The organism is Paraburkholderia mimosarum LMG 23256 = NBRC 106338 (assembly GCF_000739815.1).
In the GTDB taxonomy this organism is placed as follows: Bacteria; Pseudomonadota; Gammaproteobacteria; order Burkholderiales; family Burkholderiaceae; genus Paraburkholderia; species Paraburkholderia mimosarum.
Map to the genome: position 1 here is coordinate 171950 of NZ_BBJJ01000007.1, position 56827 is coordinate 228776.

The 56827-nt window shown below is 65.6% G+C and carries 51 protein-coding genes (1 of these 51 only partly in view); 16 read left to right on the forward strand and 35 right to left on the reverse strand.

The annotated features are described in order from the left end of the window. The first annotated feature begins 170 nt into the window (after positions 1-170). A complete protein-coding gene (locus tag BMI01S_RS08375; RefSeq protein ID WP_028231273.1) occupies positions 171-590 on the forward strand; it encodes a hypothetical protein in 420 nt (139 codons plus the stop codon). 22 nt (positions 591-612) lie between these two features. Next, on the forward strand, positions 613-867 hold the full coding sequence (locus BMI01S_RS40720; protein ID WP_154671275.1) for a hypothetical protein: 255 nt from the start codon (positions 613-615) through the stop codon (positions 865-867). Positions 868-877: 10 nt separating this feature from the next. Here BMI01S_RS40720 and BMI01S_RS08380 read toward each other — a convergent pair whose 3' ends face one another. Then, the gene (locus BMI01S_RS08380) at positions 878-3397 is read right to left on the reverse strand and encodes a penicillin-binding protein 1A (RefSeq protein WP_028231272.1); all 2520 of its coding nucleotides are present in this window, start codon (positions 3395-3397) and stop codon (positions 878-880) included. Between the two features lie 597 nt (positions 3398-3994). Here BMI01S_RS08380 and BMI01S_RS38855 point away from each other — a divergent pair. The 4 genes from BMI01S_RS38855 to BMI01S_RS08400 all read left to right on the forward strand — a co-directional run bounded on the left by BMI01S_RS38855 (position 3995) and on the right by BMI01S_RS08400 (position 8729). After that, the gene (locus BMI01S_RS38855; RefSeq protein ID WP_081723435.1) at positions 3995-4666 is read left to right on the forward strand and encodes a hypothetical protein; all 672 of its coding nucleotides are present in this window, start codon (positions 3995-3997) and stop codon (positions 4664-4666) included. A gap of 423 nt (positions 4667-5089) precedes the next feature. After that, on the forward strand, positions 5090-5770 hold the full coding sequence (locus BMI01S_RS08390) for a PspA/IM30 family protein (RefSeq protein ID WP_028211487.1): 681 nt from the start codon (positions 5090-5092) through the stop codon (positions 5768-5770). A 140-nt stretch (positions 5771-5910) separates the two neighbouring features. After that, positions 5911-7092, forward strand: coding sequence for a tetratricopeptide repeat protein (locus tag BMI01S_RS08395; RefSeq protein ID WP_028231271.1), 1182 nt, complete (start codon positions 5911-5913; stop codon positions 7090-7092). Positions 7093-7238: 146 nt separating this feature from the next. After that, positions 7239-8729, forward strand: coding sequence for a flavin-containing monooxygenase (locus tag BMI01S_RS08400; RefSeq protein ID WP_028231270.1), 1491 nt, complete (start codon positions 7239-7241; stop codon positions 8727-8729). Between the two features lie 22 nt (positions 8730-8751). Here BMI01S_RS08400 and BMI01S_RS08405 read toward each other — a convergent pair whose 3' ends face one another. Together BMI01S_RS08405 and BMI01S_RS40725 are read right to left on the reverse strand one after the other, a co-directional pair. After that, positions 8752-9522 (reverse strand): class I SAM-dependent methyltransferase, encoded by a 771-nt coding sequence (locus BMI01S_RS08405; RefSeq protein ID WP_028211484.1) that lies wholly within the window; start codon positions 9520-9522, stop codon positions 8752-8754. An 18-nt stretch (positions 9523-9540) separates the two neighbouring features. After that, positions 9541-9696, reverse strand: a complete 156-nt coding sequence (locus BMI01S_RS40725) for a hypothetical protein (protein ID WP_154671274.1) — start codon at positions 9694-9696, stop codon at positions 9541-9543. Between the two features lie 292 nt (positions 9697-9988). On the opposite strand from BMI01S_RS40725, the gene BMI01S_RS08410 reads away from it, so the two are divergent. Continuing rightward, positions 9989-11410, forward strand: coding sequence for a methyl-accepting chemotaxis protein (locus tag BMI01S_RS08410; protein WP_036045175.1), 1422 nt, complete (start codon positions 9989-9991; stop codon positions 11408-11410). A gap of 87 nt (positions 11411-11497) precedes the next feature. Here the strand turns inward: BMI01S_RS08410 and BMI01S_RS08415 are convergent, their stop codons facing one another. The 4 genes from BMI01S_RS08415 to BMI01S_RS08430 all read right to left on the reverse strand — a co-directional run bounded on the left by BMI01S_RS08415 (position 11498) and on the right by BMI01S_RS08430 (position 15617). Then, the gene (locus BMI01S_RS08415) at positions 11498-12316 is read right to left on the reverse strand and encodes an ABC transporter permease subunit (RefSeq protein WP_028211482.1); all 819 of its coding nucleotides are present in this window, start codon (positions 12314-12316) and stop codon (positions 11498-11500) included. Next, entirely contained in the window at positions 12313-13245 is a 933-nt protein-coding gene (locus BMI01S_RS08420; protein ID WP_028211481.1) for an ABC transporter permease subunit, read from the reverse strand. The genes BMI01S_RS08415 and BMI01S_RS08420 overlap by 4 nt, the downstream gene beginning before the upstream one ends. Then, positions 13242-14402, reverse strand: coding sequence for an ABC transporter ATP-binding protein (locus tag BMI01S_RS08425; RefSeq protein ID WP_036018712.1), 1161 nt, complete (start codon positions 14400-14402; stop codon positions 13242-13244). Before BMI01S_RS08425 ends, BMI01S_RS08420 begins: the two co-directional genes overlap by 4 nt. 114 nt (positions 14403-14516) lie before the next feature. Continuing rightward, positions 14517-15617: a polyamine ABC transporter substrate-binding protein gene (locus BMI01S_RS08430; protein WP_028231268.1), complete on the reverse strand. Its 1101-nt coding sequence runs from the start codon at positions 15615-15617 to the stop codon at positions 14517-14519. Positions 15618-16085: 468 nt separating this feature from the next. Between BMI01S_RS08430 and BMI01S_RS08435 the strand changes: the two genes are divergently transcribed. Further along, positions 16086-16289: a DUF1289 domain-containing protein gene (locus BMI01S_RS08435; RefSeq protein WP_028211478.1), complete on the forward strand. Its 204-nt coding sequence runs from the start codon at positions 16086-16088 to the stop codon at positions 16287-16289. A 122-nt stretch (positions 16290-16411) separates the two neighbouring features. On the opposite strand, the gene BMI01S_RS08440 is transcribed toward BMI01S_RS08435, so the two are convergent. The 4 genes from BMI01S_RS08440 to BMI01S_RS08455 form a co-directional block, all read right to left on the reverse strand. Then, entirely contained in the window at positions 16412-17602 is a 1191-nt protein-coding gene (locus tag BMI01S_RS08440) for an NAD(P)H-dependent flavin oxidoreductase (RefSeq protein WP_028231267.1), read from the reverse strand. Positions 17603-17766: 164 nt separating this feature from the next. Further along, positions 17767-19200 carry an aldehyde dehydrogenase family protein gene (locus BMI01S_RS08445; protein WP_028231266.1) on the reverse strand — a complete coding sequence of 478 codons (1434 nt, stop codon included), beginning with the start codon at positions 19198-19200 and terminating at the stop codon, positions 17767-17769. Positions 19201-19394: 194 nt separating this feature from the next. Then, entirely contained in the window at positions 19395-20987 is a 1593-nt protein-coding gene (locus tag BMI01S_RS08450) for an ABC-F family ATPase (RefSeq protein WP_028211475.1), read from the reverse strand. Between the two features lie 281 nt (positions 20988-21268). After that, positions 21269-22168 carry an NAD(P)-dependent oxidoreductase gene (locus tag BMI01S_RS08455; RefSeq protein WP_042288879.1) on the reverse strand — a complete coding sequence of 300 codons (900 nt, stop codon included), beginning with the start codon at positions 22166-22168 and terminating at the stop codon, positions 21269-21271. Between the two features lie 189 nt (positions 22169-22357). Between BMI01S_RS08455 and BMI01S_RS08460 the strand changes: the two genes are divergently transcribed. Further along, the gene (locus BMI01S_RS08460; RefSeq protein ID WP_028211473.1) at positions 22358-22567 is read left to right on the forward strand and encodes a dodecin; all 210 of its coding nucleotides are present in this window, start codon (positions 22358-22360) and stop codon (positions 22565-22567) included. A gap of 132 nt (positions 22568-22699) precedes the next feature. On the opposite strand, the gene BMI01S_RS08465 is transcribed toward BMI01S_RS08460, so the two are convergent. The 4 genes from BMI01S_RS08465 to BMI01S_RS08480 all read right to left on the reverse strand — a co-directional run bounded on the left by BMI01S_RS08465 (position 22700) and on the right by BMI01S_RS08480 (position 27713). Further along, positions 22700-23785 carry a BMP family ABC transporter substrate-binding protein gene (locus BMI01S_RS08465; protein ID WP_028211472.1) on the reverse strand — a complete coding sequence of 362 codons (1086 nt, stop codon included), beginning with the start codon at positions 23783-23785 and terminating at the stop codon, positions 22700-22702. A gap of 135 nt (positions 23786-23920) precedes the next feature. Next, complete coding sequence (locus BMI01S_RS08470) at positions 23921-24850, reverse strand: ABC transporter permease (RefSeq protein ID WP_028211471.1); 930 nt, start codon at positions 24848-24850, stop codon at positions 23921-23923. Positions 24851-24888: 38 nt separating this feature from the next. Further along, the gene (locus BMI01S_RS08475; protein WP_028211470.1) at positions 24889-25995 is read right to left on the reverse strand and encodes an ABC transporter permease; all 1107 of its coding nucleotides are present in this window, start codon (positions 25993-25995) and stop codon (positions 24889-24891) included. Positions 25996-26075: 80 nt separating this feature from the next. Beyond that, entirely contained in the window at positions 26076-27713 is a 1638-nt protein-coding gene (locus BMI01S_RS08480; protein WP_028211469.1) for an ABC transporter ATP-binding protein, read from the reverse strand. Between the two features lie 266 nt (positions 27714-27979). Here BMI01S_RS08480 and BMI01S_RS08490 point away from each other — a divergent pair, with 266 nt between their 5' ends. Then, positions 27980-28912: a LysR substrate-binding domain-containing protein gene (locus BMI01S_RS08490; RefSeq protein WP_028211467.1), complete on the forward strand. Its 933-nt coding sequence runs from the start codon at positions 27980-27982 to the stop codon at positions 28910-28912. Positions 28913-29065: 153 nt separating this feature from the next. On the opposite strand, the gene BMI01S_RS08495 is transcribed toward BMI01S_RS08490, so the two are convergent. Then, the gene (locus BMI01S_RS08495) at positions 29066-30475 is read right to left on the reverse strand and encodes an 8-oxoguanine deaminase (protein WP_028231264.1); all 1410 of its coding nucleotides are present in this window, start codon (positions 30473-30475) and stop codon (positions 29066-29068) included. A gap of 583 nt (positions 30476-31058) precedes the next feature. Between BMI01S_RS08495 and uraH the strand changes: the two genes are divergently transcribed. Both uraH and BMI01S_RS08505 read left to right on the forward strand, forming a co-directional pair. Further along, on the forward strand, positions 31059-31412 hold the full coding sequence (gene uraH, locus BMI01S_RS08500; RefSeq protein WP_028231263.1) for a hydroxyisourate hydrolase: 354 nt from the start codon (positions 31059-31061) through the stop codon (positions 31410-31412). Between the two features lie 202 nt (positions 31413-31614). Then, a complete protein-coding gene (locus BMI01S_RS08505; protein WP_028211464.1) occupies positions 31615-32808 on the forward strand; it encodes a urate hydroxylase PuuD in 1194 nt (397 codons plus the stop codon). 498 nt (positions 32809-33306) lie between these two features. Here BMI01S_RS08505 and BMI01S_RS08510 read toward each other — a convergent pair whose 3' ends face one another. The 12 genes from BMI01S_RS08510 to BMI01S_RS08565 form a co-directional block, all read right to left on the reverse strand. Then, on the reverse strand, positions 33307-33831 hold the full coding sequence (locus tag BMI01S_RS08510; RefSeq protein ID WP_028231262.1) for an ureidoglycolate lyase: 525 nt from the start codon (positions 33829-33831) through the stop codon (positions 33307-33309). A gap of 18 nt (positions 33832-33849) precedes the next feature. Then, entirely contained in the window at positions 33850-34860 is a 1011-nt protein-coding gene (alc, locus tag BMI01S_RS08515) for an allantoicase (RefSeq protein ID WP_028211462.1), read from the reverse strand. 82 nt (positions 34861-34942) lie between these two features. Then, complete coding sequence (gene uraD / locus BMI01S_RS08520) at positions 34943-35464, reverse strand: 2-oxo-4-hydroxy-4-carboxy-5-ureidoimidazoline decarboxylase (protein ID WP_028231261.1); 522 nt, start codon at positions 35462-35464, stop codon at positions 34943-34945. Continuing rightward, positions 35461-36420 carry an allantoinase PuuE gene (gene puuE / locus BMI01S_RS08525; protein WP_028231260.1) on the reverse strand — a complete coding sequence of 320 codons (960 nt, stop codon included), beginning with the start codon at positions 36418-36420 and terminating at the stop codon, positions 35461-35463. The genes uraD and puuE overlap by 4 nt, the downstream gene beginning before the upstream one ends. A 240-nt stretch (positions 36421-36660) precedes the next feature. Next, on the reverse strand, positions 36661-37449 hold the full coding sequence (locus BMI01S_RS08530; protein ID WP_028211459.1) for an aspartate/glutamate racemase family protein: 789 nt from the start codon (positions 37447-37449) through the stop codon (positions 36661-36663). 37 nt (positions 37450-37486) lie between these two features. Continuing rightward, positions 37487-39001: an NCS1 family nucleobase:cation symporter-1 gene (locus BMI01S_RS08535; RefSeq protein ID WP_042288886.1), complete on the reverse strand. Its 1515-nt coding sequence runs from the start codon at positions 38999-39001 to the stop codon at positions 37487-37489. Positions 39002-39286: 285 nt separating this feature from the next. Continuing rightward, entirely contained in the window at positions 39287-40009 is a 723-nt protein-coding gene (locus BMI01S_RS08540; RefSeq protein ID WP_028211458.1) for a GntR family transcriptional regulator, read from the reverse strand. Between the two features lie 307 nt (positions 40010-40316). Continuing rightward, positions 40317-41243: a muramoyltetrapeptide carboxypeptidase gene (gene ldcA / locus BMI01S_RS08545; protein ID WP_028211457.1), complete on the reverse strand. Its 927-nt coding sequence runs from the start codon at positions 41241-41243 to the stop codon at positions 40317-40319. Positions 41244-41254: 11 nt separating this feature from the next. Further along, complete coding sequence (tadA, locus tag BMI01S_RS08550; protein ID WP_036045186.1) at positions 41255-41821, reverse strand: tRNA adenosine(34) deaminase TadA; 567 nt, start codon at positions 41819-41821, stop codon at positions 41255-41257. A gap of 95 nt (positions 41822-41916) precedes the next feature. After that, complete coding sequence (locus BMI01S_RS08555; RefSeq protein WP_028211456.1) at positions 41917-42327, reverse strand: DnaJ family domain-containing protein; 411 nt, start codon at positions 42325-42327, stop codon at positions 41917-41919. 506 nt (positions 42328-42833) lie between these two features. Continuing rightward, positions 42834-44030 (reverse strand): amino acid aminotransferase, encoded by a 1197-nt coding sequence (locus BMI01S_RS08560; RefSeq protein WP_028211455.1) that lies wholly within the window; start codon positions 44028-44030, stop codon positions 42834-42836. A gap of 50 nt (positions 44031-44080) precedes the next feature. Further along, positions 44081-45475 (reverse strand): amino acid permease, encoded by a 1395-nt coding sequence (locus BMI01S_RS08565; protein WP_028231259.1) that lies wholly within the window; start codon positions 45473-45475, stop codon positions 44081-44083. A 254-nt stretch (positions 45476-45729) separates the two neighbouring features. Between BMI01S_RS08565 and BMI01S_RS08570 the strand changes: the two genes are divergently transcribed. From BMI01S_RS08570 to BMI01S_RS08585, 4 genes are all read left to right on the forward strand, one after another. After that, on the forward strand, positions 45730-46203 hold the full coding sequence (locus tag BMI01S_RS08570) for an Lrp/AsnC family transcriptional regulator (protein ID WP_028231258.1): 474 nt from the start codon (positions 45730-45732) through the stop codon (positions 46201-46203). Positions 46204-46421: 218 nt separating this feature from the next. After that, positions 46422-47162 (forward strand): ATP-binding cassette domain-containing protein, encoded by a 741-nt coding sequence (locus BMI01S_RS08575; protein WP_028231257.1) that lies wholly within the window; start codon positions 46422-46424, stop codon positions 47160-47162. A 260-nt stretch (positions 47163-47422) separates the two neighbouring features. After that, on the forward strand, positions 47423-48418 hold the full coding sequence (locus BMI01S_RS08580) for an ABC transporter permease (RefSeq protein ID WP_028211451.1): 996 nt from the start codon (positions 47423-47425) through the stop codon (positions 48416-48418). Positions 48419-48630: 212 nt separating this feature from the next. Then, positions 48631-49623 carry a sugar-binding protein gene (locus BMI01S_RS08585; protein WP_028211450.1) on the forward strand — a complete coding sequence of 331 codons (993 nt, stop codon included), beginning with the start codon at positions 48631-48633 and terminating at the stop codon, positions 49621-49623. 283 nt (positions 49624-49906) lie between these two features. Here the strand turns inward: BMI01S_RS08585 and dhaL are convergent, their stop codons facing one another. The 7 genes from dhaL to BMI01S_RS08620 form a co-directional block, all read right to left on the reverse strand. Next, positions 49907-50584: a dihydroxyacetone kinase subunit DhaL gene (dhaL, locus tag BMI01S_RS08590; protein ID WP_407669025.1), complete on the reverse strand. Its 678-nt coding sequence runs from the start codon at positions 50582-50584 to the stop codon at positions 49907-49909. After that, positions 50581-51585 (reverse strand): dihydroxyacetone kinase subunit DhaK, encoded by a 1005-nt coding sequence (locus BMI01S_RS08595; RefSeq protein ID WP_028231256.1) that lies wholly within the window; start codon positions 51583-51585, stop codon positions 50581-50583. The genes dhaL and BMI01S_RS08595 overlap by 4 nt, the downstream gene beginning before the upstream one ends. 3 nt (positions 51586-51588) lie before the next feature. After that, the gene (locus BMI01S_RS08600; protein ID WP_028231255.1) at positions 51589-52731 is read right to left on the reverse strand and encodes an MDR/zinc-dependent alcohol dehydrogenase-like family protein; all 1143 of its coding nucleotides are present in this window, start codon (positions 52729-52731) and stop codon (positions 51589-51591) included. Positions 52732-52806: 75 nt separating this feature from the next. Beyond that, a complete protein-coding gene (locus BMI01S_RS08605) occupies positions 52807-53577 on the reverse strand; it encodes an SDR family oxidoreductase (RefSeq protein ID WP_028231254.1) in 771 nt (256 codons plus the stop codon). Between the two features lie 13 nt (positions 53578-53590). Beyond that, positions 53591-54631 (reverse strand): substrate-binding domain-containing protein, encoded by a 1041-nt coding sequence (locus BMI01S_RS08610; RefSeq protein WP_036045170.1) that lies wholly within the window; start codon positions 54629-54631, stop codon positions 53591-53593. Positions 54632-54657: 26 nt separating this feature from the next. Continuing rightward, positions 54658-55650 carry an ABC transporter permease gene (locus BMI01S_RS08615; RefSeq protein WP_208460972.1) on the reverse strand — a complete coding sequence of 331 codons (993 nt, stop codon included), beginning with the start codon at positions 55648-55650 and terminating at the stop codon, positions 54658-54660. Continuing rightward, positions 55647-56827, reverse strand: partial view of a sugar ABC transporter ATP-binding protein gene (locus BMI01S_RS08620; protein WP_028231251.1) — the 3' portion only. It continues 301 nt past the right edge of the window; the window shows 1181 of its 1482 coding nt (coding positions 302-1482); its start codon lies beyond the right edge, outside the window; the stop codon is at positions 55647-55649. Before BMI01S_RS08620 ends, BMI01S_RS08615 begins: the two co-directional genes overlap by 4 nt.

Here is a 56827-nt window from a genome sequence, read left to right on the forward strand (position 1 = left end):
ACAGAACTGCTACACTGCGCCACAAGTCAGGCTTTTCTGATCGGTGCGACGCACAGTACTACGTATTCCTACATATTTCATTGAGTCGGCACTTGAGGGTCTGGTCTCGCCATCTGGGCGGCACGAGCCCAAAAGAAGGCGCAATGCACGGCAATCGAATGGAGCAGATCATGACGCATCGCGCGAACCGGATTATTTTCATCGCACTACTGATTATGTTCAGTGCCTCGGCGCGTGCTGGTCTCGAATGCTCCGCCGCACGCAGCGGCTTCCGGTTCGAATCGGATAGCTGGACTGGCACCGACAAACTGGAGCACTTTGCGGTCTCCGTACCATTCGGCGCCGCAGGCGGCTGGCTCACGCGCGACACCGATCATCCCGTGGTCTATGGCACGCTCATCGGTACGGTTCCAGGGCTCGCACTGCAGATCCTGAACGGCACCTGTCCCACGGCCGGCTTCTCGTACAAGGATCTGTTCGCCGATGCGCTCGGCGCGCTCTCGGGGGCGTGGCTCGCGCACTGGGCGGTCTCATGGTCACGCGATTCGCACAGCCGAACCATCGGACTGCGTTACAACAATGTGTTTTGAGGTGCTTGCTGCTTCGGAACGCGTGCAAGCAGGCAAAGCCTTTGGTGTCAGGCAGTTAGCTTCGATATCCCAGGGTTATGAACAGGGGCTTCAACAAAATCTGTGGAAAAGTGAGCGTGAGAGTTACCCACAGATTTTGTTGGCAGCCCTGTGGAAAAGCCCTGGACAGCTCGGCCAACCCGTTGCTGCGCAAGCAGATTTCGTCCACCAAACAAAACACGGCGCGCCGTTGCCGACGCGCCGTGTTCATTTCGTGAAACTGACTGATTGCGAGTGAAGTCGCCGCGTTATGGCTTGTTCGACTCGAAGAGATCCAGGATCTGCTTCTTCTCTGTCGTGGTCACGTCAGGCGGCGTCATACCGCCCGGCCCCATGGTGCCGGTCGCACCGCTCGCGTCGCTCGCGCCGGCCGGATTCGCCGAGTCTAGCCCGATGCTCGACACGAAGCCGTTGCCCGGCGTCATGTCCGAGAAGTACAGCTCGCCATTGAGCGTCGTGAGGCCCTCGGGCATCGCCGGCTGTTCCTGGGGCACGCCGCGCAGCGCGCGCTGCATGTACTCCACCCAGATCGGCAGCGCGAGCTGCGCGCCGAACTCGCGGCTGCCAAGGCTCTTCGGCTGGTCGTAGCCCATCCACGCCACGGCTACCAGCGTGCGCTGATAGCCCGCGAACCAGCCGTCCTTGGCGTCGTTGGTCGTACCGGTCTTGCCCTGCAGGTCGTCGCGATGAAGCACGTTGGTGCCCGCCCCCGTCCCCGCCGTCGCCACCGAATGCAGCAAGCTGTTCATCACGTACGCGTTGCGCGGCGAGAGCGTTTGCGGCGCGTTGCGGGCCGCCACGAGCGGCTGCGCGCGCAGGACCGGCTGGCCGTGCGAGTCGTCGACTTCGGCGATCAGGTACGGGTTGATGCGGTAGCCGCCGTTCGCGAACACGCTATACGCGCCCGCCGACTGCAGCGGCGTGACGAGGCCCGCGCCGAGCGCCATCGGCAGATAAGGCGGAGTCTTGTCCGCATCGAAGCCAAAGCGCTGCGTCACGTAGTCCTGTGCGTATTTCGTGCCGATGTACGAGAGGATGCGGATCGACACGAGGTTCTTCGACTTCTGGAGCGCGAGGCGCATGGGCATCGGGCCTTCGGGCTGGTCGTCGTCCTTCGGCTCCCATGCATCGCCGCCCGGCGTGCTGGGCGGGAAGAAGAGCGGCGCGTCGTTGATGATCGTCGCCGGTCCGAGGCCCTTTTCGAGCGAAGCCGAGTAGATGAACGGCTTGAAGCTCGAACCCGGCTGACGCCAGGCCTGGGTGACGTGGTTGAACTTGTTCTTGTTGAAGTCGAAGCCGCCGATCAGCGCGCGAATCGCGCCGTCCTGCGGCGTGAGCGAGACGAGCGCGCCTTCCACCTGAGGCAGCTGCGTGATCTGCCAGTTGCCCTTCGCGTCGGTCATCAGGCGCACGATCGAGCCCAGGCGAATGCGCAGCGCCTGCGAGGCGCGCGGTGACAGCGCGGCGGCCACGAAGCGCAGGCCGTCGCCCGTTACCGTCACCGAAGTCCCGTCGAGCCGTTGCGCTGTCACCGACTTCGGACCCGCATCGATCACGACCGCCGAGACGAGGTCGCCGTTGTCCGGATGATCGGTGAGCGCGTCTTCGATCGCCTGCTCGCGGTCGTCTCCGTCGGCCGGCAACTGCACGAAGCCCTCCGGCCCGCGATAGCCGTGGCGGCGCTCGTAGTCCATTACGCCCTTGCGGACAGCCGCGTAGGCGGCGTCCTGGTCGGCCGAATCGATCGTCGTCGTCACGGTGAGGCCGCGCGTGTACGTTTCGTCCTTGTATTGCGCGTACATCATCTGGCGCACCATTTCCGCGATGTATTCGGCGTGCACGCTGTATTCGGTGCCGGCCGTCTTCGTCTGCAGCGGTTCCTTGATCGCTTCGTCGTACTGCGCCTGGGTGATATAGCCGAGGGCGAGCATGCGCTTGAGGATGTACTCCTGGCGAATCTTCGCGCGGTGCGGATTGACGATCGGGTTATACGCCGACGGCGCCTTCGGCAGACCCGCGAGCATCGCAGCCTGCGCGAGCGTGATGTCCTTCAGATCCTTGCCGAAGTACACGCGCGCCGCCGCCGAAAAACCATAGGCGCGCTGACCCAGATAGATCTGGTTCATGTATAGCTCGAGAATCTGGTCTTTCGTGAGCGCGCGCTCGATCTTGTAGGCGAGCAGCATCTCGTAGATCTTGCGCGTATAGGTCTTTTCGCTCGAAAGGAAGAAGTTGCGTGCGACCTGCATCGTGATCGTGCTCGCGCCCTGCGACGCACCGCCGTGCATGAGGTCGGCCACGCCCGCGCGCAGGATGCCGACGAAGTCCACGCCGCCGTGCTCGTAGAAGCGATAGTCCTCGATGGCGAGCACCGCCTTCTTCTGGATGTCCGGAATGTCCTGGAAGCGCACGAGCTGGCGCCGTTCTTCGCCGAACTCGCCGATCAGCACGTGATCGGCGGTGTAGATGCGCAGCGGCACCTTGGGCTGGTAGTTCGTGAGCGCGTCGAGCGAAGGCAGTTGCGGTCCCATCACGACGAGCACGTAGCCGATCAGCAGCGCACCGATGACGCACAGCGTCGCGATGAGGCCGGCGAACCAGAGCGCAATCGAAGCACCGATCGAGCGCCGGCGCGGCGGTTCGCCGCGCGAGCCGTCACCGTCCGGCTGGGTGCGGCGCGGCGCCGGTCGTCCGGTGTTGAGGGAGGGTTCCCGATCCTGATCCTGATACGGGTACTGTGATGAAGGCGGTCGTTTGATGATAGGCATGACTGGAATGATGGGCGCGTCTCGCGCGCGCCGGCTGCGCGCAACGCGCGCGCATGGATCTCGACCACGGCGTCATGGCGCCAATGCGGCTACGACGTCGCCGGCTCAAAGCCCGCGACGCGGCGCGACCGGCAACGCCCCCGTCCGGCCGCGCGGCGCGCACTGCGGCACGCCAGAGGCGAATACTCGCCCGTTCGGGCGCCATCCGCGAAATGTAACAGCGCATTCTAATGAAATCGCGGGCGGCGGGTCGCGCTTTTTTTGTAAGAGTTTCCTGGACAATCCTTCCAGCCCTATTTTTTGCGTTCGCCGGCGAGGTCTTGCTCGGATTCTCGCGCCAGGCGCGAAAAGTTTCGTAACGGATCGACTCGGCGAGTTACAGATTAGACGAATGCCGGCTTTTGACAGGAGATTCTTGCGGCAAGCGTCTCCCCACCCGCGCAGCTTCTGATTGCGCATCGGCGCTCTCGTCATATGATGAAAGATCTTCACGCCCCTGTTTTGCGCCCAGGCACCCCACACGCATTGACGCTTTCGAAAAGCCATCGCGCTGGCAGGAACCGACGTCATACGAAGCCGAGCCAACGGTCCGTCGATATGAACAAGCCCAGCGAACGCATTGTCGTCTTCGTCACGGCCGCGCAAAAGCGCGCGATCTCCGCCACCGCCGACGGGCTCGGCATCAGCGTCAGCGAGCTCATGCGCCGTGCCGTGATCGCGTTCAGCGTCACGAGCGACCAGGTGAAGGCCGCAAGCCTGGTCGACCGGCTGAACGCTCCGCGTCAGCCCGACGCGCTCGCGCAGGTACTGCAAAAGGCGGCCAGACCGCTGCGCGCGAGCCGCACAGGGGCGATCCGGCCGCAGGCGGTGCGCGCGGCGGCCCCAGGCGGGGCCCCAGCGAACGCGGCCGCGCAATACGATGGCGCGCTCGCAGATGGCGGCGCCGCCGCAGCCGTTGACGACGTGGCTGGCACCCGCGAGGGAACGCCGCTCGCGAGCGGCGCGCCCCTGCCCGCCGCTCACACCGACGAGCCTGAAGTGAGCCAGGCCGCACGCGAAATCGCGCAGGCCGTCGCGCGCATGAACGCCGAAGCGGAGGCTGCCGCTCAAAGCGCGGCGCTCGCCGACGCTGCCGCCCAACCGCACGAAGACGCCCCGCTGCAACCGCTGAGCTCGGCGCCGTTCGCCCGCTCGTGGCGCAACGCGGGCGCCCCGCTCGAAGACGCCCACCGCGACGACGCCGCACCGGAAGGCGGCAAGTTCGCTTGAGCGCGTGGCGGGCCCGCCGGGGCTGCGCTACGGGCGCGCAGCGATCACGTGCAGCGCGCTTTGAGCCCGCCCACGCGGCACACCGGGGCCCGCCCACGCGCCCGATCCCTTAAGTCCCTTTTAAGACGGGCCGTGGTGTAATATCCGCGGTCGATGCCGGGCCCTGCTCGAATCGACGCATCATGTTTCGCAGCAAATCCGCATCACGACGAGCGCGCGAATGCACAAAAACGCGATCGCGCTATTGCAATCACGGCACTTGCCCCGATTTGCGCGCTGCATGCGCGGCGTATGCAAAGCAGCGTAAGCTGGTGGATGGAGCGCCGATTCATCACATCAGTCGCGCCAGCCGGCCCCGCAAAGCGCAACCGCATGCACGCACCTCGGCCCGAAACGGCCGATCTCATTTCACTGGAGGAATTCATGTCGCTTTTCGACTCCATCACCCGCACCGTGAAGGGCCTGCTCAACGACGCGGCCGATTCGGTGCAGGATCCGTCGCGCGACGCGCGCCAGATCGTGCGTGAGCTCGACGACAGCATCGCCCGTGCGGAGAACTCGCTCGTCGAGATCCAGGCGCAGGTCGCCACGCAGCAAAGCAAGCGCGACGTGGCCGCCGACAAGGCGAAGAAGTACGAAGACGGCGCGAAGCGCGCGCTGCAATCGGGCGACGAAGCGCTGGCACGTGAAGCGCTCGGCGCGCAGCAGACCGCCGAAGCCGAACGCGACGCCCTCGCGGCCGAGCTCGCGAAGCTCGAACCGTCGGTCGATCAGCTGAAGCAGCAGATCGACGACATGCGCCAGCGGCGCAACGACCTGAACGCACGCTCCAATATCCTCCAGGCGAAGCAGCAGATCGCCCAGGCGAAGGACGTCGCGGCGACGGCGCTGGGCGGCATCGGCGGCAAGAATCTCGACGCCGATTTCCAGAAGCTGGAAGACAAAGTCTCGCTCTCGAACGCGCGCTCGGACGCTCGCCTGAACTCGGCCGACCAGTCGAGCGGCAAGGCACTGGACGAAAAGCTCGCGGCGCTCAACAAGGGCCCTTCGGTGGACGAGCGACTCGAAGCGCTCAAGAAGCAGATGAACACGCCGGCGCAGTAAAAAGCGCCGGTGTGCAGGATGCGGCGCGGCATGGGCCATGCTGCTGAAATGCCAGGCAGGCGCCACGCAGCAAAGCCATATGGCGCCGCATCCCCGTATCGAATGCCATGGAGACGGGCTCAATCGGCCCGGCCTGCAACATGAAAAAGTTTCTTGCCGCTGCGACTCTCGCCTTCGCTTCGCTCGCTTCAACGGGCGGCGCTGCGTTCGCCGTGCCGAGCGTGCAGCAGATCGAATCCGCGATGTCCCAGGGTGACTGGCAACGCGCCGACTCGGGCCTCACCGAAGTCCTGCAGGCGCATCCGGACAACGCTCGCGCCCACTACCTTTACGGCCAGGTGCTCGATCGCGAAGGCCGTTACGCCGACGCGCTCGCCCAGGTTGAACAGGCAAAGTCGCTTGATCCGCAAATCCGCTTCACCCAGCCGCAGCGTTTCGCGCAGGTCGAAGCGAAGATCCGTTCCGATGCCACGCGCGCCGGCGCCGTCACGACGAGCAGCACGGGCAACCCATTCGCGCAGCAGCAGGTGGCTGCACCACAGAAGCGAGGTCCTGGTATGGGCATGTGGATTGGTATTGCCATCGTCCTGATCGGCGTTGCGCTCGTGCTGCGCTGGACGCTGCGGCGCGCGAAGTCCACCGAAGACGCCAAAGCCGGCGACGACCGCCGCGATCAGCTCAAGCGCGCCACCGAGTTGCTCAACGGCGTGCGCTCGCTCAAGCTCGATGTGAAACTCTCGACTGCGCCCGGCCACGAAGCGCTCGAGAAGGAAGTCGAAGGGCTCGAAACGCAGCTGCGCGCGCTCGTCGAAACGCTCTCGAATAGCGCGAATCCGCGGCCGCCGTATGAGATCGAGGATCTCGAACGTCAGTTCGCGAGCCTCAAGGCGCGCGCCGAAGGCCGGCCCGATCCGAATGCGCAGCCTGCCCAGCCCGCGCCCAACTACGGCAGCGAATCGAGCTATGCGCGTGAAGCCGACGCCGCGTTCGGGCGTCAGCCGCAGTACCCGCCGCAATATCCGACGCAACAGCAGCCGCAACAGCAGCCGCCGGTCATCGTCCAGCAAGGCGGCGGTGGCATGGGCGGCATGGGCGGCCTGCTGACGGGCGTGCTCCTCGGTGAGGCGCTCAACCACGGCCGCGATCGCGTGATCGAGCGCGACGTGATCGTCGACGACGAAGGCCGCCGTGTGCATCGCGACGGCAACGGCGGCGGCGGCCTCGACTTCGGCCAGGGCTCGAACGACTGGGACGACGGCTCGGGCGGCGGTGGCGTCGATATGGGCAGCAACGACAGCTCGGACGACTGGAACAACTCCTGAGCGCCCAGACCTCCTGGCGCTTGCCGCCGAAGCAACGCTAAAGCGCAATCGGAAAACAACGACGGGCTCCCTCGCGGAGCCCGTTTTGCATCGGTGCACGATACGACGCGTCGCACCGCTCATCACACGAAATGGCGGACGCCAACATGGTCACTGAAGCGCTCGGCAACGGGGCGGCGCCGCGCATCGCCATCATCGGCAGCGGCTTTTCCGGCATCGGCATGGCGATCCGGCTGCGCCGCATGGGAATCGACTCCTTCACGATCTATGAGGCCGCGGAGAGCCTCGGCGGCACCTGGCGCGACAACGCGTATCCGGGCGCCGCGTGCGATATTCCTTCGCACCTCTACTCGTTTTCATTCGAGCTCAATCCGGCGTGGACGCGCACCTTCGCGCCGCAGCGGGAGATTCTCGACTACCTGCGCCATTGCGCGCACAAGTATGACGTCGAGCGCTTCATCGAATATCGCTCGCGCGTGCGTGCCGCGCGCTTTGTCGAGGCGCACGGCATCTGGCAGGTCGAAATCGAACGCGACGGCGCGCTCAGGACGATCGAAGCCGACATCGTGATCGCCGCGAACGGCCCACTCTCTCGCCCGGCACTGCCGCAAGTCCCGGGTATCGGGCGCTTCGCGGGCAAGCTCTTTCACTCGGCGCGCTGGGACCACGACTATGCATTCGAAGGCAAGCATATCGCCGTGATCGGCACGGGCGCGAGCGCGATCCAGTTCGTGCCGCAGATCCAGCCGCGTGTGGCGCAGCTCGCGGTGTTCCAGCGCACGGCGCCGTGGATCATGCCGCGGCGCGACCAGGCGATTGGCGAGCGCTGGCGCTGGATTTATCGCCACGTCCCGCTCGCGCATCGCGTGGCGCGCGCCGCGATTTACTGGCAGCACGAATCGCGCGCGCTCGGCTTCTCGGTCGAGCCGCGCCTGCTCAAGACGCCCACCCGGTTCGCGCTCAGCTATCTCGCGCACAAAGTCAAGGACCCCGAACTGCGCGCGCGCCTCACGCCCGACTATCTGTTCGGCTGCAAGCGCGTGCTGCTATCGAGCGACTACTACCCGGCCCTCGCGCAACCCAACGTCGAACTGGTGACGAGCCCCATTCGCGAAGTCGTCGCCGATGGCATCGTCACCGCCGACGGCACGCATCGCCCCTTTGACGCGATCGTGTGCGGCACCGGCTTCCAGGTCAACGATGTCGACGCGCCGTTCCAGGTGACGGGCATCGGCGGCCAGGACCTCGGCACGATGTGGCGACGCGACGGACCCGAGGCCTATCTCGGCACGAGCGTCGCGGGCTTTCCGAATCTCTTCTTCGTGATCGGGCCGAACACCGCCCTCGGGCACAACTCGATGATCTACATGATCGAGTCGCACATCGCCTATATCGCGGGCTGCATCCGCACGCTGCAACGCTCGGGGGCACGCACGATGGACGTGCGCGCCGAGGCGCAGCGCGCCTGGAATGCGCGGCTGCAGACGCGCTTCGCGCGCACCGTGTGGCAATCGGGGTGCCACAGCTACTACCTCACGCGGGCCGGCAAGAACACCGCGCTGTGGCCCGGCTTCACGTTCATGTTCCGCCGCAGAACGCGCCGCGTGCGCACCGGCGACTACACGTTCGGGCGCTAGCCGCGAGTGCGCCTCGCCGCGCTCACGCGGGTTGCGGCCGCCCCGCGTAGACGCGCGTCTCGTAGGCGAAGTTCACGCTGCCGTCCTTCTGTGTCGCCTCGAACAGCGCGCGCAGCGCCGCGAGCATCGGTTCGTGTCGCTCGTCGCCCGCGCGCGGCGCGTACGACGACGACATCAGCCGGCCGCGCAGGCCGTCGAAATCGAGCAGTTGCGCGTTGGGGAACACCGTCTGGTGCTCGAAGCCCTCACCGAACCAGTCGGCCATGGCGGCCGAGTCGGGATACGTCTCGGCCACGCGCGCATAGTCGGGGCAAAAGCGCTGCAGGAGCGCCTCGTAGCCCTCCAGAAACGGCGAGCCATGGAGCAGACGGCTGTTCCAGAACAGCACGATCTTGCCGCGCGGTTTCAGGATGCGGGCGAATTCACGCTTCGTCTCGGTCTTGCGGAACCAGTGGAACGCCTGTGCGGCGCTCGCGAGGTCTACGCTCGCGGCGTCGAGCGTCGTCGCCTCCGCCGTGCCCGCCACGCTGCGATAGCCCTTGTAGCCGCCCAGCAGTTCGTCCGCCGCGGCGCGCATGGCCGCATTCGGCTCGACGGCGGTCACCGGGTGGCCCGCATCGAGAAAGAGTTTCGTGGAGAGACCCGTGCCGGCGCCGATGTCGGCCACGGGCGCGCCCGGCGCGATACCGCATTCCACGTGCACGAAGGTCGCCACTTCGCGCGGATAAGTCGGCCGGTATTTCACGTAATCTGCGACCCGGTCGGTAAAACGCCGGGTGGAATCGTCGATCATCGTCTGCCCTTTCGTCGTTCAACCGCCGCCGCCGAGGAGCTTCAAAAGCTCCCAGAGGAAGCGCAACACCGTCACGATCAGTTCCCAGAGCTGGACCAGTTGCTGCCAGAGTGCGACCGGCGCACTCCCGCCGCTGATTGCCTGAACTGCTCCCTCGAACATTGCCTCGATCATCTTGCTTGCGTCGTCGCGCCCTTGCGCCCTTCGTTGCCGGCTCGCGCCGGTCCGCGCTGGAGGCGCCCGAGTTCCCGATCATAGCCCCCGCGCCTGCCTCGCGCTCAAGTCCCCGTGTTACACGCCGTTAACGAGTTCAGATAGCCCGGCGATCGGACCTGCTGACGACCGGGCACGCAGCTTCCCCGCAGTCGTCCGCAGTGGCCCGCATTGCCATCGCGCATCGGGGAGCGATGCATGGGATGGCACGAGGCGCCAGGACGCGCGGTGCCGCCGACAATGGAGACACCCGATGACACGTTTGCGTTTGCTGGGCCTGCGCGGTCGCCGCCGCGCCGGAAAATCCGCCGGGATCGTCGGCGACATTGCCGCACAGGCTGGCAGGCTCGGCATCGAGATCTGCGACGTCGCGGGCCATGTCGACGAAGTCGCCGCGCGCGTGCAGCGTCAGACCGAGGTCTGCCACGCCCTGCGCGAATCGGCGGCGCACACCCTCGCCGGCAATCACCAGATCGCCACGGCGGCACGCGCCATGCGCGAGCTGAGCGCCGGCACCGCCGCCACCGTGCAGCAGTCGCAGCAGACCATCGAGGAATCGCTCGCCGACATTCATGGTCTCGTGGAAGGCGTCACCGTCATCGAGACGCAGATCCGGGCGCTCAAGAGCGCGCTCGCGCATGTGTCGAAGGTTTCGGAGGAGATCTCGCTGATCGCGCGCCAAACCCAGCTCCTCGCGCTCAACGCCGCCATCGAAGCGGCGCGTGCGGGCGACTCGGGCAAGAGCTTCGCCGTGGTCGCGGCCGAGGTGAAGAACCTTTCGGCCAAAACCGCTCAGGCGACCGGCCAGATCGAGCAGACGCTCGGGCAGCTCACGCAGCAGACGGAACAGCTCATCGCCGAAGGCACCGCGAACACCGAACGCGCGCATCGCGTGCGCGAAGGCACGCACACGATCGGCGAGGCCGTGCACAGCACCGGGGACGCGATCCTGCAGCTCGACGAGCACGCTGGCCACATCGCCCAGCTCACGGGCGAGATCGAAACGAAGTGCGACGGGCTGGAAAGCCAGGTGAGCGAGATGGTCGCGGGCGTCGAGGATTCGGGCCGCAATTTCGTCCAGGCGAAGGATCAGCTCGGCAAGCTGCTCGAAGTGTCGGAAACGCTCATCGAGCTATCCGCCGCCACCGGCGTCGAGACCGACGACACGCGCTTCATCGAGACCGTGCAGCACGCGGCCGCCCAGGTCGGCAAGCTGTTCGAGGGCGCGCTCGCGCGCGGCGAAATCGGCGAGACGGCGCTGTTCGACGACGCCTATGCGCCGGTGCCGAACACGAACCCCCAGCAGCACCTCACGCGCTTCACGGCCTTCACCGACCGCGTGCTGCCCGCGATCCTCGAGCCGCTGCTGACGTTCGACGAACGCGTCGCGTTCTGCGTGGCGATCGATCCGCGCGGCTACATTCCGACGCACAACCGAAAGTTCTCGCACCCGCAAGGCGCCGATCCGGTGTGGAACGCAGCGAACTGCCGCAATCACCGCATCTTCAGCGACCGCGCCGGCCGCGCCGCGGGCTCGCACACCAAGCCTTTCCTGCTGCAAACCTACCGCCGCGACATGGGCGGCGGCACGTTCGTCATGATGAAGGACGCGTCCGCGCCGATCTTCGTGAACGGGCGGCACTGGGGTGGGCTGCGCATGGGGTATCGGCTGTAAGCCTCCAGCGCTCGACGCTCCAAAGCAAACGGCGCGCGGACATTGCCCGCGCGCCGTTCTGTCATGCGCCGCGAGGCGTCACGACGATCACACCGCCATCGCCATGCGCTTGCGCTCCGCGCGCTGCATGAAGTGGTTGCCGGCGATCACGCCGACGGTCACGACCGCGATGAACAGCGTGGCGAGCGCGTTCATCTCCGGGTTCAGGCCGAGGCGCACGCGCGAGAACACGACGAGCGGCAGCGTGGTCGAGCCCGGGCCCGAAAGGAACGCGGAGAGCACGAGATCGTCGATCGAGAGCGTGAACGAGAGAAGCCAGCCCGCGGCGAGCGCCTGCGAGATGAGCGGCAGCGTGATCTGGAAGAACACCTTGAACGGCGTCGCGCCGAGGTCCAGCGCGGCCTCTTCGAGCGACGGGTTCAATTCGCGCACACGCGACTGCACGATGATGGCGACATACGAAATGCACAGCATCACGTGGCCGATCCAGATCGTGAAGACGCCCCGCCCCGCGGGCCAGCCGATCAGCTTGCCCATTTCCACGAAGAGCAGCAGCAGCGAAATGCCCTGGATCACTTCGGGAATCACGAGCGGCGCACTGATCATGCCCGAGAAGAGCGTGAAGCCGCGAAAGCGCCCCATGCGCGCGAGCACGAAACCCGCCCACGTGCCGATGACCACCGAGGCGAAGGCCGTCAGCAGCGCGATGCGCAGCGAGAGCCACGCGGCGGTGATGAGTTCGTCGTCCGTGAGGAGCGCCTGATACCAGCGCGTGGAAAAACGCGTCCACACCGTCACGAGCTGAGACTCGTTGAACGAGTAGACGATCAGGCTCAGGATCGGGATATACAGGAACGCGAAGCCGAGGCCGAGCGCAATGAACTGCAGTACGCGATTGGGTTTCATTTGCCGCGGCCCTCCAGTTCCTTTGCCTGGTAGTGCTGGAACAGCGCCATCGGCACGAGCAGCAGGACGACCATCGCGCAGGTCACGGCGGAGGCCATCGGCCAGTCGGCATTGTCGAAGAACTCGTTCCACATGACGCGGCCGATCATCAGCGTATTCGCGCCGCCCAGCAGTTCAGGAATCACGTACTCGCCCACCGCCGGAATGAACACCAGGAGGCAGCCCGCGATGATGCCGTTCTTCGAGAGCGGCAGCGTGATTTCCACGAACGCGCGCCACGGTTTCGCGCCGAGATCGTAGGCGGCTTCGAGCAGCGTGAGGTCCATCTTGACGAGGTGCGCGTAGAGCGGCATCACGAGAAATGGCAGGTACGAATACACCATGCCGATATAGACGGCCGTGTTCGTGTGATACAGCTCGAGCGGCGAATGAATGATGCCGGTCGAGATCAGGAAATTGTTCAGCAGTCCGTTGTTCTTCAGGATGCCGATCCACGCGTACACACGAATCAGGAACGACGTCCAGAACGGCAGCATGACGGCCATCATGAGGACGTTGCGCGTAGCGGGATTCGAGCGTGCGATGTAATACGCCATCGGATAGCCGATCAGCAGACACAGCAGCGTCGAGATCGCCGCCACGACCACCGAATTCACGTAAGTCGCGAAGTACAGCGTGTCCTGGAGCAGGAACGCGTAGTGCGAGAAGTCGAGCGCGATGTGCCACACGCCCTCCGCGTACGACGTCAGCTCCGTATACGGCGGAATGCCGAGCTGCTGATCGGAGAAGCTGATCTTCACCACCAGGATGAACGGCACGAGGAAGAACAGCAGCAGCCAGAAGAAAGGGCCCGCCACCACGGCCGTGCGGCCCGTCAGATTGAAACGCTTGACGGGCCAGTAGACGATGTTCCTGAGCACGCCAGTCATGATGTCAGCACCACACCGGCCGAAGCGCTCCAGCGCACATAGACTTCGTCTTCCCACGTCGGCGAGTCGATCTCGGAGAGCGCGAGGCTCGACATGTTCGCGATCACGGTCTTGCCCGAATCGAGCTTCACGTGATAGAGCGAGTAGCCGCCCATGTACGCGATGTTCTTCACGACGCCCTTGCCCCAGTTGAACACGCCTTCGGGCGGCTTGCGGGTGAGCGCGATGCGCTCGGGCCGCACCGAGATCGTCACGGGCATGCCGAGCGGGCCCGTGATGCCGTGGTTCACGTAAAGGCGCACCGGCAGGTCCGCGCACTCGACGAACACGTGATCGGGCTCGTCTTCGACCACGTTGCCGTCGAAGAGATTGGTCGAGCCGATGAACTCCGCGGAGAAGCGGCTGTTCGGGAACTCGTAGACCTGGTTCGGCGTACCGAGCTGGACGATCTCGCCTTCGCTCATCACGGCGAGGCGTCCGGCCATCGTCATCGCCTCTTCCTGATCGTGCGTGACCATGATGCAGGTGACGCCGACCTTGTCGAGAATATTGACGAGTTCGATCTGCGTGCGCTGCCGAATCTGCTTGTCGAGCGCCGACATCGGCTCGTCGAGCAGGAGCAGCTTGGGGCGCTTGACGAGCGAACGCGCGAGCGCCACGCGCTGCTGCTGACCACCCGAAAGCTGATGCGGCTTGCGCTTCGCGAAGCGTGTCATCTGCACGAGTTCGAGGACTGCGGCCACGCGGTCTTTCAGCTCGCCTTTTTTCACGCCTTCCTGGCGCAACCCGAAACCGACGTTCGCCTCCACCGTCATGTGCGGAAAGAGCGCGTACGACTGGAACATCATGTTGACCGGGCGGCGGTACGGCGGCATCGAGGCGAGATCCTCGCCGTCGATCAGGATCTTGCCCGACGTGACGGTTTCGAGACCCGCTAGCATGCGCAGCAAGGTGGACTTGCCGCAGCCCGAACTGCCGAGCAGCGCGAACAGCTCGCCCTTTTTCACCGACAGATTGACGCCCTTGACGGCCGTCGTCTCGCCGAACTTCTTGACGACATCGACGATCTGCACGAAGTTGTCCGCGGCCGGATTTGCCGCGGCGAAGCCCGAAGGCAGCGCACCGGCGGCTGCCGGCGCGCTCGACTGGTCACTCATGATTCTCTCTGCCCTGCCTGTTTCTGCGCATATGCTGGACGGCGTTGACGAACAAAGCCCCCGGCAGCTTGCCGAGGGCTCGGGGTAAAACGGGAATTACCGCACACTGCCGTGTCAGCGGCCCGACTTGAACTCGGTCCACAGACGCGTCTGCAGACGCTGGATCTCAGGCGGCAGCGGCTTGAGCAGGAACAGCGTCTTCAGGACTTCGGGCGGCGGGTACACGGCCGGATCGTTGGCGATGTCCTTGTCGACGTACTTGCGCGCTTCCGCGTTCGCACTCGGGTAATAGACCGCGTTCGTGATCGCCGCGTGGACTTGCGGCGTCTCGATGTAGTTGATCCACTCGTGCGCGGCTTCCTTGTGCTGCGCATCCTTCGGGATGGTCATCACGTCAAACCAGATCGGCGCGCCGCCCTTCGGGATGAAGTACTCGATCTTGTAGGGCTTCTTCGCGTCGATCGCGCGATGCTTCGCGATCACGACGTCGCCCGACCAGCCGTAGGCGAAGCAGATGTCGCCGCCCACGAGGTCGTTGATGTAGCCCGACGAGTTGAACTGCGTGATGTACGGGCGGATCTTCTTCATCATCGCGAGCGCCGCGCGATAGTCGTCCGGCTTCGTCGAGAGCGGATCCTTGCCGATGTAGTGCAGCGCGGCCGCGAACATCTGGTCCGGCGCGTCGAGCACGGACACGCCGCAGGCCTTCAGCTTCGAGATGTTCTCGGGCTTGAAGAGAATGTCCCAGTTGTCGAGCGGCACGTTCTTGCCGAGGATCTGCTGCGCCTTCGTGACGTTATAGGCGAGGCCGGTCGTGCCGTACGCCCAGGGCACCGCGTACTTGTTGCCCGGATCCGCGCCGGCGACGAGCGCCATCAGTTGCGGATCGAGATACTTGAGGTTGGGGATCTTCGACTTGTCGAGCGGGGAGAAGATGCCGGCGGCGATCTGCTTGCCCGCGTAGTTGCTGGTCGGCACGACGATGTCGTAGCCCGAGTTGCCCGCGAGCAGCTTGGCCTGGAGCGTGTCGTCGCTGTCGTAGTTGTCGTACTTGACCTGAACGCCGGTCTGCCTGGTGAAGTTCGGAATCGTGTCCTTGGCGATGTAATCGGACCAGTTGTACACGTTCAGCTGCGTGTCCTTCGCCACCGACGTCATCCACGGCGCCGCGCACAGTGCGAGCACGGCCAGTTGCGCCACAACTCCTTTCTTCATCCCGTTCTCCGATCCTGACCGGTTTCCGCCGGCCGCTGCCTCGCCTCACGCCGCGCATCGTGTCACGTATGCGCGACTCCCCTGAACTTCACGAACCTACCATCAAACATGCCCGGCAAGAAAAAAAACGCCGACGTGTCGCGCAAACGGAACATGGGCCGTCAAATCTCGGCGATCCGCGCGCGGACGGTAAATCGCGCGCAATTTTAGCCGTTTCACGGGCCGTGTCCATAGAAAACCGCTTCGGTGGCGCATGCGCGCGACGTGCCGGGCAGCCCGCCCCGGCTCGCGCGCTCCAGCTTGCTATCGGCTTGCCGTCGGCTTGCAGTCGCGCGGTGGATTCGTCATGCATCGTCGCGGCACGTCGAAAGTGAGCGCAGGGCTGCCTCGCCCCGTATCGGTTAACATAGCGGCGTTTCGTCCAGAAGCCGGCGCGCCGAGCGCATCGGCGCGCCCCAAGGCTCCTCAATGGCATCCAATCTCCACGACCTCCCCGACAGCCCCTGCATCGGCGTGTGCTCGACCCTCTTCGACGACATCTGCAAAGGCTGCGGCCGCACCGCTGGGGAAGTCTCCAACTGGGTGTTCCTGAGCGACGAGGAAAAACGCGCCGTGTGGGAGCGCATCGAGCGCGAAGGCACCGCCATGCGCTTCCAGAAAGACCGCGCCTGAAAGACAAAACGCCGGTCGAGCCGGCGTTCGCGAGAGGGTTGGCTTCCCTTGTCGGTTAGTCCAACCTCCGTGAGGCGTACCTGGCGTCAGGAGACGGGGTCCGACGCAGTTTCGACACGTGCTCAAGCCAGCGCAAAGGCCGCCCGCTGTGCGGCCGCAGGCCGCGCAACGCCCGTCAGGAGCAGCTCCAGCAGGTCACGGACGCTGCGGATCGCATTGCCGAACGGCAACGCCTCGCGGCCGCGGAAGAACAGGCCGTTCGACACGTCGCCGCGCAACGCCGCGGCAAGGCGCGTGTCGATGCAGAAGTGCCCGAACTTTTCGATGCCGTCGCGCAGCCCGCAAGCCGAAAGGCATTCGAGGCCCGTCGGGCACGCGAGCTTGAGCGAGCCGATCTTGGCGCGAATGCGCGATTCGTTGCGCAGGTAACGTTCGAGCCACGGCGTTTTGACGGCGCGCGCGGGCAGCCCCGTTACGCTCACGAACTCGACGATGTCTTCGGGCTTCGCATCGGCGAGCACACGCTTGAACTCGGGGTGAGCGTCGCCCTCCTCGGTCACGGCGAACGGCGTGCCCACCTGCACGCCGTTGGCGCCCGCCTCGAGCCACTTACGCACCGCCTCGTGGCTGTTGATGCCGCCCGCCACGACGAGCGGCACGTCGCGCCGCGTAATGCCGAGCGTGGTGTACACGCCTTCGAGCTCCTCGAAAATCTGCGCGAACGCGAAGCGCTCGTTGCCCATGTCGGCAATGTCGGTCACGCCGAGGTGGCCGCCCGCGTGGGCGGGATGCTCGATCACGATGGCGTCGGGCAAGCGGCCCTTCTTCATCCACTTCTTGAGCACGAGCGCGACGCCGCGCGCATCGGAAAGGATCGGCACGAGCGCGATATCCACGCCCGCCGTGAGATCCGGCAGATCGAGCGGCAGGCCCGCGCCCATCACGATGGCGTCGGCGCCATGCTCGCACGCGGCCTGCACGTAGTCGGCATGCGCGTTCACCGCCTTCATGACGTTCACGGCGATCATGCCGTTGCCGCCGGCAAGCTTGCGCGCCTGCGCGATCTCGCGGCCGAGCGCGATGAGGTTCGCGCGAGCGAGCGTTTCATGCCGCGGGTCGGCGCGGCACATGTCGATGAGGTCGCTGTGATGGTGGCGCAGGTCGATGCTCGCGATCGTGCCGAGCGCACCTTCGCGCGCGACACTGCCGGCCAGCCGGTGCGCCGAGATGCCGACGCCCATGCCGCCCTGCACGACTGGCAGGAGTTGACGGCCGCGGATCTGAAGCGGCGCGAAGGAGTGTGCAGGAAACATGTTGTGCTCTGTCGATGACAAAGCGCTTATGGTCGCGCGTACCCCATATATGACATTGACAAACATCAAGCAAAAAACGCGGACACCCGCAAGGGAATCCGCGTTCATGATTTTTATCAACACGTCGCACTAAAAGATTTGCGATGGCGCGACGAGATGCCTCATCAGGATTTCGGGACCTTGAATTGCATCGACTTGTATTCGAGGTACTCCTCCAGGCCATACGCGCCGTTCTCGCGGCCGTGTCCCGACTGCTTGAAGCCGCCGAACGGCGCGGCCATGTTCCAGGTGCCGCCGTTGATGTCGATCTGGCCCGTGCGGATGCGGCGCGCCACGCGCACCGCGCGCTCGTCGCTGCCGGCCCAGACCGCGCCGCCGAGGCCGTAGAGCGAGTCGTTGGCAATCGCCACGGCGTCGTCCTCGTCCTTCGCCGTGAGAATCGTGAGCACCGGCCCGAAGATCTCTTCCTGCGCGAGGGCCGCATCGCGCGGTACCCGGCCGAATACGGTCGGCTTCACGAAGAAGCCCTGGGTCACGCCTTCCGGCATGCCGGGACCGCCCGTGACGAGCTCGGCGCCGTCGGCCAGGCCGCGCTCGATGTACTGCTGCACGCGCTGCTGCTGCGCTTTCGAGGCGAGCGGGCCCAGCTTCGCCTTCTCGTCGCGCGGATCGCCCACCGTGAACGCCTCGGCGGCCTGCTTCGCAAGGTCGCGCGCTTCTTCGTAGCGCGACTCGGGCACGATCATGCGCGTGTGCGCCGAGCAGGTTTGCCCCGAGTTGAGAAAGCACGCGGCCACCGTGCCCTTGACGGCGGCTGCAAGGTCCGCGTCGTCGAGCACGACGGCGGCCGACTTGCCACCCAGTTCCAGCGCCACGCGCTTGACGGTGGCCGACGCCACTTCCGACACGCGCTTGCCCGCGCGCGTCGAGCCCGTGAACGACACCATGTCGACGTCAGGATGGCGTGCGAGGAGTTCGCCGACCACCGGGCCATAGCCCGTCACCAGGTTGAACACGCCTGTGGGCAGGCCGGCTTCGTGAATCGCCTCGGCGAGCACGAACGCGTTGAGCGGCGCGATCTCCGAAGGCTTGAGCACGACGGTGCAGCCTGCGGCGAGCGCCGCGGCGACCTTCAGCGTGATCTGGTTGAGCGGATAGTTCCACGGCGTGATGGCCGCGACGACGCCCACCGGCTCGCGCACGACGAGCGAATTGCCGACGCGCTCCTCGTACTGGAACGCGCTCGCGAGCTTCGCATAAGCGCCCCAGTTGTACACGGGGCCGCCCACCTGAATGGCGCGCGCGAGCTTGAGCGGCATGCCTACTTCGCCTGCGATGATTTGCGCGAGTTCGTCGGTGCGGGCCTTGAGGTTGTCGGCGATTTTCTGCAGCAAGGCCCCGCGCTCGGCCGCGGGCGTCGCCGCCCAGCCGTCGAAGGCGGCGCGCGCGGCGGCGACGGCCGCCTCGGCGTCGGCTTCGACGCCTTCGGGAATGCGGCCCATGACCGCTTCGGTGCCCGAGTCGATCACGTCGATCGTGCCCTTGCCGTGCGGCGCGACCCATTGGCCGTTGATGTAGAACTGCGTGTAGTGGTTCATGGGCTTCTGTCTCCGTATTCGTGTTCAGCGTTCGCAGTTTCAGCGCGGTCTTGCCGCGGCGATCCTGCATTCTAGCGTGGTTGACGCTTACGTAAAGCCGATAGAAACACGCACCGCCTGGCCTCAAGAACAAAACGGGCGACGCTCACGCGCCGCCCGTTTTCGTTTCACGCCTCGATCAGGCCGATCGAAACTCAATGCAAGCCCTGGCTCGCCAGGAAATCCTCGTAGTTGCCGCTGTAGTCCTTGATCGTACCGTCCGTCCTCACCTCGATGATGCGGTTGGCGAGACCGTTCACGAACTCGCGGTCGTGGGACACGAACACGAGCGTGCCCTCGAACTTTTCGAGCGCGATCTGCAGCGATTCGATCGATTCCATGTCCATGTGGTTCGTGGGCTCGTCCATGAGCAGCACATTGTGGCGGCCCAGCATCAGCTTGCCCCAGATCATGCGGCCCTTCTCGCCGCCCGACAGCACCTTGACCGACTTGCGGATGTCGTCCGCGTTGAAGAGCAGACGACCCAGCGTGCCGCGCACCGACTGCTCGTCGTCGCCTTCCTGGCGGTACTGGTCGATCCACTCCATCAGCGTGACGTCGTTCGGGAACTCTTCGTACGTGTCCTGCGGCATGTAGCCCACGTTCGCGTTCTCGGCCCACTTCACCGAGCCGTTATCGAGCGGCAGGTTGCCCAGCAGCGAACGCAGCAGCGTGGTCTTGCCCGCGCCGTTCTCGCCGATGATCGCGATACGCTCGCCCGGCTGGACGCTGATGCTGAATTTGTTGAAGATGCGGCGCTCGTACGTCTTCGTGATCTCTTCCGCGACCACGGCGATGTTGTGCAGCTTCTTTTCGAACTCGAAGCGGATGAACGGGTTCTGGCGCGACGAGGGCTTGAATTCCTCGATCTTGATCTTGTCGATCATCTTCAGGCGGCTGGTGGCCTGACGCGCCTTCGACTTGTTGGCCGAGAAGCGGCGCACGAAGTCCTGCAGGTCGGCCACGCGCTCCTTCGCCTTCTGGTTCGCGGCCTGCTGGCGCTCGCGCGCCTGCGCCGACGCCAGCATGTAGTCGTCGTAGTTGCCCGGCCAGACCTTGAGCGTGCCGTAGTCCATGTCCGCCATGTGCGTGCAGACCTGGTTTAGGAAGTGGCGATCGTGGGAAATGATGATCATCGTCGAGTTGTACTCGTTCAGAACATCTTCCAGCCAGCGGATCGAGTTGATGTCGAGGTTGTTGGTCGGTTCGTCGAGCAGCAGCACGTCCGGCTTCGAGAACAGCGCCTGCGCGAGCAGCACGCGCAGCTTCCAGCCCGGCGCCACGCCGCTCATCGGGCCATTGTGGAATTCCGTGCCGATGCCGATGCCGAGCAGCAGTTCGCCCGCGCGCGCTTCGGCTGTGTAGCCGTCGTATTCGGCGAACTTCGCCTCCAGCTCGGCGGCGTGCATGTAGTCGTCGTCCGTCGCTTCGGGGTTCGCATAGATCGCGTCGCGCTCGGTCATCGCGGCCCACATCTCGGTGTGGCCCATCATGACGACGTCGAGCACGCGCACGTCTTCATACGCGAACTGGTCCTGGCGCAGCTTGCCCAGACGCACGTTCGGTTCGAGGATCACGTTGCCCGAGCTCTGCTCGAGGTCGCCGCCCAGGATCTTCATGAACGTGGACTTGCCGCAACCGTTCGCGCCGATCAGGCCATAGCGGTTGCCTTCGCCGAATTTGACCGAGATATTCTCGAACAAGGGCTTCGGCCCGAATTGCATGGTGATGTTGGCGGTAGAGAGCACAGCGCGTCCCGGTAAGTAGATCGACGAAAAACCTGTAATTTTAGCAGGTTATGCCACTTCACGCGCAAGTTCCAGCCGCATGAGGACCATGCAATGACCAGCAATAAGGGCCGCACGGCGGTACCTCGCGAGCACCGGCACGGCGCGCGAAACCGGTGCGGATCGCATAAGCGCGAAGGGCCCCGCCTCGCGAGCGTGACACAGCAAGCGGCGCCGAATGAGGCCGGCTCAGCGGCGTTCGTTACAACCGGGGCCGCATCGCCCGCTGCGACTCGATGGCCTCAGGCCTCGCCTTTGCGAGGCGTCTGCAGCACGTCGATGAAACCTGAGAAGTCGGCCTGGGCAAGACCCATCGCTGCCGCGAGACGCAGCAATTGCTGGACCGTGCCGGAGACGGGCATCGGCGTGCCGGTTTGCGCGGCGGCCGCGGCGACCGTGTCCACGTCTTTCTGGAATGTCTTGAGCGCGCCGATGGGCTCGAGCCCGTCCTGCGTCATGCGCGGCACGAACGTGCGCAAGAGCGTCGAATCGGCCCAGCCGCCCGCGAGCGCTTCGGGCAGCTTCGCCGCGTCGATGCCGCTGCGGCGCGCAAGGCTGACTGCCTCGGCAATCGCGGCGACCGTGGCCGTGACGATCGCCTGGTTGCACAGCTTCGTGGTCTGGCCCGCGCCGGCGGCGCCCATATGCGTGACGCGCGCTGCGTAGGCGGAAAGGATCGGCGTGACGGCATCGACGTCCGCCATGGCACCGCCCGCCATGACCGCTAGCGTGCCGTTCTGCGCGCCCGCCACGCCGCCCGACACCGGGGCGTCGATCCAGCCTACGCCATATGCCGCCGCGCGCTCGGCGAGCCTGCGCGTCGCGTCGGGCGGGATGCTCGAATGATCGACGATGCGACGCACGCGCACGCCTTTGCCGGTGGCATCGGTCAGCAGGCCCGCTGCGCCGAAAACCACGGATTCGACGGCTGCCGCATCCGCGACGCAAAGCAGCACCACATCGGCGGCGCGCGCGAGTTCGGCGGGCGTCGCGGCCACCTGCGCGCCTTCGGCAACCAACGCCTCGGCCTTCGCCGGCGTGCGATTCCACACGCGAACCGCGTGCCCCGCGCGTAGCAAATGGCGGATCATCGGCGCCCCCATCAGTCCCGGTCCGCAAAAGCCCAATACCTGCTCGTCCATCTTTTTCGTCTCCTGCCTCGTCTGCTCCAATCGTCGCGCGCCTCGTCGCAAGCGCACGGCGAGGCCCGACTTCGTGCGAGGCGCCATGATAACCGGCCCCGGACACGGCCATGTTGCGTCCGGATCGTGGCGCGTTACCTATACTCGATTGACGCGCCCTAGCCGCGCGGCCTCCGAGGAGACACTGCCATGAGCGACCACGTCTACAAGCAGATCGAGCTTACCGGCTCGTCCACGGTATCCAGCGACGACGCGATCCGCTGCGCCATTGCGCGCGCGTCGAAGACGCTGCGCTACCTGCACTGGTTCGAAGTCGTGGAAACGCGCGGACTGATCGAAAACGACCAGATCTCGCACTGGCAGGTCACGATCAAGGTCGGCATCCGCATCGACGACTGAAGGCGGCCCGAAAGCAAAACGGCTGCGCGTTGCCCGTGAGGCTCGCGCAGCCGCGTTGCGTGCAGACGCTGCAATCATCCGACGAAGAGACTCGCGCCGCGCAGGGTGGCGGCGCGAGCGCGTCTGACACGCTTACTTCGGCAGCGAGCCGTCCACGCCTTCGACGTACCAGTTCAGGCGCTGCAGTTCCGGATCGGTCAGCGTCTTGCCGGCCGGCACCTTCACCGCGCCCGTCTGGTCCTTGATCGGGCCCGTGAAGACGTCCCACTTGCCGCCCGCGATCGCTTCGCGCTTCGCGGCGACGGCCTTTTGCGCATCGGCCGAAAGCTCGCTCGTGTTGACGTCGCCGAGATCGACGGCTTTTTGCGGGATGCCCCACCACACGGGATCGTTCTTCCACTTGCCGTCCAGCACCTGCTGGATCGCGGCGACGTAATAGACGCCCCAGTTCGCTTCGACCGAGCCGAGATGCGCGTGCGGACCGAACTTCTTCATGTTCGAATCCCAGCCGAACGCGTGGACCTTCTTCTCTTCGGCGGTGGCGAGCGTGGCGCTCGAATCGGTGTTTTGCAGCAGCACGTCGGCGCCCTGGCCGATCAGCGTTTCGGCGGCCTGCTTCTCCTTGCCCGGATCGAACCAGCTATTGATCCAGATGACCTTGGTGTGCACCTTCGGGTTCACCGAGCGCGCGCCGAGCGTGTACGCGTTGATGTTGCGCACCACCTCGGGAATCGGCACCGACGCCACGAAGCCGAGCGTGTTGGTCTTCGTCGCGTAGCCTGCCGCGACGCCCGCGAGATACGCGCCCTGATACATGCGCACGTCATACGTGCCGAAGTTCGGCGCCTTCTTGTAGCCCGTGGCGTGGAGGAACACGGTGTCCGGGAAGTCCTTCGCGACCTTCAGCTGAAAGTCCTGATAGCCGAAGCTCGTGCCGAAGATGATCTTGTTGCCCTTGCTGGCGAGATCACGGAACACGCGCTCCGAATCCGCCGATTCCGGCACGTTTTCCACGCGCGTGATCTTGATCCTGTTGCCGAACTTCTGCTCGGCGGCCTTCGACCCCTGATCGTGCGCGAAGGTCCAGCCGGCATCGCCCGGATTGCCGAGATAGACGAACGCGACGCCCGGCGCGTCGGCGGCCTGGGCCGCGGGCACGAGGGCCGCCATGCCGCACGTGGCGGCGACGGCGAAAGCGGTCAGGATGGTTTTTTTCATCGAGGATTCTCCTGTCGTGGATGGGATAACTGCGAGCGTTCGACGCGTGTTGGTCAGCATTGCGGATGACGTCCGTCGCTCAGGCGGCCCCACCTGGGCGGCTCCGTCTAGGCGGCGCCACCTAGGCGGCCCCACCTAGGCGGCCCCAAAGAACGGTTTGCCGAGCGAGGCCGGCGCGTTCAGGCGGATCGTGTTCGGATTGCGCGAAATGAGCACGAGCACGACGATCGTCGCGACGTACGGCAGCATGGCAAGAAACTGCGTGGGCACCGGCACCCCCACGGCCTGCGCGTAAAACTGCGCGCCCGTGACCGCGCCGAAGAGCAGCGCGCCGATCAGCAGGCGCCCCGGCCGCCACGTCGCGAACACCACGAGCGCGAGCGCGATCCAGCCGCGCCCCGCCGTGATCTGCTCCTGCCACAAATGCAGCTGCACGACCGAGTAGTAGCTGCCCGCGAGGCCGGCCATCGCGCCGCCGAAGGCCGTTGCGCCATAGCGCACGCCGATCACGGGAAAGCCCACCGAATGCGCGACTTGCGGCGACTCGCCCACCGAGCGCAGCACGAGTCCGGCGCGCGTGCGATAGAGGAACCACGCGACCACGGCGAACATGATGAACGCGAGGTAATCGACGGGCGTGAGGCTGAAGAACGCCTGCCCGACCACGGGCAGTTGCGAGAGCCCCGGAATCGGCCACGCTGCGATGGTGGCCGACGCGGCGGCCGATGTATAGGGCTTGCCCACGTATGCCGAAAGCCCGACGCCGAAGATCGTGAGCGAGAGTCCCGTGGCGACCTGGTTGGCGAGCATGGTGAGCACGAGAAAGCCGAACAGCAACGACATCACGACGCCCGCCGCCATGCCCGCGAGCAGACCGAGCCACGGACTGCCCGTAATCGTCGTGACCGCGTAGCCCGTAACGGCGCCCATCAGCATCATGCCTTCCACGCCGAGATTGAGGACGCCCGACTTCTCGGTCACGAGCTCGCCCACGCCCGCGAACATGAGCGGGATGGCGGCAGTGACGGCGCTCGATGCGAGCGAGCTGGCTTGCTGGATATCCATGTCGTTAGACCCGTGTCGTTTTTCTCTGGATGGGCTGGTCAGTTCGCGGCGGCGACCGGATGGCGGCGGCGCACGCGATAGTTCACGAAGAGGTCCGCGCCGAGCAGGCAGAACAGCAGCAGCCCCTGGAACACCCCGGAAAGCGCCTGCGGCAATTGCAGCGAAGTCTGCACGGCTTCGCCGCCCAGATAGAGCAGCGCCATCAACAGGCTCGCGAGCACGATGCCGACCGGATGCAGACGCCCCACGAACACGACGATGATCGCCGTGAAACCGTAGCCCGGCGACCACGTCGCCTGCAGCTGGCCGATGGGACCGGCAATCTCGCCCATGCCCGCGAGACCCGCGAGCCCCCCGGAAAGCAGCAGCGATGTCCAGATCGTCTTTTTCTCCGAGAAGCCCGCGTAGCGCGCGGCGAGCGGCGCGAGCCCGCCCACGCTCATGCGGTAGCCCGCGAAGCTGCGGCGCATGAAGAGCCAGACGAGCGGAATCGCCGCGAGCGTGAGGAAAATCGATGCGTTCAGCCGCGTGCCGCGCAGCCAGTGGATGCGCCAGTCGCCGCCGAAGGTCGGATAAAGTGCGTCGCCGCTGAACATTTCGGAGAGCGGAAAGTTCATGCCGTTCGGATCGCGCCATGGGCCGCTCACGAGCCAGATCAGCAACTGCGTGGCGACATAGGTGAGCATCAGGCTCGTGAGAATTTCGTTGGTGTTGAAACGGCTCTTGAGCCAGGCGGGAATCGCCGCCCAGGCCATGCCGCCCAGCACGCCCGCGAGCATCATGAGGAACAGGATCCACCAGCCCGTTGCTTGATCGAAGTAGATCGCCACGCCGCTCGCCGCGATGCCGCCCAGCACCATTTGCCCTTCCGCGCCGATGTTCCAGACGTTGGCGCGATAGCCCGCCGCGAGACCGAGCGCGATCAGGCACAAGGGCGAGGCCTTGAGCAACAGTTCGGACCACCCATTGATGGTCGAAAGCGGCTCGATGAAGAACGCGTGCATTGCCTGCACGGGATCGCGGCCCACGAGGCCGAAGATCAGGAAGCCGATGGCGAGCGTCAGCAGCGCCGCGATCAACGGCACGGCGATGCGCACCGTGCGTGACGGCGTCGTGCGGGCTTCGAGTCGGTACGGGAGGATCATGGTGAAGAAGTGGGTGATCAGTCTCGGGGTGGATGTTGCGCGCGCCCCGTGTGGCTGGAGCGCGTTGTTGCGGCCGCGCGTCAGGCGTTCGCTACGGTCTGCGCCGGGGGCTCGCCGTCCGGGCGGCCACCGCCGTCGCCATGATTGGCGCGCTCCCCGAAGAGGCCCGCCATCCAGCGGCCAATTTCTTCGGCGTTCGTCTCGCCTGTCAAACGCGCGGGAGAAAGGCGCCCGCCCGCGAGCACCGCAATGCGATCGCAGATGTCGAAGAGTTCTTCCAGTTCCTCCGAGATCACGAGTATCGCCACGCCGCGCGCCGAAAGATCGAGCAGTTGTTGGCGGATGAAGGCCGCCGCGCCCACGTCCACGCCCCACGTGGGCTGCGCGACCACGAGCACCTTCGGCGCCTGGAGAATTTCGCGCCCTACGATGTACTTCTGCAGGTTGCCGCCCGAGAGGCTTTGCGCGAGCGCATCGGGACCGCCGCAGCGCACGTCGAACGCGCCGATGCAACGCTCGGCGAACGCGCGCATCGCGCCGGTCCTGAGCCACCCGGAACGCACCATCCCTTCGCGATGCGCCGTGAGCAAGGCGTTTTCGGCAAGCGACATGGCCGGCACCGCGCCACGCCCAAGCCGCTCTTCCGGCACGAACGCAAAACCGAGCTTGCGACGCGCGCCCGCCGAAAGGCGTCCCGCGGGCTTGCCGCAAATCTTGACCGTATCGGCTGGCGCGCCGTGGCGGCTCGCCTGCGCCTCGCCGGAGAGCGCGGCGAGCAATTCCGCCTGGCCGTTGCCCGAAACCCCCGCAATGCCGAGGATTTCGCCCGCATGCACGCCGAACGAAACGTCGGCGAGCGACGTGCCGAACGGATCGTCGCTCGGCATCGACAGATGCTTGACTTCGAGCAGCACGTCGCCGGGCGTGTGGGCGCGGCGCGTGTAGTCGGGCAGCTCGCGTCCGACCATCAGCCGCGCGAGCGACGCATGCGTCTCCTCGCGAGGAATCACGTTGCCCGTGACCTTGCCGCCGCGCAGCACGGTGGCCGTGTCGCACAGCTCCTGGATCTCATCGAGCTTGTGGCTGATATAGAGAATGCTGCAGCCTTCCGATGCGAGGCGGCGCAGCGTGCCGAACAGCTTGCGCACCGCCTGCGGCGTGAGCACCGAAGTCGGCTCGTCCATGATCAGAAGACGCGGGTTCTGCAGCAGGCAGCGCACGATCTCCACACGCTGACGCTCGCCCACCGTGAGGCTGTGCACATGGCGCTGCGGATCGATGTCGAGGCCGTATTGCACCGACACCTCGCGAATGCGCTTGCCGAGCGTTTTCAGGTCGAACGGCTCGTCGAGCGAGAGCGCGATGTTCTCGCCCACCGTCAGCGTTTCGAACAACGAAAAATGCTGGAACACCATGCCGATGCCGAGCTTGCGCGCCGCGGCCGGACTCGCGATTTCGACGGCCTCGCCTTCCCAGCGGATCTCGCCCGCGTCCGGCCGCACCGCGCCGTAGACGATCTTCATGAGCGTGCTCTTGCCCGCGCCGTTCTCGCCGAGCAAGGCGTGGATCTCTCCAGGCGCGACCGAGAGCGTGACGTCGTCGTTCGCGCGCACCGCCGGGTACTGCTTCGTGATGCCGGCAAGCGCGAGGCGCGGCACGCCCGGGGCTCGCACGTCGTCATGCATGCCCGTTGCCTGACGTGAAGGAGAATCGCCCATGAAAGTTCCGCCGTTGTCCGTTATTGCTGCCTGAAAGCCGTTTGAATCGTGCTGCCTCGCACGGGCGTCGTGCACCGCCGCGCGGGGGTGACGATACCTGTTAGCCCAGCCAACGTCGAGCCGACAAAATTCGCCGTTGCCGCGGCGAGTGCCGCGCTGCGCAGCCCGCTCGGGATAAGCCTCGCTTGACGCCACTTTTTGTCCATATTAAAAACGATATACCCCCAAGCCTTATCGATCAGCCCGAACATATAATCGGAGAATTCATGAGTCAGCAACGCGAGGCGATCGACACTTACCTCTTGCGCGTCTTGCACACGCTCCTGATGGAGCGCAGCGTGACACGCGCCGCCGTCAAGCTCAATCAGTCCCAGCCCGCCATCAGCGCGGCGCTGCGGCGCCTGCGCGACATCACGGGCGACCCGCTCCTCGTGCGCGGCAAGTCCGGCATGGTGCCGACCGAGTATGGCCTGCGCCTGCTCGAACCCGTACAGAACGCGCTGCGCGAGATCGAGCGCATCCGCTTCCAGCAGCACAATTTCGATCCGGCCACGTCCATCCGCTGTTACCGGATCGGCTGCCCCGACTATCTGAACGTCCTGTTCGTGCCGACCGTCGTCGAGCGCTTTCGCCAGGCCGCGCCCAACGCGACGCTCGAATTCCACTCGCTCGGCCCCGCGTTCGACTACGAACTCGCGCTCGAGGAAGGCAAGCTCGATATCGTCATCGGCAACTGGCCCGAGCCGCCGGAGCAGTTGCACCTCTCGAACCTGTTCGTCGACCAGATCGTCTGCCTGATGAGCAATACGCACCCGTTCGCCAAGCGCGGCGCGCTCACGCTCGACCAGTACCTCAACGCGCCGCACCTCGCGCCCACGCCCTATTCCGTGGGCCAGCGCGGCGCCATCGACGTGCACCTCGCGCGCGAGCGCCTCAAGCGCCACGTGGTCGTCACGCTGCCGTACTTCAATCTCGCGCCCTACGTGCTCATCAAGTCGGACCTGATCTTCACGACCACGCGCCTCTTCGCCGACCACTATGCGCGCTTCCTGCCGCTCACGGTCGTGCCCGCGCCGCTCGACTTCCCGCCGATGCAGTACTACCAGTTGTGGCACGAACGCTGTCATTACTCGGACGAAGTGCGCTGGTTGCGCGGCCTCGTCGCCGAAGCGACGAAAACGCTGATCGACAAGCCTTGAGGACCACGGCCGCGCGTTGCAGCGGCCGCCTGAGCCTATCCGACAGTCCCGTGCGCCGCGCGGCGGCGAGCGTCCTGGCGCGCCGCCGCTGCGTTTTGTTCCCGCCTGATCCCGCCTGATCCCGCCTGATCCCGCTAGCCCGCTAGCCCGCCTTCAGCGCGCCATTTGCACGAGTTGGGCCGCGAGCCGGTTGTGCCGCTCGATCACCGGCCCGAGCTCCACCGTCTGCAACACGCCGTCTTTCACGACGACGCGCCCGCCGATCACGCTCAACGCCACCTGCGAAGGCGCGCAAAACACGAGCGCTGCAACCGGGTCGTGCAGCGCCCCCGCGAAGAGCGGCTGGCGCAGGTCGAAAGCCACGAAGTCGGCCGCCATGCCGGGTGCGAGTGCGCCGATGTCATCGCGGCCGAGCACCCGCGCGCCGCCCAGCGTGGCGATTTCGAGCGCCTCGCGCGCCGTCATCGCATCCGGGCCGAAGCCCACGCGCGCGAGCAGCATCGCCTGGCGCGCTTCGGCCACCATCTGCGCGCCGTCGTTCGACGCCGAGCCATCCACGCCGAGCCCCACCGGCACGCCCGCGAGCCGCATCTTCTTCACGGGCGCGATACCCGATGCAAGCCGCATGTTCGAGCAGGGGCAATGCGCGACGCCCGTGCCGGTGCGGCCAAACAGGCCGATGCCGTGGTCGTCGAGCTGCACGCAGTGCGCATGCCACACGTCGCGCCCTACCCAGCCGAGGTCCTCGGCGTATTCTGCGGGCGTCATGCCGAACTTTTCGCGGCTGTATGCAATGTCGTTGGCATTCTCGGCAAGGTGCGTATGCATCGACACGCCGTAATGCCGCGCGAGCACCGCCGATTCGCGCATCAAGTCGCAGCTCACCGAAAACGGCGAGCACGGCGCCACCACGATGCGCAGCATCGCGTACCGGCCCTCGTCGTGCCAGGTCTCGATGAGGCGTTGTGTATCGGCGAGAATCGCGTCCTCGCACTCGACCACGGAATCGGGCGGCAGACCGCCGTCCTTGCGGCCGACGCTCATGCTGCCGCGGCTCGCGTGAAAACGCATGCCGATGCGTTGCGCCGCGCGAATGCTGTCGTCGAGCCGGCTGCCGTTCGGGTAGATGTACAGATGATCGCTGGACGTCGTGCAGCCCGAGAGCAGCAGTTCCGCCATCGCCGTGAGCGTGGAGACTTCGATCATCTCGGGCGTGAGGTTCGCCCACACCCGGTAGAGATTCGTGAGCCAGCCGAACAGCTCGGCATCCTGCGCCGCGGGCACGGCCCGCGTGAGGCTCTGGTACATGTGGTGATGCGTGTTGACGAGCCCGGGCGTCACGAGATGGCCGCTCGCGTCGATGACCTCGTCGGCCGTGGCGGGCAGTTCGGCCGTCGGGCCCACGGCGACGATGCGGTTGCCTTCGGCGTAGATGCCGCCGCCGCGGATCTCGCGGCGGGCGCCGTCCATCGTCACCAGCATGTCGGCGTTCTTCACCAGCAACGTCTTTGCCCGGCGTTGCGGGTCTTGCGGATCCTGCCCTTGCGCGAGTGTGCGTTCCATCGTCCTTGATCGCTCCGTTGTCGTGCCAACGCGAGCCATTTTCACTCGATTTGGCTCGCGCGCGGCGTATGAACCCGACGCCCTCGCCGCGCCCGCCGGCACCGCCGGTCGCCCAGGCTCCCGTGCCGACGCGTCCCGGGAAGAACGCCGCTGGCCCGGTTACCCGGCGTCCACCGCCGTCTTCGGGACGCGCAGCACCCCCTGCGCATGGCCTCAACGATCCGTAGCCAAAATAGTCGTGGCAATTCTCGCCGCTGCGATACCCACCTTTACGCAGAACATATAAAGGTCGATTTTTGACGTCGCTACGATGCCTGCATGGCGCGCGCAAATGCGGGGAGCAATGCGAAGCACACCGAGGCAGCACCCAGGGCGCACCCTCATGCGCGACGCTTTATCTTTCCTATCGCTCGCGCGCGCCGGGTGCGATCGTTCTTAAAATGCGTTCACGGCGCTCGATTCGATCCGCCGACGGGTATGTAGCCACTGACGTGGAGCCTCGATCCGCCGCAACGCATCATGGGATCGAGAGCCGCCGCTGAAACCTCGCAATCGCACCAGGCACTCACAAGGAAAACTGCGAATGGGCAAGCTGACTACCCACGTGCTCGACACCGCCAACGGCCGTCCGGGCGCGGGCATCAAGGTCGAGCTCTTTGCGCTCTCGGGCGACGCGCGACGCGCGCTCAAGACCGTCACCACTAATCACGACGGCCGTTGCGACGCACCGCTGCTGGAAGGCGAAGCGCTCGCGAAAGGCGAATACGAACTCGTGTTCCATGCGGGCGACTATTTCGCCGCGCTCGGCGCGAATGTGCCCGAGCCGCGCTTCGTCGACCGCGTCGTGCTGCGTTTCGGCATCGCCGACGCCGGCTCGCACTACCACGTGCCGCTGCTCGTTTCGCCGTGGTCGTACAGCACCTATCGGGGCAGCTGACCGATCTTCGGGCGCACGACGCGACGAGCATTCACAGGGCATGCCGGGCGATGATCTAGCCCGGTTGATTGAGCCCGCCAACGGCATATGAACAAGAACAGTAGCGCGCCAGCGCACGGGTCGCCCAGCGGCCACAGGCTGCGCGACGCGCTCATACCCCGCAGTTAGCGCACGCGCATTGCATCAGGAGTGGAGGCGTTTCATGGAAGGCTTTATTACCGACTGGCTGAACCTCGCGTTGCGCTGGTTCCACGTCATCGCGGCGATCGCCTGGATTGGCGAGTCGTTCTATTTCGTCGCGCTCGACAACAGCCTCAAACCGCCAACGGACCCGAACCAGCGCCGCCGCGGCGTGTTCGGCGAGCTGTGGCACGTTCATGGCGGCGGCTTTTACAACATGCAGAAGTACACCGTCGCGCCGCCCGAAATGCCCGACGACCTGCACTGGTCGAAGTGGCCGTCGTACACGACCTGGCTCTCGGGCGCGTCGCTCTTCACGGTGCTCTACCTCATGGCGCCGAACACGTATCTGATCGACAAGAACGTGCTCGACATGGGGCCCGTGGTGGCGATCTTCGCGGCGCTCGGCTTCCTCGCCGCAGGCTGGATCGTCTACGACTCGCTGTGCCGCCTGCTCGGCACGCGGGACAAGCTGCTCGGCGTATGCGTGGGCATCTACGTCGTGATCGCCGCCTACCTCGCGTGCCACATCTTCTCGGGCCGCGCCGCGTATCTCATCATGGGCGCGATGCTCGCGACGATCATGTCGGCCAACGTGTTCTTCGTCATCATCCCCGGCCAGCGCAAGATGGTCGCGGCGATGCTCAAGGGCGAAGTGCCGAACCCGATCTACGGCAAGCGCGGCAAGCAGCGTTCGGTGCACAACACGTATTTCACGTTGCCCGTGGTGTTCGCCATGCTCTCCAACCACTACGCGATGACCTATGCCCACGCCTGGAACTGGGCCGTGCTCGTGGTGATCATGCTGGCCGGCGCGCTGATTCGCCAGTTCTTCGTGATGCGTCACCGCGGCCAGCAGCTGTGGTATCTGCCGATCGGCGGCGTGGCGCTGATGTTCGTCGCGCTGGTGTGGACGCTGCCCCGCCCGGTCGTGCCGCAGGCCGAAGCGGCCAACGCACCGTCGCTCAAGGTGGCCGACATCCAGCCGATCCTGCAGCAGCGCTGCGCGGCTTGCCACTCGGCCCACCCGACTATGATGGGCGCGGCACCCGCCGGCGTGATGTTCGATACGCCCGACGAGATCTCGCAGAACGCCCAGCGGCTGTATCAGCAGGCCGTGACGCTCAAGGCGATGCCGCTTGGCAACGTCACGCACATGACCGACGATGAGCGCATGAAAATTGCCGCTTGGTTCCAGGGCGGAGCGAAGCAGTGATGTAGATGGCCGCGCGCGGAGCGAATCGCGCTGCGTGGGCTCTGAGATGAGCGGAGGGACCCGAAGTGCGATGCGCTTCGGGTCCTTTCTCTTTTTGCGGCGTCTGCGTCGCGTGGATCGCGCGGCAAATCGCAGGCCTGCACCGGGCTCCCGATGAAATCGGGTATCCGGCCGGCCACGAGACGCAACGAAGGCGAAAGCGTGCGCCCTTCAAGCAGGTGTTGCGCAAGGCATTGACTCGTAGCGAGCGCACGCTCCGCACGAGGACAGATCGCGATCCCAGCGGCAACCTCTTGGGGTGCACGCCCGCGCGACACCTCACTGACTCAGCCCGAACAAGGCATCCAGGCGCCTCATCCTCCATGAAGCGCAGTGCGAGCAGCGCTACGACAAAGCTGCCCTACGCCCTACACACCCGCCGCCGCGCTTCACACGCCGAACGCAAAAAAGCCACGGTCCCAACCGTGGCTCCTTCGTACTGCTGCATAACTTCGCGACTCAGCGCATCGCAGCCTTCATCGCCTCTTGCGTCAACCAGAGCGACTCCGGCAAATCCTGCTCGTTGAGGTTGAGCCCGTCGCCGCCGCGATCGACGACGATGAAATCGCTCACTTCCCCCAACGCGATCAGCGGATGATGCCAAACGCCCTTCGCGTAGTTCACGCCCTGCCAGCCACGCGAAACGAATGCGCGAATCTTCGTGACGTCCAGCTCGCCCGCCGGGGCGACCACCACGAGATACGGCTTGTCGTTGAGCGGCACGAACGCCTGGCTGCCCAGCGGATGCCGCTCGAGCATCCTCACTTCGAACGGCAGCTCGCGCGGCTGCCCGCGAAAGAGGTTCATGAGCGGTCGCCCGCCCTCGTCCGTGACGTCGACCTTCGCGAGATCGTGAAAGCGGATCGTCGTGCCGAGATTGATCGGGATCTGCTTCGCGCCCGCGAGCTCGATCACGTCGCCGAACGGCGCGAATGCCTCGCTCGTCAGCGATTCGATGGTGAGCGTGGTCCTGGTTTCACTCATGGTGGCCTCGTCAGCGAATCACGCGAGCGTGCCCCACAGACGCACGCGCGACACGCCGCCGTCCGGGATGATGTTGAAGCGCACGTGCGTAACAGGGCCGAGCGCCGCGAGCTCGCTTTCGTAGTAGTGCTGCTTGTCCATCTGCAGCTTCTGCTCGCCCAGCAGCACTGGCCAGAACATCGCCTGGGTCACGAGCGAGCTGTCCGTGCCGCCCGTCACGCGCGCCGCCTGGAACGAGCAGCGGTCGGGGTAGTTGCCCTTGAAGTGCGCCGTGTCCACTTCGATCTTCCTGATGATGCCCGGCTGCGCGAGCGCGATGATCGCCCAGTCGTTGCCAGGCTCGCGGCGGCGGCGCGTTTCCCAGCCGTCGCCCATGTTCACGCCGCGGCCCGGCATGAGCAGCGTGGAAGCGAGGCCGAAGTGCTGGTTGTTCGCCGCTACGAGGTACGCGCCGTTTTCCATCGCGGCGAGGTCGAAGAGTTCGGTGCGGCTCGCGCCCGCCCAGTCCACCTGCGGCTGGCCATACACGCGCAGGCGCGCGATGCCGCCATCGGGATAGATGTTCACGCGCAGGTGCGTGTACGGCTTCTCGCTCGACACTTCCACGTAGTGATGGCTGTTGCCGTTGAGCGAAGTCGAAGGAACGATTTCCGTCCATTGCGTCGCGGCGCCGGGTGCGCCTTCGGCCACGTACGCACCTTCCACCGACGCCGCCGGCGGGTAGTTGCCCGTGAAGTGGCTCGTATCGATGTCGAGGCCCTTGATGACGCCGGGGCGCGCGAGCTTCACGACGCACCAGTCATACCCGGTCGTGCGCTTGCGGCGCGTTTCCCAGCCGTCCATCCACTTGCCGTGCTCGTCGTACTTGCCCGGAATGAAGACGGCCGGCTCCGGACTGAGCATGCGCTCCTTAGGCGCGAAGAAGTCGTCGCTCGCCTCTAGCGCCTGCGCGCCCAGACGCGGGTCCGCGAGATTCACGAAACGACGCGTGAAATCAGGCGCATTGGGGTCGAGAGTCGGGAGTGCCATCGTTGTCTTCCTTCATGTCTTTTATGCAGGTCAAAAACGGCGCTGCGCCCTCGCGCGAAAGACCGGGGGGCGCATCGCCACGTCACGCGTCGATCAGTTCATCCAGCCTGAATCGCGCAATGCGGTAAATCTGGTCGAGGCTCGCGCGCATCTCATCCGCGCGGCTGTTGTTCATGCGCGCCTCGAAATTCGCGATGATGCCGTGGCGGTCATAGCCGCGCACCGCGAGAATGAATGGGAATCCGAACTTCTCGCGATACGCGCCGTTGAGCGCGAGCAGCTTGTCGAATTCTTCCTGCGTACACTGGTCAAGGCCCGCGCCGCTCTGCTCGCGAGTGGATTCGGCGGTCAGCTCGCCGCGCACGGCGGCCTTGCCCGCAAGCTCCGGGTGGGCGTTGATGAGCGCGAGCTGTTTTGCTTCGCCCGAAGTTTCCACGGCCTGCGACATCGTGCGATGCAACGCGTCGATGCTCGCAAACGGACGCTGTTGCGCGGCCGCGGCGGCTACCCAGGGCGAGTGCTCGAAGATGCCCGAAAGCGCCGCCACGAAGGCATCGGTCGAAGCTTGATTGAGCTGGTCGAGGGTGTAGTGCATGGCCTTCATGCGGCGGCCCCGCGGTGGTCGTTCTGCTGCGGTTGATAGGGGTGATGTTCGCGCCAGTGATGCGCGATGTCCACGCGGCGCGTGACCCACACGTGCTCGTGTTTTTCGATGTGGTCGAGAAAGCGCTGCAGTGCGCGAAAGCGCCCGGGGCGTCCGAGCAGGCGGCAGTGCATGCCGATCGACATCATCTTCGGCGCTTCGTCGCCTTCCTCATACAGCACGTCGAATGCGTCGCGCAGGTATGTGAAAAAGTGGTCCGCCGTGTTGAAGCCTTGCGGCGTGGCGAACCGCATGTCGTTCGTATCGAGCGTGTAAGGCACGATCAGTTGCGGCATGGTCTTGCCGCCCGTGACTTCCACGTCCATCCAGAACGGCAGGTCGTCGCCGTAGTAGTCGGAGTCGTAAAGGAAGCCGCCGTATTCGGCGACCAGCCTGTGCGTGTTGGGACTGTCGCGGCCCGTGTACCAGCCGAGCGGACGCACGCCCGTCACGCGCTCGATCGCTTCCATGCCAAGCCTCATGTGCTCGGCTTCCCGTGCGGGCGACGCGTCCTGGTAGTGAATCCAGCGATAGCCATGACAGGCGATCTCGTGGCCCAGTTCGACGAACGCGCGCGCGACCTCGGGGTGACGCTCGATCGCCATGCCCACGCCGAACACGGTAAGCGGCAGGCCGCGCTTCTCGAACTCGCGCAGGATGCGCCATACGCCGGCTCGCGAGCCGTATTCGTAGATCGACTCCATGCTCATGTGGCGCGCCGGATAAGCAGCGGCGCCCACGATCTCGGAGAGGAATTGCTCGGAGGCGGGGTCGCCATGGAGCACGCAGTTTTCGCCGCCCTCTTCATAGTTGAGCACGAACTGCACCGCGACGCGCGCCCGGCCGGGCCAGTTGGCCTGCACGGGATGGCGGCCATAACCGATCAGATCGCGGGGATAGTGGGGATCGAGTGGCATGCTGGTCGAATCAATCGAAGAGAGGATGAACCGGAAATTCCGCGCAACGGCGAGGCGCCGCGAAGCGCACGAGGCACGGCGCAACGTCCGCGCAGCCTGCTGACAGGACTGGACCAGTGTAGCGAAATCACCGGTACGCGCCCATACGCACGCCCGGATAGTACGGGTCAAGCGAGGTGTATGTGCCGGCCAGCCGGTCGTGGGACCGGCCGGCCGCGCCGGCCTGCACGCGTTGCGCGTTTACCCGTAACGCAGCGGCCGCACCGGCGGCGGCGTTTCCGTGACAGGCGCAGGCGTGCCGGGGCTGAAGCGCGCGAAGTCGCCGTCGTAGCGCTTGGCGAGCGGCCGCGCGAAGTCGCCGCGCTTGGCCGTCGTGAGGCGCAGCGCGACCAGCGCCTCCACCCACTTCACGGCGGCCGTCACGCCGTCGATCACCGGCACGCCCAACGCCTCCTCCACTTGCGCACACAAGCTCGTCATCCCCGCGCAGCCGAGCACGATCGCGTCGGCGCCGTCTTCTTCGAGCGCGCGGCGGCACTCGTCGACGATCGCACGGCGCGCAGCCGAGCCCGGCTCATCGAGTTCGAGCACGGCAACGTCGATGGCGCGAACGTTGCGGCAAAAGCGCGTCATGCCATAGCGCTCCGCAAGATGCCAGGCCATTGCACGTGTGCGCGAGAGCGTCGTGACGACCGAGAAGCCCGGCGCCAGCACGCTCGCTGCATGCATCGCGGCTTCGGCGATGCCGACCACCGGGCCGCGCGCCAGTTCGCGCGCCGCGTAGAGGCCCGGGTCGCCGAAGCACGCGATGACGTAGCCGTCGAAGCCTTCGCGCTCGCCCGCCTCCACTTCGGCGAGCAGGCCGGGGGTCGCGAGCGCCTCGTCGTAATAGCCTTCGATCGATGGCGGGCCCATCGTCGGGCTCACCGCCACGAGCTCGGTGCCCGGTGCGATGATCGCGCGCGCGCACTGCTCCATCGCTGCGGTCATGCGCTGGGTGGTATTGGGATTGATCAGTTTGATACGCATGTCGGTTCCTTCGTCGATGCCCGATATCGCATGCCGCTCATGCGTTGGCGCGAGCGCGCTCGCCGAAGGTCGCGGCGCGATAGAACAACGCCCCGAGCGCCGCGCCGACGAACCACGAGAAGTTGGCGGCACCGCTGAACGAAGGCACCATGACGCAAAGAACCGCAATCACCGCCGCGGGCAGCAGCGCCGCCACCGCGCGCCAGTTCACGCCGTTGCGGTACCAGTACGCGCCATTCGGCGACACCGTGTAGAGGTCGTCCACGGCAAGACGGCCGCGCTTCACGAGATAGAAGTCGACGATCAGGACACCGTACAAAGGCCCGATGAACGCGCCGAGCACGTCGAGCGTGTAGTGGATCACAGCCGGATTGTTGAAGAGGTTCCAGGGCGTGATGAAGATCGACGCCACGGCGGCGAGCATGCCGCCCGCGCGCCAGCTGATCAGGCGCGGCGCCACGTTGGAAAAGTCGAACGCGGGCGAGACGAAGTTCGCGACGATGTTGATGCCGATGGTCGCAATCGTGAACGTGAGCGCGCCGAGAATCACGGCGGTGGGATGATCGATGCGGCCCACCGTCTCCACCGGATCGGTAATCAGTTCTCCGAATACAGGCAGCGTGGCAGAAGTCGTGATGACCGTGACGAGCGAGAACGCGAGGAAGTTGACCGGCAGCCCCCAGAAGTTGCCCCTGTGGACGCTCTTGAGCGACTTGCCATAGCGCGAGAAGTCGCCGAAATTGAGCATCGGCCCGGAGAAATACGACACCACGAGCGAGATCGCGGTGATCATCACTGGAATCACTTCGGCACCGTGATACTTCACGCCGCCGAGATTCAGGCCGATGTTCTGCCAGCCCGCGCGATACACCATATAGCCCGCGAGCGCGAACATCACCACATAAACCGCGGGCCCCGCGAAGTCGATGAACTTCTTGATGGTCTCCATGCCGTTCCAGAACACGAACGCCTGAAGCACCCAGAGCGTCATGAAGCCGGCCCAGCCGATCGCCGAAAGCCCGAGCATGCCGTGCTTGTGGACATCGGCGTACGGCATCAGTTGCGGGACGAACTTCAGCACGACGATGACGAGCGCGCTCGAAGCGAGATAGGTCTGGATGCCGTACCACGCCACGGCGATCAGGCCGCGGATCACGGCGGGAACGTTCGCGCCGAGCACGCCGAAAGTGCCGCGGCACGCCACCGGATAGGGCACGCCGTGCCGCTGGCTCGGCCTTGCGATGAGGTTGCAGAGCACGTTGACAATGGAGATGCCGACGAGCAGCGCAATGAGCACCTGCCAGCTCGTGAGGCCGAGCGCGAAGAGACTGCCCGCGAACACATAGCCGCCGACGCTGTGCACGTCGGACATCCAGAACGCGAAGATGTTGTACGCGCCCCAGGTCTGTTCCTTGAGAGGCGCGAGGTCGTGATTGTAGAGCCGCTCGCTGTAGCCGGCCGGCAAGCGCGGGTGGTCCGCGGACTCGCTGCTTTCGGGGGATTCGAAGTTGGGCACTGCCGGGCTGCCTGGTGATGCGCTGAACTGAGCCATGATCCGCTCCTTGGGATGGATACGCCGACGGAAAAAAGACGCCTGAACGCCTCGAAACGCGTGCGAACCGGCGCTGGGCGCGGCCGCCGCGATATCCCCGAATGGTCCAGCCTGCGGCTCTCACTGCGCCGGTCGCCGCTTGCGCGCGCCCTTGCAACACCGTGCCTGCCCAGGCCGTGCGCATGCCGTGCATGCGCCCCACTCCATCCTTTTCAGCCGCGGCGGGCCTCGTCGTGGCCCGCCGCGCTTTACTGCAATTCGCTTTCTTGCCGGCCTCGCGGCCGATCAGCGTGCGAGTGCCGTTGGCTCACGCGTGCTGAACACTTCCTGCAGATCCACCGATGCGCCCGCCGGGCGGTCGAGCATGCGGAGCTCGACGCCTTGCAAATGGCGCACCATGAGATCGACCGCCTTCTTCTCGTCGCCGGCTTCGAGCGCGGCCAGAATCGCTTCGTGATCGTCGAACGAACAAGGGCTGCGTCCCGGCGATTCGTAGAGCGCCGAAATGAGCGTCGAGCGCGCCACGAGGCCGTTCAGGCAATCGCACAGCACCGTGTTGCCCGTAAGCGTGGCGAGCGACGTGTGGAACTCGCCCGAGAGCCGAATCCACGTGGGGAAGTCGCGACTCTCGAAGGCTTTGCGCTCACGCCGGATCGTCTCGCCGATGCTCTTCAGGCGACGGTTGCCGTGCTGTGCGCTGCAGATGCGCCCCACCACGGCCAACTCGATGATCCGCCGCATTTCGAACACCTCGTGCACTTCCTGCAGCGATGGGCTCGCGACGAACGCACCGCGATTGGGCTCCAGGTCCACGAGATGGTCCTTCGCCAGCAGCGCGAGCGCCTGCCGGATCGGGCCGCGCTTCACGCCGAATACTTCGCACAACTGCGCTTCTGTCAACTTCGCGCCGGGCGGCAGCCGGTGCTCGAGAATCGCAGCGCGGATTCGCGCGGCGACCGTCTCGGGCTTCATGCCAGTTGCTTCGGCGGCGATATCGGTCTTTCGCATGGCTCATATCTCTATGTTGGGTATCCTAGATTGGACATAAATATTGTCAACAATTTTATCGGCGAACCTGGGGAAGATCCCCACGGACGCTTTGGCCTACAGATGCCTCGTATCGGTGAATGCCGCTTCATATCTGGGAATTGAGCACCCGCATGGTGATTCGACGCCCCAATTTGGCCGAGTTTTTTGTCAACAATTTGCCGCGACGGCTTCGCTACTTGCACAGGTCGATCGCGGGCAGACTTGGCCGTTAGTTGCACGAATCTCAATGAAAAAAGCGCCCGAAAGCGCTTGAACCTGCCTGCAATCAACCCAGATGCGGATAGCCGCTGACGGTCAACTCGAAGCCGTGCGGCGTGGAAATCAACTGCCCGGGCGCGCCCATCGGCAGCGTGACCATATCCGGAATATGGCCGAATGGCAGGCCCGTAATCACCGGGATGCCGGCCACGGCGCGCACCTGCTCGACCATTTCGCGCAGATCGTAGCCGTTGTCGTAGTCGAATTCCTTGTGGCCCGAGAAATCGCCGAGGATGAGCGCCTGCTGGCGCGCAAGGATACCGGCCAGGTGCAGCTGATAAATCATCCGTTCGATGCGGAAAGGCTGCTCGTTGACGTCCTCGACGAACAGGATGCCGCCTTCGACCACCGGCATATAGGGCGTGCCGATCAGCGAAGTCAGTACGGCCAGATTGCCGCCCCAAAGGGTGCCCGATACGTTCGTCGAATGCGTCTGGGGCGCCTTCACCTTCAGCGTGTACGTCGGCCTGGATAGCGTCTCCCAAAAATGATGCATCGTGAACTTGCTGACACTCTCCGCGCCAAAGTCGCTCACGAGCATCGGGCCGCCGAAAGTCGTCAGCCCGGCGCGCGCGAGCAGCGCGAGCTGGATGGCAGTGAAGTCGCTATGCCCCACGAACGCGATGGGCTGATCGGTCAAGCGCCGCTGCAGCCCTTCGTAGTCGAGACCGTGAAGGATGCGCACCGCGCCATAGCCGCCGCGCACGGCGAGCACGATGTCGGGCAGGTCGCGCGACGGGTCGGCGAGCCGGTTCAACTCCGCGGCGCGCTGGCCGTCAGTCCCGGCGAAGCGCTGATAGCGCCGTTCCGTAGCCTGCACGCCATCGACGCGATGGCCCTGCGCCCGCAACCGCGCAAGCGCACGATGCACCGCATCGGAATCGTTCGGATAACCGGAAGGTGCAATCAGGTCGATGGTGCGATGAATGGTCATGTGAATGCGATTCAGCCCGGAGATTCGTCCGCACCGGCGGCACCGGTGCGCGTCAGCGCTTCCTCGGCCTGCGCGCGCGCCGCCCGGCGCGCCTCGCGGCTCGCGCGGCGGCGCTCGGCGAAGAACGCGCGCAACGCCTCGCCGCACTCGTCCGCCAGCACGCCGCCCGTAACGTTCGTATGATGATTCAGTTGCTCGTTGGCAAAAGCATCGACCACGCTGCCGCACGCGCCCGTTTTCGGGTCGTGGGCGCCGAACACCACCCGCGCGATGCGCGCATGCATGATCGCGCCGGCGCACATCAGGCACGGTTCAAGGGTCACATAGAGTTCGCAGCCGGGCAAGCGGTAGTTACCCAGCGCCTGAGCGCCTGCGCGCAGGGCTGCCATTTCGGCGTGCGCGGAAGGATCGTGCGCGCTGATCGGATGATTGAAGCCCGAGGCGATGACTTTGTCGCCGCACACGAGCACTGCGCCTACGGGCACTTCGCCGGCTGCGCGCGCCTCATCGGCGGCGGCCTGCGCGAGGCGCATGAAATGGCGGTCGCGTGTGCCGCAATCGGGCTGGGGCGTGGCCAGGCATGCATGGGCGGGAACCGAGTCATCCGACGAGGCCGCCGCGTGTGCCTCATTGCGCTCGCTTTGCGGCGCCTCGGGCGGGACGCGCGTGCCCGTCACGCCGCCCCCGCCGCCAGCCCCGGGGACACGGGCTCGCCGGCAACGCGCTCGGACAGGCGCTCCGCAATGCGGCGGCGGTATTCCTGCGGCACGACCATGGGCCCGCCGCGCAGCGATTCGAGCGCCATGTCGAGCGCGAGCATGCGAGCGCGCAGACGGCAACGCGCGGCCTTGTCACCCACAGTGGCGAATTCGTCCTCGAGGTCGCGCAAGGCTCGCAGCTGTTCGACTGCGGGCGGCACGAACCCCGCGTTCTTCAGGATGCGGTGGGCTATGCGCACTTCTTCGGGCACGAGCAGGTCGTCGTCGAGTTCCAGCGGCGCCCCGGCGCCGGGCAGGTCGTCGAGTTCGCCGCGCGCGGCTGCGGCGGCAATCCGTTGTTCGACGAGAGCATCAAGCAATTTCATCAGCGATCCACTACGTTGCGGCTCACGCATTCTATCAGGGTAAGACCTGGAAGACCGCGCGCGCCGGGCGGGCGCGTCGCCAATCGATCACACCTTGACAGACTAGCAAACGATGCGGGATGAATGAGCGCACACAGAAAACAGGGATTCGTCCGATGACACACGCGGCGGTCGAGGCGTAGGGTGAGGCCATCGGACCCGCTGGGGCCCTCCCCTGGTTCGCGCTTTTCTTCGCCCTCCATGATGAAACGACGCCCCTCGTCCAAACGACCGACCGCGCGCCGGCTCGGCCTCGCCGCCCTGTGTTGCCTGCTGGCCGTGAGCCTTTCCGGCTGCGGTCTGTTCTGTGGAGCAGTTGGCGGCAGCGGCGGCGGAACCGCCGGCGGTTGTCGTGCGGGCATGCGGTTTTGACAGAGGAATGCGAAAGCGCCACGGGTCTGCACGATACGATCCGTGCAGACCCGCGGCGCTCGAAGGATACCGGGGCGCCCCGCCCCGTCACTGCCTTAGTCCTTCATCACCTTGCCGACCGCGTCGACCACCACGCCCACGTTCTTCTCGTTGAGGCCCGCCACGCACATGCGGCCCGAACGCAGGATATACACGCCGAACTCCGCCTTGAGCCGCTCGACCTGCTTCTCGCTCAAGCCCGTGTACGTGAACATGCCGCGCTGCTTCAGGTAACGCGCGAGCGCCGCTTCGCTTGCGTGGGCGCGCAGGCCATCGTGGATCGCGACGCGCATGCGGGCGATGCGCTCGCACATCGCCGCCAGCTCCTGCTCCCACGATGCCTTCAAGTCCGGCGTGCAGAGCACGCGGGTCACGATCTTCGCACCGTGAGTCGGCGGATTGCTGTAGTTCGCGCGGACCGAACCCGTGAGCTGGCCGAGCACGCGGTCGGCGGCGGCCGAGTCCTCGCAGATCACATGCAGGCCGCCGCAGCGCTCGCCGTAGAGCGAGAAGTTCTTCGAGAACGAGTTCGCCACGAGCGCCGGCACGCCACGGCGCGCAAGCTCGCGCACCGCGAAGGCGTCGTCGTCGAGGCCCGCGCCGAAGCCCTGATACGCCATGTCCACGAACGGCAGCAGATCGCGTTTTTGCAGCACGTCGATCAGTCGCTCCCATTGCGCGCGGTCCAGATCGACGCCCGTCGGGTTGTGGCAGCACGCGTGCAGCAGCACGACGCTCCGTGCCGGCAGCGCGTCGATGGCCGAGAGCATCGCCTCGAACTTCAGGCCGCCCGTCACCTCGTCGTAGTACGGATAGGTGTTCACCGTGAAGCCCGCGCGCTCGAAGATGAAGCGGTGGTTCTCCCACGTCGGGTCGCTCACCCACACCTGGCTGCCCGCGAAGTAGCGCTTGATGAAATCGGCGCCGACCCTGAGCGCGCCCGAGCCGCCCAGCGTCTGCACGGTCGCGATCCGGCCGGCCGCGCGCGACGGGCACTCGCCGCCGAACACCAGCGCCTGTACGGCGTCGCGGTACTGCGCGAAACCCGCCATCGGCAGATACGGCTTCGGACCGGGCTCGGCGAGAATCGCCGCTTCGGCGGCGTGAACCGCCTTCATGACCGGCAGGCGGCCTTCGTCGTCGAAGTAGATGCCAATGCTCAGATTGACCTTGTTCTCCCGCGGGTCTTTCTGGAAGTTCTCGTTGAGCGAGAGGATCGGGTCGCCGGGGTAGGCATCGATGTGTTCGAACATGCTGTTTAGCTCTCAGGACGAAAATTCGGAACGGTGACGGCGGCCGTCGCTCACGGAGCCGGCACGCCGCGTTGCAGCGCCGGCGCCGGCTTGCGGCGCCACAGTCGGTAGGCGAGCCCAAGCACGCCCAGCCACACCGGAATCAGATACACGGAAATCCGCAGATCCGGAATCAGATACATTACAACGAGAATGCCGCCAAGGAACGCGAGGCATACGTAATTCGTGAGCGGATAGCCGAGGCTGCGGAACGCGGTGGTCTGGTGCGCGCGCGCCTTCTCGCGGCGGAACTTCAGGTGGATGAGGCTGATCATCGCCCAGTTGATGATGAGCGCGGACACCACGAGCCCCATCAGCAGTTCGAAGGCCTTGCCCGGCATGAAGTAGTTGATGATCACGCACGCGGCCGTGACGAACGCCGAGACGCCGAGCGCCGCGAGCGGAATGCCGCGCCGGCTCACCTTGAGCAGCGCTCTCGGCGCATTGCCCTGCTGCGCGAGGCCGTAGAGCATGCGGCTATTGCAGTACACGCCGCTGTTGTAGACCGACAGCGCCGCCGTCAGCACGACGACGTTGAGCACGTTGGCCACGAGGTCACTGTTCATCGCGTGGAAGATCAGCACGAAGGGGCTGCCGCCCGCCACGACCTTCTGCCACGGGTAAAGCGAGAGCAGCACGGCGAGCGCGCCGATGTAGAAAATCAGGATGCGATAGATCACCTGATTGGTTGCGCGCGGAATGGTGTGCGAGGGATCGTCGGCCTCGGCCGCGGTAATGCCCACGAGCTCCAGCCCGCCGAACGAGAACATCACGACCGCCATCGCCATGACGAGACCCGAGACGCCGTGCGGGAAGAACCCGCCGTTGCGCCAGAGGTTCGAGACGCCCGCCTCGGGACCCGCCGAGCCCGAGAACAGCAGCCAGCCGCCGAAGCCGATCATGCCGACGATCGCCAGGACCTTGATGATCGCGAACCAGAATTCGAGTTCGCCGTATGACTTCACGCTCGTGAGGTTGATGCCGTTGATGACGACGAAGAACACGAGCGCCGAGACCCAGGTGGGCAACGTCGGCCACCAGTAGTGCATGTAGATGCCGACCGCGGAAAGCTCGGCCATGCTCACGAGCACATAGAGCACCCAGTAATTCCAGCCCGAGAGAAAGCCCGCGAACGGGCCGAAGTACTTGTCGGCGAAGTAGCTGAACGAACCGGCGACGGGCTCGTCCACGACCATCTCGCCCAGCTGCCGCATGATGAAGAACGCAATGAAGCCGGCAATGCCGTAGCCGAGCAGCACCGCGGGGCCGGCGGTCTGAATCGTCTGTGCAATGCCGAGGAACAGGCCCGTGCCGATCGCCCCGCCCAGCGCAATGAGCTGGATATGACGATTCTTCAGGCCGCGCTTTAGCTGGCCGCGATTTTCACGCGTGTCGTTTGAAACCATGTCTCTTCCTGTCTCCGATTTATCTGCACGGGGCCAAAGCATCCGGATAAGACGCCGGCTCCGCTCCACGAAATAAAATTGCGCGCGCAACGTTCTGCGCCGGCGCGCTGCCAGGCTTGACGGATCTGGCCGCCAGCCCGATCGGGTGCGCCCAGTGTATAGTTGGCGCGGGAAAATAGGATTTCATCTCGTACGCAGGCAAACCCTGATTGATACAATTAGCTCTCGCCACTGACCCATCTCACGCAAGATAAATGCAGAACTTCGCGCTCGACACGATCGACATGCGGCTTCTCGCCGCGCTCCAGCAGCACGGCCGCGCCTCGAACCTCGAACTCGCGGCCGCGATCAAGCTCTCGCCCGCGCAGACCTTGAGGCGTCACCGACGGCTCGAGGAGCTCGGCGTGATCCGGCGTTACGAGACGCGACTCGACGCGCAGGCGCTCGGCTTCGGCGTGGTCGCCTTCATTCAGGTGACGATGGAACGCGGGCACATGCGCGAGCTCGTCAAGTTCAAGGAACTCGTCGCGACGTTGCCGCAGGTGCAGGAGTGCTACTCCGTGACTGGCGATATCGACTACGTGCTGAAGGTGGTGGCGCGCGACCTCAAGGCGCTCTCCGAGTTCCTGCTCGATACGCTGATGCGCGCGCCCGGTGTCAACAGCGTGCAATCGATCGTCTGTCTCGATGAACTCAAGGGAACGAGTGCGATGCCGCTGGAGGCTTGACGCCGTACGGACGACGCGCGCCAGGGCCGCCTGGCGGGGGTTTTCGGCGAAAACGCAATTTTATCTCATCGGCGGCCTGCTGGCAGCGCAGCGGAACCGCGTAGCGAAATAGTCTTGCTAAAAGCCCGATCGTGCTCTAAAAAAAAGCTGGTTAGCACATCTTCCCGCCGCCCCCGCCAATGCAGCGGGCGGCCCCACAAGCGCGAGCGAGACAGTCCATGAGTCTTCTTGAGCTCAGAGGCGTTTCCAGGCACTTCGGCGCCATTCATGCGCTGAACGACGTCACGTTGAGTCTCGAGCCGGGCCAGGTGGTCGGCCTCATGGGCGACAACGGCGCCGGCAAGTCGACGCTGGTGAAGGTGATCGCGGGCAATTTCCCACCCTCTCACGGCGAGATTCTCATCGATGGCAAGCCGGTGCATTTCAGCCGCCCCGTCGACGCCCGCGCCAAGGGCATCGAAGTCGTCTATCAGGACCTCGCGCTCTGCGACAACCTCACGGCGGCCGCCAATGTCTTTCTCGGCCGCGAGCCGCGCATCGGCATAGGGCCCTTGCGCGTTCTCGATCACGCGGCCATGTACCGGCGCGCCGGCGAGCTTTTCAAGGAACTGAAGTCCGAAACGCGGCCACGCGATCTCGTCCGGCAGATGTCGGGCGGCCAGCGGCAGGCGGTGGCGATCGCGCGTACGCGTCTGTCCGAGGCTAGGCTCGTGCTCATGGATGAACCCACCGCTGCGATCAGCGTGCGCCAGGTCGTGCAGGTGCTCGATCTCATCAAGCGCCTCTCCGAGCATGGCATCGCCGTCATTCTGATCAGTCATCGCATGCCTGATGTTTTCGAGGTCGCCCATCGCGTGGTCGTCATGCGGCGCGGCCACAAGGTCGCTGACAAGGAGGCCGCGGCGTCTTCGCCAGAAGAGGTTACCGGCCTCATCACGGGTGCCATTGCCGCGGCGTGATATGCGCAGCGCGGGACTGCTTTGCGTGGGGCCGCACCAGGCGCTGAAGCGCCAAGTGCGAGCCGACTGCTCTGCATGGGGCCGCACTAAGCGCTAAAGCGCTAAATGCGAGCCGACCGCTCTGCATGGGGCCGCACTAAGCGCTAAAGCGCTAAATGCGAGCCGACCGCTCTGCATGGGGCCGCACTAAGCGCTAAAGCGCTAAGTGCGGCCGACAGGAGACACGGAAATTGAACGATGCGCCGCAAAGCCACAAACCCATGCCTACCCTGCTTGACGACCCCCAATCCGCGAAAACCCACACCCGCTGGAGCGGGCTGCTCGCGAGCCAGGTGTTCTGGGTGGTGCTCGCCACGCTGGTCGCCTGCGTCCTGCTTTCGATCGTCACTTCGACATTCGCCACGCAGCAAAACCTCTTCAACGTCACGCGCAACTTCGCCTTCGTCGCCATCGTCGCGCTAGGCATGATGGCCATCATCGTCACGGGCGGCATCGACATTTCAGTGGGCTCGACGATCGGACTCAGCGGTATCGTGCTTTCCGTCACGATGAACGCGGGCTACCCGATCTGGGCCGGCATCGGGCTCGGCCTGCTCACTGCGGGGCTCGTCGGTCTCGTGAACGGCCTGCTCATTGCCTATCTCGACATGCAGCCCTTCGTTGTGACGCTCGGCATGCTCAGCGTGGGCCGCAGCCTCGCGCTCGTGATCTCCGGCAGCCGGACCATTTTCGATTTCGGGCCCGACGGCAAAATGCTCCTCGCACTCGGCGGCGGCAAAACGCTGGGCGTGGCCAATCCCGTCTGGTTCCTGGTCGTCCTCGGCGTGCTGTTCTGGTTCGCCTTCGCCTTCACGCGCTGGGGCCGCTATGTCTTCGCGGTCGGCGGCAACCGCCACGCGGCCAATCTCACCGGCGTGCCGGTGCGCCGCGTGATCTGCTCGGTCTATGTGCTCGGCGGCCTGATGGCGGGCGTCGCGGCCGTCCTCGAAGTCGGCTGGCTAGGCGCGGTCACGACGGGCCTCGGCACCGGCGACGAACTGCGCGTGATCGCCGCGACCGTGATCGGCGGCACCAATCTCGCGGGCGGCGTGGGCAGCGCCTTCGGCACCATCGTCGGCGCGGCGCTCATCGAAGTGATCCGCAACAGCCTGATCCTGCTAGGCGTCGACTCGTTCTGGCAAGGAACCGTGGTGGGCGGCTTCATCATCATCGCCGTGCTGTTCAACCGGCTCGGCGGCGAACGACGAGGAGAGTGAACGGTCTTCGGGCACGCCGGTCGCGACATGCGGCGGGCGCGCAGTGGAAGGGAGGCACGACCGGACGACACGCGGAACCACCGGACGCCAGCCATCACGCGTAGTACCAGGTTCCGCAGGAAGCCCAAGGCACGGGCGCGGGCTTTCCTTCCGACGACGATAACCGTACGAGACACGCGCGCCGTACAACCGGCGCCGAACCGGAGGAAACCATGAAGAAAGCGTGGAAATATCTCGCTGCGATCGGAGGGCTCGCCATGCTGGCCTCTTCCGCGTGCGCAGCCGACAAGACCCTCGCACTGGTCGTGAAGGGCCTCGACAATCCCTACTTCGATCTCATGCACCAGGGCTGCGACCGGGCGAACAAGGAGCTCGGCAAGCAGGGCTACAACTGTTACTACACCGGACCCGCGACAGCCGCGGACGAGAGCGCCGAAGTGCAGATCGTCGACGACCTGCTGACCAAGGGCGTCGCGGCGATTGCGATCTCGCCGTCGAACGCGCCGGCCATCGCCGAAGTGATTCGCCGCCGCAACGCGAAGATCCCGATCATCACCGCGGATGCCGATCTGCTGCCGAAGGACCAGTCGCTGCGCAAGGCGTATGTCGGCACCGACAACTACGAGCTGGGCGTCAAGCTCGGCGAGCAGCTGAAGACGCTCATGCCCAAAGGCGGCAACATCTGCCTCGTGATGGGCAACCCCGCGGCCGAGAACATCAACCAGCGTGCCCAGGGCACGCGCGACGTGCTCTCGGGCAAGAAGGGCATCAAGAAGCTGGCGGGCGAGAACAACTGGCACGAAATCAGCGCCTGCCCGCTCTACGTGAACGACGACGCCGCAAAGGCGAACCAGATGATGCAGGACACCCTCACCGCGAACGCGAGCACGCTGCAGGCATTCGTGTTCGAGGGCGGCTGGCCGCTGTTCGCCCCTGAAGCCTATTCGCAGGTCGTCGCGCCGATCATGGACAAGATCAACAGCGGGCAGTTCGTGATCGTTTCCGCCGACACGCTCGGGCCGGAGCTGCAGGCGCTCAAGGACCACAAGGTCAACGCGCTGGTCGGGCAGCGGCCCGAGGAAATGGGCTATCAGGCTGCGATGGTGATGCGCGATCTGGCTGAGGGGAAGACGGTGAAACCCATCGTTCATACCGGGCTCGACGTTTGCACCTGGAAGAACGCGGACACCTGCCTCAAGCATTGAAACTCGAAGGCTTGGAGATGGTACGCAGGCGGACTCGACAAAAGCAAAAAACCCGCGTCGGCTCAACGTGGCCGAACGCGGGTTACGTCATCTGCCCTGGTTGGTCCTGCCCCAGGGTGTATTGACATCAGATATACATCGCCCAATTCGAAGCGACGCGACAGCAGCACAGGCTTGCCGGTGCCTGAGGCAGTTCATGATTTGGGATGGAAATGCCGGCGCATTCAGCCAATCGCAGGCGATTTCCCCAGGTTTCGATGCTGTATTCGCCGGTCTGAAGGGGTCACGATGGCGCGCCCTGCGGCCCACCGTCCAGCCGCGCCGCGATCGACGCCGCCATGCTGCACAGAATCAGGCAGCACGAGGCGGCTCCCGCATCGAGCGTCCCGACCGATCGCTCACCGAGACGCGATGCCCGACCGATCCGTGCCTGCATGGCGCGGGTGGACTGCTTGCCGCGCTCGGCGGCCGCGCTCATCGCCATCAGCGCCTGCCGGAAATCCTGGCCGGCGTGCAATGCTGCATGAAATGCCGTTTCGGCTGGCACGAGCGTATCCATGAGCGTCTTGTCGCCAACCTTCGCGTCGCTGAGCGCCTGTACGCCGGCCAGGCCGGCTGACAGCGACGCGCCGAACAGGGCCGCGCCCAGCCGCTGCTGGTCCCTCAACGGTCCGGCGAATTCCATGAAAAAACTGCCATAGAGCGGCCCCATCGAACCGCCAATGCCTTCCAGCAACGATAGCGACAGCAGCTCGAGCGCGATGGGCAAACTCACCTCGCCGCGCGCCTCGAGTTGCGCGCCGCACTGGCTGAATCCTTTGTTCATGTTGATACCGTGATCGCCGTCGCCGATGGCGGCGTCGATCTCCGACAACTCGTCGCGGTGGCGCTGGATCACGGCAACGAGATCGCGCACCACAAAACCGGCATCAGCCAGCGGCAACCCTTGCGTAGACATCATGCGCCATCTCCCATCGTCAGGCCGATACTGCGGCACGGCGCCGCCAGCAACTGCTTCAGTTCGTCGTCGAGCCGCGTGACGGTCAGCGTCACGCCCATCATCTCCAGCGAGGTGAACAGGTTGCCGACGAAACGAAAACCAATCGACAATCCAGCCTCGGCGAGGCGCGCGGCCACCTCCGCATACAGGATGTATTGCTCCATCAGCGGCGTCGCGCCAAGCCCCGACACCAGCACCGACACCTCTTCGCCGCGTTCGAGCGGGAAGTCGGGCAGGACGATGTCGAGCATCAGCGCTGCCATGTCCTTCGCCGGCACCGTGCGAGTTACCTTGACGCCGTGTTCGCCGTGATGGCCGATGCCCAGCTCCATCTCGCCATCGGCGATATGGAAGTTCGCCTTGCCGTTGGCCGGAATCGTGCAGGCCGACAGCCCGATGCCGACCGAGCGGGTATGGTCGATCGCCTTCTGCGCGCTGGCGATCACGGCATCCAGATCGCCGCCGAGCGCCGCGCGGGCGCCGCCGGCCTTCCACATCAGGATCTCGCCCGCTACGCCGCGACGCTTGATCCGCTCGTCGCGCCCCGCCGACGCGACATCGTCGTTCGCCACCACGGTCTTCACGTCGATGCCCTGAGCAGCCGCCATCTTGACGGCCATCTTCACGTTCATGTTGTCGCCCGCATAGTTGCCGTAGAGGCAAGCGACGCCCGCACCCTGGTCGGCACGCCGGAACGCGTCGAGAAAACTCCTCGCGGTCGGCGACGAAAACACTTCGCCCACCGCGACCGCGTCGAGCAGGCCCGGTCCCGCATAGCCGAGAAACGCCGGTTCGTGGCCCGAGCCGCCGCCGGTCACGACGCCGACCTTGCCCCTCGCCGGCCGCGCCACGCCGATCACGCGCGGGTTGCCCGGATCGGCTGTCAGCTCGGGATGCGCGGCCAGCACGCCGCGCAGCATATCCTCGACCACCTGGTCGGGATGATTGATGACACGGTTCATGGATTACCCCTGCGGATCCAGCACGACTTTCAACGATTGCTCGCCGCGCTCCATCACGGCGAACGCTTGCGCAAACTGCGACAGCGGAAAACGGTGCGTGACGATACCCCGCATGTCGATCCTGCGCGAGCCGATGAAGTCGATCGCGCGCGGATACATGTAAGGCCCGAGGTGGGCCCCGAGCACGTCCAGCTCCTTGCGGTCGCCGATGATCGACCAGTCGACCGTCGCCTCGTCGTTGAACACGCTGAACTCGACGAAGCGGCCCAGCTTGCGCAGCATCGAGAGCCCCTGATTGACGGCGCGGTGGTGACCCGTCGCCTCGATGTAGATGTCGCAGCCGTAGCCATCCGTGATCGACTGGATCCGCTCCACCACGTTCGCCTCGGCCGGATTCCACACCTCGTGGGCCCCCATGCGCAGCGCCAGCGTGGCGCGCTCAGGCTTCATGTCGAGCGCGATCAGCCGCTTCGGATTGCGCATGCGCACCGCGCCGATGATGCCCAGCCCGAGCGTCCCCGCGCCGGCCACTACGACTACGTCGTCAAAGCCGACGTCGGCGCGGTCGGCGGCATGCAGTGAACAAGCCAGCGGCTCGATCAGGATCGCTTCATCGGGCGGAATCTCATCGGGCACCTTGTGCACGATGCCTTCCTTCGTGAAGATCATGTACTCCGCCATCGCCCCCTGCACGTTCTTCTGGAAGCCGTACAGGTCGTGCTTCTGGCACATCCAGTACTGGCCGTGATGGCAAAAGCGGCAGTCCCAGCACGGCACGATCTGCTCCGAGATCACGCGCTCGCCCACCCGGACGCCCCGGCTCTCCGCTCCCGGGCCCAGCGCCACGACGCGGCACACGAATTCATGACCCGGGATCATCGGCGGCTTCACGTAGCGCGGCTGGATCGCATTGCCCCAGAACGACGGCACGCCGCGAAACGTCTTGATGTCCCCCATGCAGATACCGACCAGCTCCACCCGCGTCAGGATCTCGTGCGGCCCGGGTATCGGCACCGGCACCTCCTCCAGCCGGTAATCTTGCGGCCCGTGACACACCACGGCGCGCATGGTGTCCGGCAGCGCGCCCGCCATGCGCTGCCCGCCCGCTTGCTGCGCCGGCAAAAGCGCTTCGGCTATCGACGACATGAGACGTCTCCTTTCCTTTTCGGTTCGTACTACCGACTATGCGGCTGCCTGCGGCTGCACTACGGCCGGCGGCGTTCAACGCACGGTGTAGCCGCCGTCGATCACGACGTTCTCGCCGGTGATCATCGCCGCCGCATCGCTCAGCAGATACAGTACGAGCGCCGCAATCTCGTCCGGCTGCGCGAAGCGCCCGGCCGGAATCTCGCGCCTGGCCCGCTCGCCGGCTTCGCCTGCCCACGCCTGCTTGCCGAGTTCCGTTTCGACGATCGTCGGCGAAACCGCATTGACCGTGATCCCGTAGGGGGCCCATTCGATCGCCAGCACCTTCGTCATGCCGACGATCGCAGCCTTGCTCGCGCAGTAGGCGACATGCCGCTCCAGCCCGACGACGCTCGCCTGCGATGCGAGATTGACGATGCGTCCGCGGCGTTCGCTCGCGATCATCTGCCGGGCCACGGCCTGCGCGATGAAGAACGACGCTTTCAGATTGATCGCCATCGTGGTATCCCACGCGGCTTCGTCGACATCGACCGCCTTGTCGAGCAACGCCACCCCCGCACTGTTGACGAGCAGATCGATCCCGCCAAAACGGGCCACCGCGAGGTCGACCGCAACCTGCGCCGCGGCGCCATCGCGCAGGTCGAGCAGGAAGCCCGCATGCTGGCCGGCCGTTCCCGGCAACGCCTCTGCCGTTTGCGCAGTCCGTGGATTGCGGTCGACCAGCGCGACGCGCGCGCCCCGCATCGCCAGCAATTGCGCACAGGCATGGCCGATGCCGGCCGCGCCGCCCGTCACCAGCGCGACCCGACCGCTGAAGTCGAACGCCCTGTCCCAAAGATCCGTCATGTCCGCTCCTTGATCAGCCACCCGTCACCTGGCGGTACAACTGGTCGGCATTCGCCGGCGTCACGGGCACCCACGGCAGGATGTAACGCTTCGCCGTGCCGTCGTCCCACCTCAGATCCTTCGCGTAGCGCTGCCAGATCACCGACTGCGGCTTGTAGCCCGGCCCGACCAGTTGCCGCAGCACGAGGTCGAGCGCGCCCTGTGATTGCGCCTGCGCGTCCTGCAGGAAGGTCGTGAGTTCGCCCTTCTTCGCGGCCTGGATCGCGTCGGGCATGCCGTCAATCGACGTGACCGGAATGTCCCTCGGCGCGAGGCCCCGGTTCCTGATCGCCTGCAGCGCGCCGAGCGCCATGTCGTCGTTCTGCGCGATGACACCGTTGATCTCCTTCGGATGGGCATTGAGCCAGTCCTCCATCAGGTTCATCGCTTCGGCGCGCGACCAGTTGGCGGTTTTCTTTTCGATGACCTTGATACCGGGATACTTCGCGAGGACCTCGATCTCGCCCTTCTCGCGATCGATCTGCGCCGACTGACCGATCGGCCCCTGGATGATCACGATGCTGCCCTTGCCGCCGAGCTGCTTCGCCAGCGCTTCGGCCTGCAGACGGCCGCCCTCTACATCGTCGTTGCCGATGTACGGCACGTTCGGCGTGGCCAGCATCGTGTTGGACGCGATCAGCGGCGTATCCGACGAAGCCGCGCGCTTCGCGACGCCGATCCCGGCCCGGGTATCGATCGGCACGAACAGGATGCCGCGGTATTGTTGCGTGAGCATCGTTTCGATCTGGTTGTTCTGCGTCAGCGCGTCATAGTTGCCGTCGAACACGGTCAGCTGCACCGTGCCGTTCTTCACGGCCGGATGCGCCTTGATTTCGCGCACCCAGTTCTGCATGAACTGCCCCTTCATGCCGTAGACCGCCGCGCCGACGCGATACTGCGTGCCGGCCGCTTGCGCCGCGCCGCCCGCGGCCGTGACGGCGAGTGCGGCGGCGAGTGCGGCGGTCGCGGCGATCCTGCCAAGCCATGTCTTGCCCGACTTCTTGTCCGACTTCATGGGTATCTCCTCCCGGTTGGAACGGATTAGCGTTGCTGCTTGCGGGCCACGTCGATGAGGACGGCGAGGACGATGATCAGCCCCTTCGCAATCTGCTGGTAATAAGAGGACACGCCCAGCAGGTTCAGCCCGTTGTTGATGACGCCGATCAGCAGCGCGCCGAACAGCGTGCCGACCACGCCGCCCTGGCCGCCGGACAGGCTGGTGCCGCCGATCACCACGGCCGCGATCGCGTCCAGTTCGTAGGACACGCCCGCCTGAGGCAGCGCGGAGGTGGTGCGCGCGGCGAGGATCATGCCGGCGAGACTCGCGAGCGCGCCGGACAGCACGTACACCGAGCCCACCACCTTGCGCACCCCGATGCCGGAGGTGCGCGCGCTCTTCTCGTTGCCGCCGACCGCGTAGAGATAACGGCCGTACGTCGTGGAGCGCAGCAGCCACCAGAACACGAGCGCCACCGCCGCGAAAATCAGCACCGGCATGGCAAGCGGGCCCAGCTTGCCGATGCCGAGCGCGAGGTAGTCGTCCGGCAGGTTGGCGACGGGACTGCCGTCGTTGACGATGTAGGTGACGCCGCGCGCGATGCTCAGCATGCCGAGCGTCGCCACGAACGGCGGTACCCGGAAGCGGGCGATCGCGACGCCGTTGAGCGCGCCGAGCGCCGCGCCGCATGCGATGCCCGTCACGAGGACGACGACGAGGTTGTGCCCCGCCGCCGCGACGAGGCCGCTGACGATCCCGGCGAGCGCGAGCACCGAGCCCACCGACAGGTCGATGCCCTTGGTCAGGATCACGCAGGTCATGCCGATCGCGAGGATGCCGTTGATCGAGGTCTGCCGCAGAATGTCGCCCCAGTTGCGCCAGGTGAAGAAGTACGGACTCGCGAAGGCCAGCGCGACGCACAGCGCGACGAAGACGAGCGGAAGGCCGAAGCGGCTCGCGAGTTCGGACACCGGCACGCGGCTCGCTGCGGCGTCGGCGGGATGGGAAAGGGTCTGGGTAGGCATGGGCAGGTTCATGACGCGAGATGGAGCAGGGTTTCCTGGGTCACGCCGCCAGCCGGGCACACGGCGGCCACGCGGCCACCCCGGAAAACGGCGATACGGTCGCTGACGAGCAGCAGCTCAGGCGCTTCGGACGACACGACGATCACCGCGCCGCCGTTGCGCGCAAACGTATCGAGCAACTGGTAGATGGCCTGCTTCGCGCCTTCGTCGACGCCGCGCGTCGGCTCGTCGCATAGCAGAAGCACGGGGCCGGTCGACAGGCATCGGGCCAGCACGACCTTCTGCTGGTTGCCGCCGCTCATTGCCGAGACCGGCATGCGCAGCGACGCGGCCTTGATCGCCAGCCGTTCGACCATCGCCTGCGCGAGCCGCCGCACCGGCGCGCGCCGGATCACACCGGCGCGCGCGAGACGCCGGTACGCGGACAGTGCGATGTTCTCCTGCACACTGCCGGAGAGCACCAGTCCGGAGTCCTTACGATCCTCGGTGACGAGCGAGACGCCCGCACGGATCGTCCGCGCGGGATCGCCCTGGGGCAGCGGTTCGCCGTTGAGCGTGAGCGTGCCGGCATCGGGCCGCGTCAATCCGTAGATGCAGTTCAGGAATTCGCTGCGCCCTGATCCCATCAGCCCGTAGATGCCGAGAATTTCACCGCGGCGCACGTCCAGCCCGATGTCCTCGAATTCGCCGGCGCGCGTCAAGCCGCGCGCGGACAGACACACCGCGCCATCGGCCGGGCGACGGTCGCGGTCGACGGCGGCCAGCTCCCGTCCGACGATCGTGCGCACCAGGTGCGCGCGATCGATGTCGGCCATCCGGCCGCTTTCGACGTAGGCCCCGTCGCGAAACACGGTGTAGTCGTCGGCGATGTCGAATAGTTCGCTCAGGCGGTGCGACACATAGATGATGCCGGTTCCCTGCGCCGTGACCTGGCGGATCGCCGTGAAAAGCGTCTCCGTTTCGCGCTCGCCGATCGCCGACGTGGGCTCGTCCATGATGATCACCCTGCAGTCATGGCTGAATGCCTTCGCGATCTCGACCAGTTGCGTTTGCGCGAGGCTCAGGCGCTGCATCGGCACGCCCGCGTCGATCGCGAAGCCGAGCCGGTCGAGCAGGGCCTGCGCCCGACGCCGCAGCGCGCGCCGATCGACGATCACGCCCGCCACGGTCGGCTCGCGGCCGAGATACA

What these genes read in the sequence shown, in the direction of transcription:
- BMI01S_RS08375 (WP_028231273.1), top strand. Translation starts at nt 171, where the DNA reads ATGACGCATCGCGCGAACCGGATTATTTTCATCGCACTACTGATTATG.
- BMI01S_RS08380 (WP_028231272.1), bottom strand. Translation starts at nt 3,397, where the DNA reads ATGCCTATCATCAAACGACCGCCTTCATCACAGTACCCGTATCAGGAT.
- BMI01S_RS38855 (WP_081723435.1), top strand. Translation starts at nt 3,995, where the DNA reads ATGAACAAGCCCAGCGAACGCATTGTCGTCTTCGTCACGGCCGCGCAA.
- BMI01S_RS08390 (WP_028211487.1), top strand. Translation starts at nt 5,090, where the DNA reads ATGTCGCTTTTCGACTCCATCACCCGCACCGTGAAGGGCCTGCTCAAC.
- BMI01S_RS08395 (WP_028231271.1), top strand. Translation starts at nt 5,911, where the DNA reads ATGAAAAAGTTTCTTGCCGCTGCGACTCTCGCCTTCGCTTCGCTCGCT.
- BMI01S_RS08400 (WP_028231270.1), top strand. Translation starts at nt 7,239, where the DNA reads ATGGTCACTGAAGCGCTCGGCAACGGGGCGGCGCCGCGCATCGCCATC.
- BMI01S_RS08405 (WP_028211484.1), bottom strand. Translation starts at nt 9,522, where the DNA reads ATGATCGACGATTCCACCCGGCGTTTTACCGACCGGGTCGCAGATTAC.
- BMI01S_RS40725 (WP_154671274.1), bottom strand. Translation starts at nt 9,696, where the DNA reads ATGATCGAGGCAATGTTCGAGGGAGCAGTTCAGGCAATCAGCGGCGGG.
- BMI01S_RS08410 (WP_036045175.1), top strand. Translation starts at nt 9,989, where the DNA reads ATGACACGTTTGCGTTTGCTGGGCCTGCGCGGTCGCCGCCGCGCCGGA.
- BMI01S_RS08415 (WP_028211482.1), bottom strand. Translation starts at nt 12,316, where the DNA reads ATGAAACCCAATCGCGTACTGCAGTTCATTGCGCTCGGCCTCGGCTTC.
- BMI01S_RS08420 (WP_028211481.1), bottom strand. Translation starts at nt 13,245, where the DNA reads ATGACTGGCGTGCTCAGGAACATCGTCTACTGGCCCGTCAAGCGTTTC.
- BMI01S_RS08425 (WP_036018712.1), bottom strand. Translation starts at nt 14,402, where the DNA reads ATGAGTGACCAGTCGAGCGCGCCGGCAGCCGCCGGTGCGCTGCCTTCG.
- BMI01S_RS08430 (WP_028231268.1), bottom strand. Translation starts at nt 15,617, where the DNA reads ATGAAGAAAGGAGTTGTGGCGCAACTGGCCGTGCTCGCACTGTGCGCG.
- BMI01S_RS08435 (WP_028211478.1), top strand. Translation starts at nt 16,086, where the DNA reads ATGGCATCCAATCTCCACGACCTCCCCGACAGCCCCTGCATCGGCGTG.
- BMI01S_RS08440 (WP_028231267.1), bottom strand. Translation starts at nt 17,602, where the DNA reads ATGTTTCCTGCACACTCCTTCGCGCCGCTTCAGATCCGCGGCCGTCAA.
- BMI01S_RS08445 (WP_028231266.1), bottom strand. Translation starts at nt 19,200, where the DNA reads ATGAACCACTACACGCAGTTCTACATCAACGGCCAATGGGTCGCGCCG.
- BMI01S_RS08455 (WP_042288879.1), bottom strand. Translation starts at nt 22,168, where the DNA reads ATGGACGAGCAGGTATTGGGCTTTTGCGGACCGGGACTGATGGGGGCG.
- BMI01S_RS08460 (WP_028211473.1), top strand. Translation starts at nt 22,358, where the DNA reads ATGAGCGACCACGTCTACAAGCAGATCGAGCTTACCGGCTCGTCCACG.
- BMI01S_RS08465 (WP_028211472.1), bottom strand. Translation starts at nt 23,785, where the DNA reads ATGAAAAAAACCATCCTGACCGCTTTCGCCGTCGCCGCCACGTGCGGC.
- BMI01S_RS08470 (WP_028211471.1), bottom strand. Translation starts at nt 24,850, where the DNA reads ATGGATATCCAGCAAGCCAGCTCGCTCGCATCGAGCGCCGTCACTGCC.
- BMI01S_RS08475 (WP_028211470.1), bottom strand. Translation starts at nt 25,995, where the DNA reads ATGATCCTCCCGTACCGACTCGAAGCCCGCACGACGCCGTCACGCACG.
- BMI01S_RS08480 (WP_028211469.1), bottom strand. Translation starts at nt 27,713, where the DNA reads ATGGGCGATTCTCCTTCACGTCAGGCAACGGGCATGCATGACGACGTG.
- BMI01S_RS08490 (WP_028211467.1), top strand. Translation starts at nt 27,980, where the DNA reads ATGAGTCAGCAACGCGAGGCGATCGACACTTACCTCTTGCGCGTCTTG.
- BMI01S_RS08495 (WP_028231264.1), bottom strand. Translation starts at nt 30,475, where the DNA reads ATGGAACGCACACTCGCGCAAGGGCAGGATCCGCAAGACCCGCAACGC.
- uraH (WP_028231263.1), top strand. Translation starts at nt 31,059, where the DNA reads ATGGGCAAGCTGACTACCCACGTGCTCGACACCGCCAACGGCCGTCCG.
- BMI01S_RS08505 (WP_028211464.1), top strand. Translation starts at nt 31,615, where the DNA reads ATGGAAGGCTTTATTACCGACTGGCTGAACCTCGCGTTGCGCTGGTTC.
- BMI01S_RS08510 (WP_028231262.1), bottom strand. Translation starts at nt 33,831, where the DNA reads ATGAGTGAAACCAGGACCACGCTCACCATCGAATCGCTGACGAGCGAG.
- alc (WP_028211462.1), bottom strand. Translation starts at nt 34,860, where the DNA reads ATGGCACTCCCGACTCTCGACCCCAATGCGCCTGATTTCACGCGTCGT.
- uraD (WP_028231261.1), bottom strand. Translation starts at nt 35,464, where the DNA reads ATGAAGGCCATGCACTACACCCTCGACCAGCTCAATCAAGCTTCGACC.
- puuE (WP_028231260.1), bottom strand. Translation starts at nt 36,420, where the DNA reads ATGCCACTCGATCCCCACTATCCCCGCGATCTGATCGGTTATGGCCGC.
- BMI01S_RS08530 (WP_028211459.1), bottom strand. Translation starts at nt 37,449, where the DNA reads ATGCGTATCAAACTGATCAATCCCAATACCACCCAGCGCATGACCGCA.
- BMI01S_RS08535 (WP_042288886.1), bottom strand. Translation starts at nt 39,001, where the DNA reads ATGGCTCAGTTCAGCGCATCACCAGGCAGCCCGGCAGTGCCCAACTTC.
- BMI01S_RS08540 (WP_028211458.1), bottom strand. Translation starts at nt 40,009, where the DNA reads ATGCGAAAGACCGATATCGCCGCCGAAGCAACTGGCATGAAGCCCGAG.
- ldcA (WP_028211457.1), bottom strand. Translation starts at nt 41,243, where the DNA reads ATGACCATTCATCGCACCATCGACCTGATTGCACCTTCCGGTTATCCG.
- BMI01S_RS08555 (WP_028211456.1), bottom strand. Translation starts at nt 42,327, where the DNA reads ATGAAATTGCTTGATGCTCTCGTCGAACAACGGATTGCCGCCGCAGCC.
- BMI01S_RS08560 (WP_028211455.1), bottom strand. Translation starts at nt 44,030, where the DNA reads ATGTTCGAACACATCGATGCCTACCCCGGCGACCCGATCCTCTCGCTC.
- BMI01S_RS08565 (WP_028231259.1), bottom strand. Translation starts at nt 45,475, where the DNA reads ATGGTTTCAAACGACACGCGTGAAAATCGCGGCCAGCTAAAGCGCGGC.
- BMI01S_RS08570 (WP_028231258.1), top strand. Translation starts at nt 45,730, where the DNA reads ATGCAGAACTTCGCGCTCGACACGATCGACATGCGGCTTCTCGCCGCG.
- BMI01S_RS08575 (WP_028231257.1), top strand. Translation starts at nt 46,422, where the DNA reads ATGAGTCTTCTTGAGCTCAGAGGCGTTTCCAGGCACTTCGGCGCCATT.
- BMI01S_RS08580 (WP_028211451.1), top strand. Translation starts at nt 47,423, where the DNA reads ATGCCTACCCTGCTTGACGACCCCCAATCCGCGAAAACCCACACCCGC.
- BMI01S_RS08585 (WP_028211450.1), top strand. Translation starts at nt 48,631, where the DNA reads ATGAAGAAAGCGTGGAAATATCTCGCTGCGATCGGAGGGCTCGCCATG.
- dhaL (WP_407669025.1), bottom strand. Translation starts at nt 50,584, where the DNA reads ATGATGTCTACGCAAGGGTTGCCGCTGGCTGATGCCGGTTTTGTGGTG.
- BMI01S_RS08595 (WP_028231256.1), bottom strand. Translation starts at nt 51,585, where the DNA reads ATGAACCGTGTCATCAATCATCCCGACCAGGTGGTCGAGGATATGCTG.
- BMI01S_RS08600 (WP_028231255.1), bottom strand. Translation starts at nt 52,731, where the DNA reads ATGTCGTCGATAGCCGAAGCGCTTTTGCCGGCGCAGCAAGCGGGCGGG.
- BMI01S_RS08605 (WP_028231254.1), bottom strand. Translation starts at nt 53,577, where the DNA reads ATGACGGATCTTTGGGACAGGGCGTTCGACTTCAGCGGTCGGGTCGCG.
- BMI01S_RS08610 (WP_036045170.1), bottom strand. Translation starts at nt 54,631, where the DNA reads ATGAAGTCGGACAAGAAGTCGGGCAAGACATGGCTTGGCAGGATCGCC.
- BMI01S_RS08615 (WP_208460972.1), bottom strand. Translation starts at nt 55,650, where the DNA reads ATGAACCTGCCCATGCCTACCCAGACCCTTTCCCATCCCGCCGACGCC.